Source organism: Rhizobium sp. BK456, from assembly GCF_014194045.1.
GTDB lineage: Bacteria > Pseudomonadota > Alphaproteobacteria > Rhizobiales > Rhizobiaceae > Rhizobium > Rhizobium redzepovicii.
In genome coordinates, this window is the sequence record NZ_JACIAO010000011.1 from 1 (window position 1) to 55,322 (window position 55,322).

The window sequence follows — 55,322 nt, forward strand, 5'->3', positions numbered from 1 at the left end:
ATCGGTCCCGGTACGCTCGGCCTCGCTGCCGTATACTCTTCCGGCCCGAACTCCTACTACTCCGCAGCTGAATGGGCTGTCGCTGCCGAATACGCTATCAAGGCAACCGACAAGCTCAAGATCACTCCTGGCGTCCAGTACTACGGTGACTACTACGTTGCTGGCGACGACTTCAGCGATGGCGATGCCTGGAAGGTCGGTCTGACGGTTGATTACCAGATCGTCGACAACTTCTACGCCAAGGCTTCGGTTCAGTACCTCGATCCGGAAGATGCAGACGACTCCACTTCGGGCTACTTCCGCCTGCAGCGTTCGTTCTAATCTGATCTGACTTCGGTCAATCAGGAAAGCCCGGCTCTCTGAGCCGGGCTTTTTGCTTTGGGTCGAACGCACCTGTTGCCCGCCGCCCGGCTTCGATGAGGCCGATGTATGCCGCTCAGACGCGTGTCGCGGTTCCAAGACAACGACATGCATCAAAACAACGCGCGAAAGCGCGTCGTTTGAATCAAATTAATGCGGCGGGCTTTATCGGCAGGAGGCGAGAAAAGCTCGAATAGCCGTGGGGATATCGCCGTGATGCAGGAGGGGGGCATGGCCTTGCCCTTCTGCAGCATGCAGGATCAAACTCGGATGCCGGCGGGCCATTTCATCGGCCGTCTCCTTTGAGAGCAGAGACGTGTTTTCGCCGCGGATCAGCATCAGCGGAAATCGGCACAGGCTGTCGAATTGCGCCCAGAGATCAGGCAGTGGCTGGCTGAGATCGACCGATTTTAGTGCCTCCGCGATCGCTGGATCGAAGTCGGCGACCGGTCTTCCGCCGACGTCGCGATAAAGAGCAAGCGCCATCTCGCGCCAGTCTTCCTCTTCAAGCGCCGTAAACGACGCGCCATGATTTTCCTTCACGATATCGGCCGCCGCGTGCCAGTCTTCAGGCCTTCTGCCGCTGTTTAGATAGTCGCGGATCCGCGCCAGCCCCTCGGCCTCAACCACGGGGCCGATATCGTTGAGGATGACGGCTTCGAGAAGATCCGGCCGTGTCGCTGCAATCAGATGCAGGATCAGCCCGCCTCGCGACGTGCCGATGAAGATCGCCCGCTCGACGCCGAGGGTCGCGCAGGCGGTGACGATGTCGCCGGCCTCTATAGCGAGATTGTAGTTCGCCTTGTTCTCATCCAACGCCGACTTTCCCCGTCCGCGCGAATCGAGCGCGATGACCCGGCGCGGTGCTGTCATGTCCCGGGAGAGAAGCAGCGCAAGCGGGTGAAAATCCCGCGTATTGCGGGTCAGGCCGGGCAGGCAGATGACTGGCAGCCGCCCCCCGCTTGCCGTTTCGCCCGGCTGATAGTCGCGGGCATAAAGCGTCAGCCCGTCGGAAGAGGTGTAAAATCGTTCCTGGAAACCGCCCGCATCCGTATCCGGCATCGCATCCCTCGAGAGTTGTTGATCCCGAAGATGTAGCCTGCTTTTCGAGCCGCGCCAAACAGCGTCAGGAGGCGCTGCGTCCGCCGATGAGGTCACGCTCGATATCGGTCGACTGGCCGAGGCGGGCCTTATAGACCTCGTAATTCTCCATCACCCGCTGGACGTAGTTCCTCGTTTCGGGGAAGGGGATGCGCTCGATCCAGTCGACGATCTCGTCGATCGATTTGCCGCGCGGATCGCCGTAGCGGCCGATCCATTCCGGTACCCGCTTGGGCCCGGCATTATAGGCGATGAAGGTGAGGATATAGGAGCCGCCAAAGGCGTCGATCTGCTCGCCCAGATAATGCGCGCCGAGTGTGGCGTTATAACCGGCGTCGGCCGTCAGCTTGTCTTTCGAATAGGCGATGTTGTGGCGCTTGGCCACCGCCTGGGCCGTTCCCGGTAGAAGCTGCAGCAGGCCGCGTGCGTTCGCCGCCGAAACGGCGGCCGGGTTGAAGGCGCTTTCCTGCCGGGCGATGGCATAGGCGAGTGCCTTGCCGGAGCCTGAAATATTGGCATTCGCCGGGATGACGCCGACCGGAAAAGCGAGCGCTGCGACATCGATGCCGCGTCCATAGGCGATCTTGCCGATCTGCAGCGACAGATGATGATCGCCGGATTGCTCGGCCTGTGCCGCAAGCACGGCCAGTTCACCGGGGCTCTGCAGTTGGTCGGCGAGCGCGAGATAGAGAATGTCGGCCCGCCATCCATGGCCTGCGGCTTCCAGCCGGGCGATTGCCTGGACGGCTTCGCGTGCCTGGAAGTTTTGCCGGTCGGCCGTGCTCGGCGACGGATAGGTAACGTTCAGCGTCTTTCGCCCCAACCGTTCTGCTGCGAGCTGGCCATAGAAGGTGCCGGGAAACGTTGCAGCCTTCGCATAGAATTCACTGGATTTACCAGGGCCGCCGGCCTCCGCCGCTCGTCCCAGCCAATACCATGCGCGTGAAACCGAGATCGGTCCGTTCGATGTCTGCAGGATTTTGCGGAAGTGTTTTTCCGCCGTTGCCGGATCCTGCAGACCGCGCAGCGCGTACCACCCGGCATGGAATTCAGCCTCGACGATATCCGTCGGGCTGGTTGCGGCGTAGTTTGCGACGATGCGATAAGCGGGCTTGAATTGTCCCTGGTCGACGAGGCCACGGCTGACGATGCGCTGCTCGTTCCACCACTCGCCGGAATTGACGAGCTCGCTGCGCTCGGGCGGCATCTGTTCCAGCAGTGCCGCTGCCTCGGCATATTTGTCCTGCTTGCGCAGATATTCGATCCGCGCAAACAGCAGCCCGGCATCGCTGCGCCATCTCGCATCGACGGCGTTAAGCAGCGCGCCGGCGTTGCCGGCTTTTGCGTCGACAGCGGACCATGCCTTGTAGAGCGACTGCGCCTCGCCCATGTCGCCGAAGCGCTTGGCCTGCGCCACCCGGCCGCGATACATCAGATAGTCCATGCGTGCCTTATGGTCGGCCGGCGTCAACAGCGCGGAAAATTCGATGAGGATCTTGTCCTCGGTCGCCTTGTCGAGAGCCTCACCGCGCCAGACTTTGCGGATATATTTAGCCGCCTGCGCCTGTTTGCCTGTTGCAACCAGCGCCCGTCCGAGGATGACGGCGCCCTGCATCGTCTCAGGCGCGGTATCGCCGAAGGCGGCCAGCACGGCTGATGGGGCGGGGTTTTCGTCATAGAGCGCGCGTTCGGAATAGGCACGCAGCCGCGACAGGCCCGGCCAACTCTTGAGCTCCTGCGCAGCACTGGCGATTTCATAGGAGGGAACGCCCTTCAGTCCGGAAACGGCGATCGCCCAGGTGAGGATATGGCGATCGAGCGCACCGTCTCGCATATTGTCGCGGATCGACAGCGCCAGCAGCGGGTCCTTGTCGGAAAGTGCGTCGAGGCCGGCTTTCAGGTCGCCGTTGACGGGTGCGACGGCCAGATTGCGCGGAATAGCGCCTGTTGTGATCGATTCCGGCATGGCTGTCTCGGGGATGAAGCCGAGCGGCTTGACAGCGGGCATGGCCGTGCTCTCGCCGGCAAGCGGCGACGCTACGCTGCTCCACGCAGCGGCAATAAAGCCGAAGGCGGACAGAATCATGACAGCTTTCTTCATCCGGGATCTCGCAACGAAAACACGCCCTGCCATTTGGCTAGAGGCATCTTAACGAAACCTTACCGTACCAGGTAAAATTCATTCACATCTGCTATCGGAATTTGCCCTAACCGAACTCTACGCGCTTGTCGCGATGATTTCGGCGCTCTATGGTGCGCAAAATATTCATGGAATGCGGCCGAAGCAAGGATTTGGTCGTGAGGAGCTTTGCATGTTCAATGGGTCCATTCCCGCCCTCGTCACCCCCTTCACCGATGCCGGATTGATCGACGAAGACAGTTTCGCCGCGCACGTCGACTGGCAGATCAAGGAGGGCAGCAGCGGTCTCGTTCCTGTCGGCACGACGGGCGAATCCCCGACGCTGTCGCATGCCGAGCACAAACGGGTGGTGGAACTGTGCATCGAAGTTGCCGCAAAGCGCGTTCCCGTCATGGCCGGCGCCGGCTCGAACAACACAGGTGAGGCGATCGAGCTTGCCCAGCATGCCGAAAAGGTCGGCGCCGACGCTGTTCTGGTCGTCACGCCTTATTACAACAAGCCGACGCAAAAGGGTTTGATCGCGCATTTTTCGGCGATTGCCGAGGCCGTCGATCTGCCGATCTATATCTACAATATCCCCGGCCGCTCGGTGGTCGACATGACGCCGGAAACGATGGGTGCGCTTGCCAAGGCGCATGGCAATATCGTCGGCGTCAAGGATGCGACGGGCAAGATCGAGCGCGTTTCCGAACAGCGCATCACCTGCGGCAAGGATTTCCGGCAATTGTCCGGCGAGGACGCGACGGCGCTCGGCTTCAACGCCCATGGCGGCGTCGGCTGTATTTCGGTCACGGCCAATGTCGCTCCGCGCCTCTGCGCCGATTTCCAGGCGGCGACGCTGAAAGGCGACTATGCCGGCGCGCTGGAATATCAGGATCGGCTGATGCCGCTGCACAAGGCGATCTTCCTCGAACCCGGTCTCTGCGGCGCCAAATACGGGCTCTCGCGGCTTGGTCGGATGAGCCGCAACGTCCGCTCGCCGCTGCTGTCGACGCTGGAGCCGGCAACGGAAGCGGCGATCGATGCGGCGCTACGCCATGCCGGGCTGCTGAACTGAGCAGACCGGCCGTCTTCACAAGGCCGGGTCGTTCCCCTACATAGAGGGCAAGCAATGAGGGCGCGGCTTTTCCCGCGCCTCGAAGGGAATATTGTCATGGCCCCCAAAGGCAGCCAGCGCGTGGTGAACAAGGTCGTGGCGGAAAACCGCAAGGCCCGCTTCAACTACGAGATCATCGATACCTACGAGGCCGGCCTCGTGCTGATGGGCACGGAGGTCAAGTCGCTGCGTGAGGGAAAGGCCAATATCGCCGAATCCTATGCGTCGGACGAGGGCGGCGAGATCTGGCTGATCAACTCCTATCTGCCGGAATATCTGCAGGCGAACCGCTTCAATCACGAGCCGCGCCGGCGCCGCAAGCTGCTGCTATCGGGCCGTGAGATTCACCGCCTGCGCTCTGCCGTCAACCGCGAGGGCATGACGCTGATTCCGTTGAAGATCTATTTCAACGACCGCGGCCGGGCGAAGATGGAACTGGCGCTCGCCAAGGGTAAGAAATTGCACGACAAGCGCGAGTCCGAGAAGGAGCGCGATTGGAACCGGCAGAAGAGTCGCCTGCTGAAGGATAATGGCTAAGCTCGACGCTTGGGATTGCCGTTTCGCACGGCAATCCTCCCGGCTCACTCCTCGAAATCGCTGGGCGGGGCGGCGACGACTTCGACCTGGCGTGGCGCCCGATCCGCGGGATCACGACCGATTTCAGCCTTCAAAGACAAGAGATCGATGAAGTGGTCGGCCTGACGGCGCAGGTCGTCGGCGATCATCGGCGGCTGCGTAGCCATTGTCGAGATCACCGAGACCTTGCGGCCTCTGCGCTGTAGCGCCTCGACCAGGTTGGTGAAGTCGCCGTCGCCCGAGAAGATGACGAGATGATCGACTGTTTCGGACTGTTCCATGGCGTCGATTGCAAGCTCGATGTCCATGTTGCCCTTGATTTTTCGGCGGCCCATGGAATCCGTAAATTCCTTCGCGGGCTTGGTGACGACTTTATAGCCGTTATAGTCGAGCCAATCGATCAGCGGCCGGATCGAGGAATATTCCTGATCTTCGATCAGAGCGGTATAATAGTAGGCCCGCAGGAGATAGCCGCGTTTCTGAAATGCTTTCAAGAGCTTGCGGTAATCTATGTCGAAACCGAGGCTCTTGGATGCAGCGTAGAGGTTGGCGCCGTCAATGAAGAGTGCAATTTTTTCGCGTGGGTCAAACATCGCTTACCAATCCAATGAGAGCAATCGAAATCCGGGGGACCAAAATCCAATAAAATCAATGATTTGTGTTTTGATTTTTGCTCTGATCCATACTTTAACAATTATTCATATATGAAAGACTTAGGGCACGATTCGGCATATTCCAAGCAACCCAAGGTGGAATTGAGGCATTCTCCATGGAAATTTAGTTCAGCCACTTATAAAGACGAGGGCAGCCGGAATGAAAAACTTGTAATTGCCCGGTTTTAATTGTATCGGGCGTGCTAATCCCGAAATGACGACCGTAAAGGACAGGCAATGGCCCGTGTCACAGTTGAAGATTGCATCGACAAGGTGGAGAACCGCTTCGAGCTGGTTCTGCTCGCCAGCCACCGCGCCCGGCTGATTTCCCAAGGCGCCTCGATCACCATCGATCGCGACAACGACAAGAACCCGGTCGTCGCCCTGCGCGAAATCGCCGACGAGACGCTTTCGCCCGATGACCTCAAGGAAGATCTGATCCATTCGCTGCAGAAGCATGTCGAAGTCGACGAGCCCGAGCCAGATCCGGCCAGCATGATCGCCGCCGGCGGTGTCGCCGCAGCCGACAGCGAAGAGCAGGACGATCTTCCTGAGACGATCACTTTCGACCAGATGTCGGAAGAAGAGCTGCTTGCCGGCATCGAAGGCCTTGTGCCGCCCGAAAAGAGCGACGACTACTAAGCACGCAGACTGATCTCCGACCGTATGTGATCCAGGTCGCAGCCGAACCGGAAAAGTTTCATGCGATGCGAAAGAGCGATGATTACCAATCGTCAATCTTGCGCCTTTATTGCTTAGGCATATTATTGCCCATGTGTGCGCCAATCGTTGATTGGCGCGCTTTTATTTTTACCGGAGTGGCTTTGGAATGATGCGGCAGTACGAGCTCGTGGAGCGGGTTCAGCAATACAAGCCCGATGCCAATGAAGCGCTGCTGAACAAAGCCTATGTCTACGCCATGCAGAAGCACGGCCAGCAAAAGCGCGCGAGCGGCGATCCCTATATTTCCCATCCGCTCGAAGTCGCCGCCATCCTCACCGACATGCACCTCGATGAATCGACGATCGCCGTCGCGCTGCTGCACGATACGATCGAGGATACGACGGCGACCCGCGCCGAGATCGACGAACTCTTCGGCGAGGATATCGGCCGCCTGGTCGAGGGCCTGACCAAGATCAAGAAACTCGATCTCGTCACCAAGAAGGCCAAGCAGGCGGAAAACCTGCGCAAGCTGCTGCTGGCCATATCAGACGATGTGCGCGTGCTGCTGGTCAAGCTTGCCGACCGCCTGCACAATATGCGCACCCTCGATCATATGTCGGCCGACAAGCGGGCCCGCATCTCCGAGGAGACGATGGAAATCTATGCGCCGCTCGCCGGCCGCATGGGCATGCAGGATATGCGCGAGGAGCTCGAAGAGCTCTCCTTCCTGCATATGAACCCGGAAGCCTACGACACCGTCACCAAAAGGCTGGAAGAGCTTTCCAAGCGCAATGAAGGCATCGTCAAGAAGATCGAGGCGGAACTTCGCGACCTGCTCGTCGCCAGCGGCCTGACGAGCGCCTATGTCAAGGGCCGGCAGAAAAAGCCTTATTCGGTCTTCCGCAAGATGCAGTCGAAATCGCTTTCCTTCGAGCAGCTTTCCGATGTGTACGGTTTTCGGCTCATCGTCGAAGATATCCCGTCCTGTTACCGGGCGCTCGGCATTGTCCACACCCGCTGGCGCGTCGTGCCCGGGCGCTTCAAGGATTATATCTCGACGCCGAAGCAGAACGATTACCGCTCGCTGCACACCACGATCGTCGGTCCTTCCAGCCAGCGCATCGAACTGCAGATCCGCACCAAGCGCATGCATGAAATCGCCGAATTCGGCATCGCCGCCCACACGCTTTACAAAGACGGCGCCACCAATGCCGACGGCGACATCCTGTCGCGTGAATCCAATGCCTATTCCTGGCTGCGCCATACGATCGAGGCGCTGGCCGAGGGCGACAGTCCGGAAGAATTCCTCGAGCACACCAAGCTCGAACTCTTCCAGGACCAGGTCTTTTGCTTCACGCCGAAGGGCAAGCTGATTGCCCTGCCGCGCGGCGCCACCCCGATCGATTTCGCCTATGCAGTGCACACCAATATCGGCGATACCACGGTGGGCGCCAAGATCAACGGCCGCATCATGCCGCTGGTGACGCGGCTTGCCAACGGTGACGAGGTCGAGATCATCCGCTCCGGCGTGCAGGTTCCGCCCGCCGCCTGGGAAGAGATCGTCGTCACCGGCAAGGCGCGCGCCGCCATCCGCCGCGCCACCCGCATGGCGATCCGCAAGCAATATGCCGGCCTCGGCCACCGCATTCTCGAGCGCACCTTCGACAGGGCCGGCAAGATCTTCTCACGCGAGGCGATGAAGCCGGCGCTGCATCGTCTCGGCCAGAAGGATGTCGAGGATGCGATCGCCGCCGTCGGCCGCGGCGAGATGTCCTCGCTCGACGTGCTGCGCGCCGTCTATCCCGACCATCAGGATGAGCGCGTCACGGTAAAACCCTCGGGCGACGACGGCTGGTTCAACGTCCGCAGCGCGGCCGGCATGATCTTCAAGATCCCCGGCAAGACTAAGCCCGGGCTCGACGGCGGCCATTCGGACATCGACACCGACGCCGATATCGGGCCGATCCGCGGCCTGTCCGGCAATGTCGACGTCAAGTTCGCGTCGACAGGCGCGGTTCCCGGCGATCGCATCGTCGGCATCATGGACCAGAGCAAGGGCATCACCATCTACCCGATCCAGTCGCCGAGCCTGCAGCGCTTCGACGATCAGCCTGACCGTTGGATCGACGTCCGTTGGGATCTCGACGAAGCCAACAAGTCGCGTTTCATGGCGCGCATCATGGTGAACGGCCTGAATGAGCCCGGCACTCTGGCCAAGGTCGCCCAGACGGTTGCCGGCCTCGACGTCAATATCCGCTTGCTGAATACGGTGCGGGTCGCGGCGGATTTCACCGAAATGATGCTTGAGGTCGAGGTCTGGGATCTGCGTCAGCTCAATCAGCTGCTCGCCCAGATGAAGGAACTGGATTGCATTGCCACGGTCCGACGGCTCTACGAGTAAGTTTTTGTTAAGGTCGCAGGAATTTAAGCGCAGAATTGCACATTTTATGATCGTTTTGTGGTGAGGGTGGTACGCCAAAAAGGCAAGCAATGCATTGCGCGCATGGCTGTCTCCATGTTGCGGCTGTAGTAATTAGCCCAGGCCGAGCCTATCTTCTGGTCATCGAAACGCAAACAGAAGATGAGACAAGACAATGTTTGATCCTATCAGGAAAATCGCTCGCGCCCTCCGCGCTCCGACCACGCAGGAACGTGAAATGGCATATCTCAACGGCTCGTTCGATCGTATTGATCTCGAGTTTCGCCAGCGCCAGGTCGACCGCGGTCTGTTCCGCACACGTTGATACTGAACTTTCTACTTGAGACGAGTGAGGGACGTTATGCATAACGGACGCCCCTCGGCATGACAAAGCTCTTCTCTGCTGCGAGGACTGAGCTGTTTTTTCGGCGGTATCATTCGCCGCTCTTGTCATGGTCATGTGCGCTGCACTAAATACCGGCCATGTTGTTTCGCCGTCGCAAGCCCGCGGGATTCAAGGAAAAGATGCGAGAGCTTCTATGGCCCCGCAAAGGTTTCCTTCGCCCGCTCCGTTACCTCACAATGCGCATCCTGCGCCTGAGCGCTTCGCCGCATGCGGTTGCGGCTGGCGTCGCTGCCGGTGTCTTCGTGTCGTGGACGCCGTTTATCGGTGTGCATTTCGTCATGGCCTTCGTCATCACCTATTTTCTCTCCGGCAGTATGGTGGCCGCGGCGCTGGGTTGCGCGGCCTTCGGCAACCCGCTGACCTATCCGTTCATCTGGGGCATCACCTGGGAGATCGGACATCTGCTGCTGAGCCGTGAGGATCATATGGCTGGTCAGGCGGTGGATCTGGCCGCCCTCTTTCACAGGCTGAACTTCACCGAATTGTGGAGGCCGGTGCTGGAGCCGATGCTCGTCGGCGCCATTCCGCCGGGGATCGTCACCTCCGTTGCGCTCTATGCGCTGACATTCTACACCGTGAGGGGTTTTCAGACGCGCCGCCACACACGGCTGCTGGAGCGGGCGCGCCTGCGTCTGGCCGGCCCGGCCGGCGACATGCCGAGCGTATGAACCTGATCAAGAACTCTTAAGCGACGGAAGGTTCCGGCATGATCATCGGCATTGGCAGCGATCTGATCGACATTCGCCGCGTCGAGAAATCCATCGAGCGCTTCGGCGAGCGCTTCACCAATCGCTGCTTCACCGAGATCGAGCGCGCCCGTTCCGACCGCCGGACAAATCGCGGCGCCTCCTATGCCAAGCGTTTCGCGGCCAAGGAGGCTTGTTCCAAGGCGCTCGGCACCGGCATAGCCCAAGGCGTCTTCTGGAAGGATATGGGCGTCGTCAACCTGCCGAGCGGCAAGCCGACCATGGTTTTGTCGGGCGCTGCCGCCGTGATCCTCGAATCGATGCTGCCTGCGGGCCACAGGCCCGCCATTCATTTGACAATAACGGATGATTATCCCTTGGCACAGGCCTTCGTGATTATCGAGGCATTGCCCGAGAACCTCTGATCGCGACCTCGGGAGCTGTCGATCGCGACCTCTCGTCGCTTTTGACGTTGTCACCATTGCCGCAACCGGCCGAAGTCGCTAGAGAGAACGTCAGAAGAATTGCGCCGCCGCGGCGTCTTGAAGGAATAAGACTGCGTGTCCGAAAAAGTCGAAGCCAAGCCGAACGCCCTCTGGGAAAATATCAAAGTCATCATCCAGGCGCTGATTTTGGCGATGGTGATCCGTACGGTGCTATTCCAGCCCTTTACAATTCCGTCCGGTTCGATGATGCCGACACTGCTCGTCGGCGACTACATCTTCGTCAATAAGTTCGCTTACGGCTATTCGAAATATTCGCTGCCCTTCTCGCCTGATATTTTCAGCGGCCGCCTGTTCGGCGCCGATCCGAAGCGCGGCGATATCGTCGTATTCCGCTTCCCGCCGAACCCCGAGATCGATTACATCAAGCGCTGCATCGGCCTGCCGGGCGACCATATCCAGGTCACCGACGGAGTGCTCTACGTTAACGGCAAACCCGTTCCGAAGGTAGCGGACGGTACCTTCACGTCGGATTACAAGCTCGATCCGGGCGCGGATGTGCCGGTGTTCCGCGAAACGCTCGACAATGGCAAGACTTACGACACGCTCGATCAGTCTCCCGTGTCGCGCGGCGATAACACCCGCGAATTCATCGTGCCGGAAGGCCATTATTTCATGATGGGCGACAACCGCGACAACTCGCTCGACAGCCGCTTCGACGTCGGCTTCGTGCCTGCGGAAAATCTTGTCGGCCGCGCCAGCGTCATCTTCTTCTCGCTCGGCAACGATACCTCCTTCCGCGAAATCTGGAAGTGGCCGACGAACATGCGCTGGGATCGCCTCTTCAAGGTTGTTGAATGAGCAAGGCGCAGACGCTTTCTGCGGCAGACCGCGCAAAGCTTGAAGGCCTGATCGGTCACGACTTCACCGAAAAGGAACGCCTGGACCGGGCGCTGACCCATGCGAGCGCCCGCACCGAGAAGGGCGGCAACTACGAACGGCTGGAATTCCTCGGCGACAGGGTTCTCGGGCTCTGCATCGCCGAGCTTTTGTTCCGCACCTTCGGCACGGCGGGGGAAGGCGAGCTCTCGGTTCGTTTGAACCAGCTGGTCAGCGCCGAAACCTGTGCTGCGGTCGCCGACGAACTCAATCTTCATCTTTATATCCGCACCGGCGCCGACGTGAAGAAATTGACCGGCAAGCGGATGATGAACGTGCGCGCCGACGTGGTCGAAAGCCTGATCGCCGCGATCTATCTCGACGGCGGCCTCGAAGTTGCCCGCCGCTTCATCCTGCGCTACTGGCAGGGCAGGGCGGTCAGGGCCGATGGCGCCAAGCGCGACGCCAAGACTGAGCTGCAGGAATGGTCGCACGCGAAATTCGGCGTCACACCAAACTACCGGGTTGATGAACGCAGCGGACCGGATCATGATCCGCGCTTCAAGGTGACGGTGGAAGTTGCTGGCATAAAGCCGGAAACCGGCGTAGAGCGGTCGAAGCGTGCCGCCGAACAGGTTGCGGCGACGAAGATGCTTGAGCGCGAAGGCATTTGGCAGCAATCGCCTGCCGGAAACTGACGGGACAATGACACAAGAAGAAGATATCGCGGCCGAAGCTACCGCAGAAACCAGTGGTCCGACGCATTCGGGCTTTGTCGCGCTGATCGGGCCGACCAATGCCGGCAAGTCGACACTGGTGAACCGCCTGGTCGGCGCCAAGGTCTCGATCGTCAGCCATAAGGTCCAGACGACACGTGCCATCGTTCGCGGCATCGCGATCCACGACAACGCCCAGATCGTCTTCATGGATACACCCGGTATCTTCAAGCCGCGCCGCCGGCTCGACCGCGCCATGGTGACCTCGGCCTGGGGCGGCGCGAGGGATGCCGATCTGATCGTGCTGCTGATCGACAGCGAGCGCGGCCTGCGCGGCGATGCCGAAGCCATTCTCGAAGGCCTCAAGGAAGTCCGGCAGCCGAAGATCCTGCTGCTCAACAAGATCGACCGCGTCAACCGCGAGGATCTGCTGGCCCTCGCGGCCGCTGCCAATGAAAAGATCGCCTTCGATCGCACCTTCATGATATCGGCCGAAAACGGGTCCGGCTGCGACGATGTCATGGATTATCTGGCTGCGACGCTGCCGGAGGGGCCGTGGTATTATCCCGAAGACCAGATTTCAGATCTGCCGATGCGCCAGCTCGCCGCCGAGATCACCCGCGAGAAGCTGTTCCTGCGGTTGCACCAGGAGCTTCCCTACGCCTCGCATGTCGAAACGGAGAAGTGGGAAGAGCGCAAGGATGGCTCGGTACGTATCGAGCAGGTGATCTATCTTGAGCGCGACAGCCAGAAGAAGATCGCGCTCGGCAAGGGTGGTGAAACTATCAAGGCGATCTCGACGGCTTCCCGCAAGGAATTGTCGGAGATCCTCGAGCAGCCGGTCCACCTCTTCCTGTTCGTCAAGGTTCGCGAGAATTGGGGTGATGATCCCGAACGGTTCCGCGAAATGGGTCTCGATTTCCCGAAATAAGGGATGGCAAGAATTTGCTTATTCGGCTGCCAGCCCTTTGTTTCCAAATAAAAAAACCGCATCGCTCACGGAACAAATCGGTAACTTGTGCATTCATTCATGAACGGCGCGCCAAAGGCGGCGTGCCGGTTTTGCGACGGCAGGGGCGGGCATGGTGACGTCGAGATCGATCAATTCCTTCAAGACTCCTTGCCAGCAATGTCCTTTGCGGCCCCTGCCGCATTTCCGGGAATTCAGCCGCGACGAACTGGAATTCGTTTCCAATTTCAAGAGAGGTGAACTTGCCGTCGATGCCGGCTCCACCATCCTCGTCGAGGGTGCGCACAGCGCCCATCTTTTCACCGTGCTTGCCGGTTGGGGCTTTCGCTACAAGATGCTGGAGGATGGGCGCCGCCAGATACTGAATTATATCATGCCGGGCGATCTGATCGGCCTGCAGGGAACGATCGCCGGCGAGATGCAGCATTCCGTCGAAGCGCTTTCACCGGTTTCTCTCTGCGTCTTCGAGCGCGACAGGCTGATGACGCTCTATAACAAACACCCCTCGCTTGCCTTCGACATCACCTGGATCGCGGCGCGCGAGGAGCGAATCTTGGATGAACACCTGCTCAGCATCGGCCGTCGCACGGCGTTGGAAAGAGCAGCCTATCTGATCGCTTTCCTGTTTGAGCGCGGTCGGAAGCTTAATCTCTTCAATGGCCGCCAATTCATCCCCATCACCCAGCAACACATTGCCGATACGCTCGGCCTTTCCATTGTCCACACCAACAAGACCTTGAAAAAGCTCGGTGAACGTGGGTTGATCCGCTGGCAGGAGCGCGGCTGCGAGGTTCTGAACGGCGAGGAACTGATGGCGATTGCTGGCTGGGAAGGGCTCGGAGAGAGCAAACGTCCCTTCATCTAGCCCCGGCCTTATGTCTTTTTTAAATGCGCATTAGCATCAGGGAAAATAAGCTCGGGCGTCGTCTTTCCTCCGATTTGATTCTTATCGACCGGGCAGAAAAATGGTTCATTCAGAAATGGTGGCGGAATTCACCGACAGCGTGCCATGCGGGGCACCGGAGGGCATTGATGTTGGCGAAACAGCCGGGGCGCTGCGACTGCCGCCCGACGGAGGGCGGGCAATCATGAGCGCAATCCGTGTTCTGGTTCTTGAAGACAGCCTGATTATCGCGATGGAGGCGGAGGACATTTTGCGCCTGGCCAGCGTCGAGAATATCGATATCGTCGGCAGTGTGGAGCAGGCGAGGGCTGCCATCACTGCGGAGACCTATGATTTCGCGCTTCTCGACGTCAATCTCGGCGAGGGCATGAGCTTCGGATTTGCTCGTCATCTTCTCGATCTCGGCATTCCCTTCGGCTTTGTCAGCGGTTATTCCGATACCGGCGATTTCCCGCCGGACTTGCAGCACATTCCGCTTCTGGTGAAGCCTTTCGACGAAACGGCGATGCGTCAATTCCTGCTGAGGTTATTCCCCGCCGTCGCCTGACGCGGTCCAGGACGGCAGCTAGGCCTTTTCCATTTTCGGCATCATGCTCTAGGATGGATTCGTCAGCCGCAAGGACTTCTTTCGATGCAGTGGCAGGATCAGGCGATCATCCTGGGCGTCAAGCGCCACGGCGAGACGAGTGTCATCGCCGAGGTGATGACGCGCGATCGCGGCCGCCATCTTGGCCTGGTGCGCTCCGGCCGGTCGCGCGCCATGCAGCCGGTGCTGCAGGCCGGCAATGCCGTGGAGGTTATCTGGCGCGCCAGGTTGGACGAACATCTCGGCGAATTCCGCGTCGAACCGGTGACGTTGCGCGCCGCCCGCCTGATGGAAACGGCGACCGCCGTCTACGGCGTTCAGGCGATGGGCGCGCTGCTGCGGCTGCTGCCGGAGCGTGATCCGCATCCGCATCTCTTCGAAGCGCTGGAGGTCATCCTCGATCACCTGCACAACCCGGCCGATGCCGGCGAGCTCTTCGTGCGTTTCGAACTGGCGGTGCTGAACGATCTCGGCTTCGGCCTCGATCTCGCCGAATGCGCCGCGACCGGCGCCCGTTCCGATCTCGTCTATGTCTCGCCCAAATCCGGCCGCGCCGTCAGCCGCAGCGCCGGTGCCCCCTGGGCTGACAAGATGCTGCTCCTGCCACCGTTTCTCGGTATCGAAGGCAATCGTGCGGCCGACTTCGATAGTCTCACGGCCGCGTTCCGTCTGACCGGGTTCTTTTTGCATCGCCACGTCTATGAACCACGCGGCATCGAAGCCGCAGCAGCCCGCGACGGCTTCGTTCAGGCGGCGCTCAAGGCGCTCAATCCAGCCTTGCGGACGCTTTCCGGTCCGAATGATATTTCCGCCTGACTTCGGTTTTTTACCGGTGCAAAACATCCTCCGGATTTGGCGGTTTACCCGCATGGGAGCCCTTCCTATGTCTGGAGGACTGCCAGCCAAGGAGGATCCCATGCTGACCAAGACCGCAACACCGACGACGATCAAGCTCTGGAACGGCCGCGAAATTCCGCGTCTCGGCATGGGATGCTGGGCGATCGGCGGCCCCTTCTTTGCCGGTGACACGCCGCTCGGCTGGGGCGAGGTCGACGACGATGAATCCGTCGAAGCGATCCGCCGCGCCATCGAACTCGGCATCTGCTTCTTCGATACAGCCTCGAATTACGGCGCCGGCCATTCCGAAGAAGTGCTCGGCCGGGCGATCGGCAATCGCGACGATATTGTCGTCGCCACCAAGTTCGGCTTCGCCACCGACCCGCAAACCAAGCAGGCAACTGGCGCCTTCGCCGATGAGGCCTTCATCCGCCGTTCGGTCGAGACCTCGCTGCGCAGCCTCAGGCGCGACCGCCTCGATCTCCTGCAATTCCACATCAATGATTTTCCGTTGGAACAATCCGATGCCGTCTTCGACGTGCTGGAGGCGCTGCGCGCCGAAGGCAAGATCGGCGCATTCGGCTGGAGCACCGATTCTCCCGATCGCGCCGCCCGCCATGCCGGCCGCCAGGGCTATGTCTCGGTGCAGCATACGATGAACGTCTTTGAGCCGGTGCCGGAGATGATCGCGGTGATCGAAAGGCAGGGGCTGATCTCTATTAATCGTGGTCCGTTGGCCATGGGGCTCCTGACCGGCAAGTTTACCGCCGACAAGGCAGTGGGCGCCAAGGATGTACGCGGCGCGGCCCTCGACTGGATGGTCTACTTCAAGGACGGGCGCATGGCCCCGGAATTCGCCGCAAGGCTCGACGCCGTCCGCGATCTCCTGACCTCGGGTGGCCGCACGCTGACGCAAGGGGCGCTCGCCTGGCTCTGGGCAAAATCGCCGCGCACACTGCCTATTCCAGGCTTCCGCACGTTCGCCCAGGTGGAGGAAAATGTCGGGGCGCTGGAAAAGGGACCGCTGCCGGCGGATATCATGGCGGCGATCGACGCCGCACTCGGGCATCAGTGAGAGGCGGCGACAATCCCCCACGCTTCCTCGTTCCTGTGACGAGCACAGGAATGGGGGAGAACGTTGCAGCGCGTGCGGAAGAAAGCCTTCCGCAATTCGACCTACCGCCGTGCACGAACCTTCAACGCCCAGCCCTCAGGCCTTTCCTCGACGACGCGCACGGTGTCACCGATCGTGATCCTGCCGTTGGCGCGCGGGGTGACGTTCCAGCCGAAGAGCGGGCCGGGCACACGCCGGTCGGCCGACATGCGGATGCGGCCCATTGATGGCATCGGGTTGGGTACCTCGCGTGAACCGGTCAACTGGTCCTGCGTCGTCATGATGCAGCGCGAGCAGGGTTTGACGAGATCGAAGCGGATGCCGGCAATCTCGATCGCCGCCCAGCGGTCCTCCGGCCAGGCCTCGTCGATATCGATGACGATGTTCGGACGGAAACGTTCCATGCCAACGCTGCCTTCGCCATGGGCCGCGAGGTCGGCGTTCAACGCTTTCAGCGAGCCGGTTGTCGTCACCAGGATCTGATAGCCGTCGGCAAAGGTTACGGGCGTACCTTCACCGGCCCATTCGGCATTCGCCGTGCGCCTTGCCTGGCCGTCGAAGAAGACCAGCCGCACCTCGCGGCCGAGCCATTCGGAAAGCAACCGGTTGCTTTCGGGATCGGCAACGGCGGCACTGACGGTCGATTTCCACACGCTCACATCCATGCGGCTTTCAGGCCGAGGCGGCGGCACCGATATGTCCTGCCTTCCCTGCATCAGCAGCCGAAAAGCGCCGGGCTCCGGCCGGACCTCGATGCGCGCAAGGTCCGGCAATTCGCGCTGGGTGATGAAGTGTCCGTTGGGATCAGTGATCATTGCCCGCCGGTCGCCGGGAAGCCCATAGGCGTCGATGTCGGTCGAAGGCAGGGCAATGCCGCGGGCACTTTTGAGGGGATAGATGAAGAGGTCGCTGATACGCATGCCGTTCTCCTAGATCTCGTCCATGAATGCCTGGAGAAAGTCGCGCAGGCTTTTGTCGCGCGCGGCCGCCAACCTGCGGCCGGTCTCGGTCTGGAACCCGTCCGCCAGTTTGAACAGCTTCGTCCGGAAATGGTCAATGGCATACCGCTTGTCGTCGAGCGGGCGATCCGCTGCCGCCGGGTCGAACGGATCGTAGAGCCCGGATCCCAGTCGCCCGGCAATATAGAAGCAGCGTGCGGCGCCGACCATGCCGATCGCATCCAGCCGATCGGCATCCTGCAAGATCTTTGCCTCCAGCGTCTGCGGCGCCACCCCGGCCGAGAAACTATGCGCGGTGATGGCGTGAGCCGCAGCGTCGATATCCGCCTGATTCCAGCCGAGTTCTGCCAAGATCGCCGAAGCCTTCTGCGCCGCCAAAGCCGATGCCTGTGCCCGCAGCGGCGAATTCTTCTCTACGGCAACGCAGTCGTGTAGCAGCACGGAGGCGGCAAGAATTCGCCCGTCGCCGCCTTCGCTAGCATGGATGCGCATGGCGTTCCGGAAGACGCGCAGGATATGGGCAAGATCGTGCGAGCCGTCGTCGCCATCGGCCGCATGGGCGATCAGCGCCGCGGCGAGCGTTTCATGAGGAGAGAAGGCTTCGGCCTCGACCATTGCGCCACCTGTTTATGAGGAGGATTGTCTTCCGTCGATAGAGCATCGGAGCGGAAGCGGATTCGGGATCTCGGTCGAAGAACGCGACAACGAAGGCTCGGGGACCGTTGCCGATTATGTAGCCGCTTGCCGTGCGAGTCGCAATTGAAGCTGGCTCAGTGGCTCGGCAGAGGTGTCGCGCCGCCGTTTCTCGGCAGGGAAAGAAGATGGGGCACGTCAAGCGCGGGTCTCGGCCGGCTGATGTGATAGCCCTGGATCTCGTCGCATTCCTCGCATTCGAGCAGCGCCAGCTGCTCGGCCGTCTCGACGCCTTCGACGGTGACGCGCATGCCGAGCGCGTCACCGAGCAGAATGATCGCGTGCATGATCGCATGTGCTTCCTTGTTGTCGACGATGTCGTTGACGAAGGATTTGTCGATCTTGATCTTGTCGAAGGGGAAGCTTGAGAGATAGCTCAGCGAGGAGTAGCCGGTGCCGAAATCGTCCATAGAGATGCGGATGCCGCGCTCCTTCAGCGCATGCAGGATCGGCAGCACTTCGCCGAGATTTTCCATCAGCACGCTTTCGGTGATTTCGAGCTCGAGCCGCAGCGGCGACAATGAGGCGGTCGCCAGCGCTTCGCCGACATCCCTGGTCAGGTCGCTGCTGCTGAACTGCGTCGCCGAAACGTTGACGGCGACTTTGATGTCTTCAGGCCATTCTGCCGCATCGCTGCAGGCCCGGCGCAAAACCCAGCGGCCGATATCGACGATGAGGCCGACCTCTTCGGCGAACGGAATGAAATCTATCGGCGCAACACGGCCGCGGATCGGATGGTTCCAGCGGATCAGCGCCTCGAAGCCGCAGATGCGCCGCTGCGAAAGGTCGTAGAGCGGCTGGTAATGCAGCTCGAATTCTTCCTTCTCGATGGCTGCTCTGAGGTCCGCCTCCAGCGCGTGGCGCAGTTGCATCTGCGCTTCCATCTCGCCGGCGAAGAAACGCTCGCGCTTGCGCCCGTCCGATTTGGCATGCGACAGCGCCACGCCGGCATGTTTCAGCAGGATATCGGTTTCATCGCCATCCCCCGGGGCGACTGCGATCCCCATCGAGACGCTGAGCTCCATCTGTTTTTCGCCGTGCAGGAATGGCTCGGAAAGCTCGCGGCGGATCTGCTCGGCCAGCGCCGTCACGTTCCACGGCTGCTGTCTGCCCGTCTGCAGGATGGCGAATTCGTCCGAACCCAGCCGCGCCAGGGTGTTTTCCGAACCGGCCGATGCCCGGATGCGCGCGGCGACCTGCTGCAGGATCGTGTCGCCGGCGGACACGCCCATCAAGTTGTTGATCGATTTGAACCGGTCGAGGTTGAGGTGAATGAGGGCGATCTGCTCGTCCGGTTTGCGCTCTGCGAGTGCCGCATCGACCTGCTGGCGGAAATGGATGCGGTTCGGAAGACCGGTCAGCGGATCGTGGTGGGCGAGATAGGTGATGCGCTCAGCCGCCTTTCGATCCTCGGTAATATCGGCATGAATGGCGATGTTGCTGCCGTCGGCAAGGATAGTCACCATGCTCTGGATGACGCGGCCATCGTCCATCAGCCATTCGCGCCGACGAATACCGCTGCTTTTTACGGCTGCGGAGGAATGTCGCCCGGCTCGCCGGCCGGGCTTGGCGCTGGCGCCTTCCGCACCGCGCATTTTGTCGATGAGATCGGCGATTGTCACGCCTGGAGTGACATCGGCCTGCGTCAGGCCGAAAAGCTGACTGAAGCGAATGTTGGAAAGTGTCAGCCGCTGATCTGCGTCGAAGACGCTGAGACCGAGTGGCAGGTTGTTGAGGATGATTTCGAAGAGCCTCTGCTGTCCGTCGAATGCCTGACTGAGGGCTGACATATTGCCTCTCAGCGCATGGTTGTCCCTTAGCAGCGTTTCCGCGCTTCTTTCGATCTCGTCATAGTCGCTTTCGTGGACACGATAGGTCGCGATGACAAGCTCCATAAGACGCTGTGCATCCACCGATCCATCGGCGGTGACGGCCTGGCTGCATTGCTGCCAGAAGAGTGCCTCAGCTTTCATGGCGAGGCCTCTGCAGGGCGGGCGCGACGGCCATGGCCGTCATTTGATGGACGTACATCATCGCGTTGAAAACTCTTCCAAAAGTGGCCATTAAATTGATTTCTCATAAACTAAACGTCCAGGTGGTATCTAGTGTCGCTCATTCTGGACGGGCGGGATTAATATTCGGTTGCAGTGCAGCAGCGGCTTCGCGTCGTTAGGCATTTGTTTTATATGTGAAAAATCGCTGAAATACCGCAAAGCCTCTTCGCTTGGCGCAGGCGGATGCTCAGCCTCAGGCCAGTCCGTTAACCGTTGTCAATCATCGTTAATGAGAAGTTAACAACTTATTGACGCACCGCGCAAATCAGTTTAACCAGCGAGTCATTCAATGATTGTCCACGTTCGTATTGCGTACAAACACCACCGGCAAAAGGCGGTGAATGGAGGTTTGTATGACCAGCACCACATCCGTTTCCGATACGTCATATGCATATCTGGCGACACTCTCGCGGCTTGATGCCAATGGCGATGGTGTACTCAGCCGTGGCGAGCGTGCCGCTGATGAGAAGCCCGGCATCATCAAGGAACTCCTGGAAGAGGACAACACCAGCGAGACGCAGCCGAAATTTTCCGGCAGCCTGATTGCGCTGATGATGGACTCGCGTGACAGCAGCATCGGCGTCCCTTATCCGTTGCAGCAGACGGCGCCGACGACCGGCGATCAACCGGACGATCTCTACCGCAACACTTACGGCCAGTTCGACTTCAGCGCCGTCGCCTGAGCCGCTCCCGAATCGGGTCATCTGCAAGCCGGCCGTTGGCCGGCTTTTTTCGTCCCGCACTCCCCGCGAATAGCGCCACTTCCATGTGATAGAGCCTCCTGTCGGACACACGGCGCTCCAAATGAGGAACACCTTCCGGGTTGATACGTTCAGAAGGACAACCGGACGGAAGGATATCTCCCATGAAACCCATGTGCATCATCGCCGCCCTGAGCCTGCTTGCCGTTGCATTGCCGGCGGGTGCCCAGGACAAGCAGACCGCGGTTGCCAATTTCGTCGGCAAGGACGGCAAGGAAGATGGCCGCGCGCAGCTGACGGCTGCCGCCACCGGCGGTGTGCTGATCGAGCTCGAGATATCGGGACTGCCGGCGAACAAATGGGTGGCCTTCCATGTTCATGAGACCGGCCGATGCGACGCCGCGACCCATCACGAGTCGGCCGGCGGTCACTTCAACCCTGAGAAGGCCGAGCATGGCATCCTTGCCGCCAAGGGGCCGCATGCCGGCGATATGCCCAATCAATATGTCGGGCAGGACGGCGTGCTGAGGGCGCAGGTCTTCGACAGCATGGTCACGCTTGATGGCAAGACCGACGGCATTCGCGGCCGCGCATTGATGGTGCACGCCAATTCGGATGACTATCGCAGCCAGCCCTCGGGTGATGCCGGGGAAAGACTGTCCTGCGGCGTCATTCAATAGTCTGCTGCATAAGTTCCTGGATCAATGTCTCATTGCCGCCTCAGTGCTGCCTTTTCGGCGGCCGCCCTGCCGTTGGACATCTCTGCCGGTGCGGCGTTCGGCGCATCCGGCGACGCGGCCGGATTGTTCTCGTCGAAGGCAAGCTTTACCCGTTTTGCCATGTCCCGGCTGACCGTCCACCAGTCACCGGTCTTCGCCCAGTATCGCAGCGTCACGAAGATCGCGCCGTCGCCGGGGCCGTCGATGAAGACGCTCGGTTCCGGTGACTTCAGCACCCGGGAATCGGCTTTGGCAAGGCCCATCAATGTTTCCATCGACCGATCGATGTCATCCTCCACCTTGATCTTCAGCTCGTTCCGCCGCGTCGCCTCGCGGCTGAAATTGGTAATCGGCGTATTCCAGAGCGTCGAATTCGGCGCCAACCGGTAGAGCCCGTCGGCGGTCCTGAGTTCGGTCGCAAACAGCCCTATTTCGCGCACCGTGCCGGCCACGCTGCTGGTCTCGATATATTCTCCGACCCGGAACGGCCTGAGGATCAGCAGCATGATGCCGGCGGCGATATTCTGCAGCGTTCCCTGCAGCGCCAGTCCGATTGCCAGGCCGGCTGCGCCGAGGGCCGCGATGATCGAGGCTGTCTGGACGCCGAACTGGCCGAGCACGGTGATGAACACCAGGATGAGCAACGCGTATCGCAGCACATTGGTGAAGAATCGCGCCAGCGTCTCGTCGATGCCATGGACGCGCGACAGGCCTTCATAGGCCCAGCGGCTGGCAAAACCGGCAAGCGCCCAGCCGAGAACCAGCAGGATTACGGCCCCGAGGACGGAGAAGGAATATTGCACTGCAAGCGCGCTCGCCTGGCTAAGCGCCGTTTGCGTGGCAAGAAGGACGTCGGCTGCCTGTTGTTGCATGATCTGGCCTCTTCTACGTGGTCGGGGCTAGATGGGGCAGATGGCGGCAGCGTCAACCGCAGGCGGGCGCTGCGATTGCAAGCACGAAGGGCGCGTTGCCGTCGGCATCCGCACCGCGTCCGATCGCCCGCACTGCCGCAACAAGCCGGCCGCTACGGTTAAGCAGCGCGTCGCCGATCTCGATCAGCCGGGCATTCGGCGTCGCGAAAGGCGAGGCCGCCCGCAGCCGACGGGCAAGCGTTTCCTCACTCTGATCCGGTGCAAGTGACAGTGCGGCGATCAGGGCTGCTGCCGGCGAGCGCGACACGCCCATCCAGCAATGGATGAGCAGCGGCGTCTCCTGCCGCCACGACGCGGCAAAGTCGATAATCCCCTGCACATGCGTTTCGTCGGGCGCCACCAGACCGCCGGTGCCCTTGAAGGTGATGTCGTTCATCGCAAGCGTCAGATGACGGTCGGCCACGATCACGCCCGGCCGATGAAAGGCCTGCTCCTTGGCGATCAGGCTGATCATGTCGCGCACCTTGTGGCGCACCGCCATCTCCGCGATGCGCGACAGCGGCGACACGATGATGAAGCTCACGAGACCATCTCCCGCGCGGTCTCGATCGCCGCAAAGCGCTCACAGAACAGCCGCTGCGCTTCGATCGCCGGCAGCGGATCGATCATCAGCATCTCCCTGCTGATGCCGCGCGGCTGGCCGAAGAACTTCTGTGCCTCGGCAGGTGTGAAGCCGGCGAGCACCGTCGCCTCGAAATAGGCGGCGATCGTATCGGCTTTCTTGATTCGGTCCTTGAGGTCGCGCGAGGGATGCGGCGGCAGGCCGAAGCGCAGGTGCACGGCGGCCTCCAGCCGCTTTTCCACCGTCTTGTAGCCGCCGCCGACCACCGATTTGAACGGCGAGATCATATCGCCGATCACATATTCGGGTGCGTCATGCAGCAGCGCCATCAGGCACTCCTGCGGGGACGCATCATTGACGCGGCGGAAAATGTCTTCGACGACGAGGCTGTGCTGTGCCACCGAAAAAGCATGATCGCCCGATGTCTGGCCGTTCCAGCGGGCGACACGCGCCAGCCCATGGGCAATGTCGATCAGTTCCACATCGAGCGGCGAGGGGTCGAGCAGGTCGAGCCTTCGCCCGGACAACATGCGTTGCCAGGCACGCGGAGCTTTCGTGGTCGTCACGCGCTGGCCTCGTCGGCGCTGGTGGGAAAGACAAGGCCGGACCATTCCGGCAGGACGAGGGAAACGGGTGTTTGCCCGGCGAGCAGCGGCGTGCCGGCGGCCATTGCTGCGCCGGCGCGGTCGATGCGCACAATCGCCAATCCATGGTCGCCTTCGACCGAACCGAGTGTTCCGACAGGCTTGCCGGCGGCGGAGATCTCCGTCCCGGTCTCCGGCAGAGCCGTTGCAGCGGACACTGTGACAACGCGCCGGCGCGCGGTGCCGCGGTGCTGCATCCGCGAAACGACCTCCTGGCCGACATAACAGCCTTTCCTGAAGGACAGACCGCCATTGAAATCCATCAGCACGTCGTGCGGAAAGGCATCCTGCAGGGCGAAGTCCGATCCTGACGTGACGATGCCGTGGGTGATGCGCAGCGCATCGTAGAGCAATTCTTCACCGTCGCCGTGTTTGCCGGGCTGACGGATCAACGCGACGCCAGCCTTGGCGAAGCGACTATCCCGGACGCCCTGGCTGTCCCGGACGCCCTGGCTGTCCCGGACGCCCCGGCTGTCCCGAACGCCCTCGGCATCTTCGTCCCAGGAAACGGTGACCCCATCTTCGGTGCGCGGCGTGAGCGTGACGGCAGCGCGCAGCTTGTACATCGTCAGCCGCTTCAGCAGGCCATCGCGCTGGCCGGCATCCGTTTCGATCGTATAGCCGTTGCCCTCCTGCCAGATCATGAAGTCGAACAGAATCTTGCCCTGCGGCGTCAGCAGTGCCCCGGGCCGCGCCTCGTCGGCCTCAAGCGAGATGATATCGGTGGTGATCAGGTTCTGCAGGAAGGATTGGGCTTCCGCGCCGCTGATGGAGAGAAGTGAGCGGTCTTTCAGGAATACGGCTGGCATGGCGGAACCTGTCGCGTTGGTTATCGCTCAGAGGTATGTCTTCATGAGGTGGATCGCAAGCGTCCCACCGAAAGGCGAAACGCGAAAGGCGCAAGCGTTGTGGGCGTCAATCGCCCGCCGTGAAGAATTTCCATTTGCCCTGAGGGGTAATGCCGAGGCGGTAGAAATTATAGCCGCCGAACTCCTGCATGTCGGAAAGATCGCCGGCCGTGACGATTCGCAGCAACTCGACACGCTCCGGCGGCGTCAGCGACTTCAGGTCCTTTTCGGCGAAATAGGGCCAGACATACATCTCGTCTGCCGTACCCTGGCCGACATGCACGAAGCCGGTCGAGACGATGTCGAGCATGATGGCGAGGATCTCGTCTCCATCGGGATCGCCCGAAAGATCCTTCAGCGTGCCGATCGGATCGTCCGTGGGCTCGCCCACAGTCACCTGTGTCTGCTCGGTGCCGGTGCCCATCAGCGGCCGCAAGCGTTCGAGATCGCCGGAGGCGGCCGCCTCGACGATCTGCTCGCGCATCTTGCGAACCGGCTCGGGCACCTTGCTGATGTCGTAGATCACTTCGGCGGGCTTGGAAGCATCCTGGGCGCCCGGCGTCTTGTCGACACCCTGATTGTTCTGGCTGTTGACCAGTGGATCGGCCATGGGAACACTGGGAGCGGTGCCACTCTGCGGCTGGCTCTGCCCCTGAGCGCTTCCCGGTGCAGCCGGCGCGTCGTTGGCCGCCTGGCCAGGGATCTTGTGCAGTTCGGAAAGCGCGTAGGCTGCCGGGGCAAGGAAAATATTGCCGGCGGCGAGGCTGAACGCAAGCAGCACCGGCGCGAGCGGAATTCGCGAAATTTTCTCTTTACCGGTATGCATCAAACTCTCTGAAAATAATTATTGCAGGGTGCGGTTCGCGGAGAATTCGCCGGCAAGCATGCGTTCACGCAGCGAATCCAGCAAGGCTTCGGCGCTGCTTTCCCCGTGCAATCTGATCGTCTCGCGCAGGGCATGCGCAATAGCGGCATCAGCGATGATCTCAGGCTCGATTCCGTCGGCCATGCCGTCGGCCCAAGCCTCGTTCTGGTACTCCAGAGCCGCCTGCATCTTCTCGTGGACGATCATGTCGTCGATCTCGTTGAGGCTTGCTTCCATTGTCTTTTCCTCAGAACTTCTCATGTCTTACTGCACCGTTAACAACACTAACAGCCTTTTCCCAAAACGACACGTCCACATGCGAAAACAGGTTAATTAAACGTCAATTTCCAAAACGCGAGGTAATTTCTGTGGCGAGTGTTGCACCTTCGTTACGGTAGCGCTCTTCTGCCACGATGGCCGCCGCGGTGCAATCGGTATAGACGGAGGCGAAGGCGCGGTAGCCGCGATTGAAGGCTGCGGTCAGTTTTTCCCTACGCTGCGGCTCGTTGCCGGTCTCCGAATCGAGCAGCTGCTGCATGCCGTTTCGCCACTCGTCGCCGCCTGCCGCCTTGCAGAGCGTTCTCAAATAATGCACCGAGCCCAACACCTCGGCCAGCCGTGCCAGTTTGTCGTCATAGGGCACCGTCACCGCAGGCGGCGGCGTAATCTCCTCCTCCCGTGGAGGCGGCGCGTTCTTACCCTGCGCCATGGTGGGGCCGGCGAGCACGAGCAGGGACAGGAAAACGCGTCGAACGGGAATCATGCTCCCAGTTGATACGTTGAGCATGACGGCAACAAGGCGGACCTTGAGAGTTTCCACTCCTATTCGCCGCAAGCCAGAGCATGCTGCCGAAAGTGTCAGCGGTTTCTTTTGACATCATGCTCTAATTTTATTTCAGAATAAGATTCAGATTATAGGCCGGTCGGCCTGAAATCATCCTGTTCTAGCCGTTCTGCGCATTCGAGCACACTCTGCGGCACCGGCAGCCGCCGGATTTCCTCAACCGTATACCAGCCGAGCGCCGCCGCATCGTCGGCGGCCTCAGCCACCAGCTCCCGATCCGCCTCGACGCGGAAGACCGACAGGAAGAAGTGGCTGCTGAGGCTGCCATCGGCGGCATGGGTCTTCAGGTCATAGGTCGAAAACAGCTGCGGATTGCGCACCGAAATGCCCGTTTCCTCACGGAATTCGCGCAACGCCGTTTGCTCCGGCGTCTCGCCCGGTTCGGCGCGGCCGCCCGGAAACGCATACATATCGGCAGAAGGCGGATTGCGCCGCAACACCAGAAGGAATCGTCCGTCGCGTTCGAGAATGGCGGAGGAGGCGGCTTTGGCGGTGGAGATCATGAGATGGCTCTTGCTGTGATGACCCATCCTACCCGATGAATACTGCCGAAGAAATGCGAAGGCGCGAGAGGTGCTTCCGTGACCTACATCATTTATGCCGTTGCCGCCGTCTTCGAGATTGCCGGCTGCTTCGCCTTCTGGGCGTGGCTGAGACTTGGAAAGCCAATCTCGTGGCTGGCCCCGGGAATGGTCTCGCTGGCGCTTTTTGCCTGGCTTCTGACTCTGGTGCCGAGCGAGGCCGCCGGCCGCACTTTCGCGGCCTATGGCGGCATCTATATCGCCGCCTCACTGCTCTGGCTCTGGCTGGTCGAAAGCCGCGTGCCTGATCGCTACGATATCGGCGGGGCGCTGGTCTGCCTTGCCGGAACGAGCATTATCCTCTTTGGGCCGAGAGGCTGACGCCTTGACCGGACTCAAGCCGGGTGCAAAGACAAGCCGATGTGTGGACGTTTCGCCCTGACAAGCTCCAGCGCCAACCTGCGCGAATTTTTCTCCGGTGTCGATCTCGATGAGTTTCCGGCGCGCTATAACATCGCGCCGACGCAGCCGATCCTCGTTATCATAGCAGGCGAGGGCCGGCAGCAGGGCAGCAACCTGGCCGACCGCCGCGCCGTGCTCGTGCGGTGGGGTCTCACCCCGGCCTGGGTCAAGGATCCGAGGGACTTCCCGCTGTTGATCAACGCCCGCTCCGAGACCGCGATCGGCAAGGCCTCCTTCCGGGCGGCCATGCGTCATCGCCGCATACTTATCCCGGCCACCGGCTTTTATGAATGGCATCGCCCGTCCAAGGAAAGCGGAGAGCGGCCGCAGGCCTATTGGATCAGGCCGCGTAAGGGCGGGGTCGTCGCTTTTGCCGGGCTGATGGAGACATGGTCCTCGGCGGATGGTTCCGAGGTCGATACCGGCGCGATCCTGACGACACCGGCCAATTCGGGCATGTCGGCGATCCACGATCGCATGCCCGTCATTATCAAGCCGGAAGATTTTTCGCGCTGGCTGGATTGCAAGACCCAGGAACCGCGCGAGGTGGTCGACCTGATGCGGCCGGTTCAGGACGATTTTTTCGAGGCCGTCCCGGTCTCCGACAAAGTCAACAAGGTCGCCAATATGGGGCCCGACCTGCAGCAGCCGGTCGTCGTCGAAAAGCCGCTGAAGGCCCCCGAGAAGCAGAGGCCTGACGACGGTCAGCTTAGTTTCTTCTGAATACTATCTGCCGCTTTTCGTTAGTCGCACGGGCGCTCAAGCGGATTTCTTGACGCTGGTCGGCTTGTGTTTCGCCATCAGCGATGCCGCCGCAACAGCCTTGAGGCCGACAGGGCGATAGTTGGCGGCGAGATCGGGCTTGGCCGTCTGCTGTTCGCCGCTACTGCTCTTCTTCGAAGTCACGATACTCTCCTTACGTGTTTCTTCCCGGGGTATTTTGTATTTTGAAGTTTGGTCACCAATAGCGACAAAACGGGGACGCAGCTTATCAGGATTTGTAAACGCGCACCATAATTCGCGAGGCTTAACTGAAGCCTACGTTGGTTAATACTTACTGAAGAGAGCGGTTCCAATAAAACTGCGCAGCCGTTTTTCCGGGGAAAAAGCGCGCAACAGTTTTCCCGGGAATGCGAAGAGACGCATTCCCATCACTCCGAAAAAATCAGGAAAGCGTCCGCCTCAGATGTGACGGCCGATGTCGTCGTCGCCGACGCCGGGTTCCTCGATCGTCAGCGTTCCATATTTCCGGCGCCATTTCCGCGCGCCGAAGGGAAGCGATATGAGATAGGCGGCAACGGTGAAGACCATCACCTCCCAGGTGTAGCTCATCAGCAGAGCCACATAGAGCACGACGCCGAGCATCATCGGCAGCACGAGATCGCGCCGCAGCCGGTTGCCTTCCGATTTGCCCGACCAGACCGGCAGCCGGCTGATCAGCAGGAAGGCGATGACGACGGTATAGATCGACGAGACATAGGCGAAGGTGCGGTCCGTCGCCAGGCCCAGGAAGCCGAGATAGACCGGCAGCAGCACCAGCATGGCGCCAGCCGGCGCCGGTACGCCGACGAAATATTCCGATTGCCAGCTCGCCTTGTTCTCGCGTTCGGCCATGACGTTGAAGCGGGCAAGCCGAAGCCCGGCGGCAATCGCGTAGATCAAAGCCGCGATCCACCCGAGCGAGCGCGCCTGATCGAGCGCGAAGACATAGACGACGAGGGCAGGTGCGACGCCGAAATTGACGATATCGGCAAGCGAATCCATCTGAGCGCCGAACTTCGAGGTTGCCTTCATCAGCCGGGCCACTCGCCCGTCAATGCCGTCGAGGAAGGCGGCGACCAGCACCATGGAGACGGCGAGCTCGTAGCGGTTCTCGAAAGCCAGCCGAATGCCGGTCAGCCCGGCGCAGATTGCCAGAATGGTGATGAGGTTCGGAAAGACGAGACGGAGCGGGATTTCGCGCAGACGCGGGCCGCGGGCGGAATCATCCGGACCGTTGGGCTCGAAAGGCGGAAAGGGCGTTTCCATATCGCGTTCCAATCTGAACCTGGAGCATGTCGCGCAAAAGTGTGCAGCGGTTTTGCGACAACGACATGCGTAAAAACAAAGGGCTAAAGCGCGAGGAGCGAATCTGAAAGATCGCGACGCGCCTTAACTGCGGCGGCTGATGATGGGACCCTTGGCGGAGGCGAATTCGGCAATCACAGTTTCCCCGGCAATCGCCACCTGGCCGAGCGAGACGCGCGGCGCGGCACCGGCGGGCAGGAACACGTCGAGCCGAGAGCCGAAACGGATCAGCCCGAAGCGCTCGCCGGCATCCACCGGTTCGTTGGGATTTGCCCAGCAGAGGATGCGCCGCGCCACGAGGCCGGCGATCTGTACGACGCCGATCTGGCCGTGGCGGGTTTCGATCACCAGCCCGTTGCGCTCGTTGTCCTCGCTCGCCTTGTCGAGTTCGGCATTGACGAAGCTGCCGGAGCGGTAATTGATGCTGACGATACGCCCGCGCATCGGCGCCCGGTTCACATGGCAATTGAAGACGTTCATGAACACCGAGATGCGCAGCATCGGCTCGGAGCCGAGGTCGAGCTCGGCCGGCGGGGTCACCATCTGGATCGCCGAGACCTTGCCGTCGGCGGGAGAGATCACCAGATCGTCGTCCTGCGGGGTCACGCGTTCGGGATCACGGAAGAAATAGGCGCACCACAGCGTGAAGATCATGCCGATCCAGAAGAGCGGCTTGAAGATCCAGCCCAGGATCAGCGACGCAACAAAGAAGGCGGCAACGAAGGGATAACCCTCCTTATGCACGGGGACGATCGTGTTGCGAACCGTGTTGAACAGGCTCATGCTGCCGGTCTCCTTGCGTTGTCGTTTTTTGCTGGTTAGCGAAAAACCGTCTCCGGGGCAATGCTGTGGCCCCGGACGTGGTTCCGACGCCGGAGTTCTGAACAACAAAAGCTTGGGCCTTGTCGCTCCCGGCTCAGCTTGCCGGGGCAAGCCGCGTGATCACCCCCAGGTCGTCGCTTTCGCGCACCTGCTTCAGATGTTCCTCTGCCTGTGTCGCCTCGCGCTGCCGGTTCCACATCGAGGCGTAGAGACCGTTCCGCTCGAGCAGGGCGGCATGCGTTCCGCGCTCGGCGATCTCGCCGCTTTTGAGCACGATGATTTCATCGGCGCCGATCACCGTCGATAGTCGGTGGGCGATCACCAGCGTCGTGCGGTTCTTCGAAACCACGTCGAGCGCCGTCTGGATTTCTCGTTCCGTCGTCGTGTCGAGCGCCGACGTCGCCTCGTCGAGGATCAGGATCGGCGGTGCCTTGAGAATGGTGCGGGCGATCGCCACCCGCTGCTTCTCGCCGCCCGAAAGCTTCAGCCCGCGCTCCCCGACCTTGGTCTCGAACCCTTCGGGCAGCATTTCGATGAAATGGGCGATCTGCGCCACCTCGGCTGCCGCGAAGACCTCGCCGTCGCTCGCCGATGTGCGGCCGTAGCGGATGTTGTAAGCGACGGTGTCATTGAAGAGCACGGTATCCTGCGGCACCATGCCGATCACCGAGCGCAAGCTTTTCTGTGTGACTTTGCGGATGTCCTGGCCGTCGACGGTGATCGCTCCGCTCTGGATATCGTAGAAACGATAGAGCAGCCGCGACAGCGTCGACTTGCCGGCTCCCGAAGGACCGACGACGGCAACCGTCTTGCCGGCCGGCACCTCGAAGGAAATGCCCTTCAGGATCGGACGGGCGGGGTCGTAGGAAAAGTGCACGTCCCTGAAGGCGATCGCGCCCTGGCCGATCCGAAGATCGACCGCATCGGGCGCGTCCTTGACCTCGGCCTGGACCTCCAGGAGGTCGAACATCTGCTCGATATCGGTCAAGCCTTGACGGATTTCGCGGTAGACGAAGCCGATGAAGTTGAGCGGCGCGGAAAGCTGCAGCAGCATCGAATTGACGAAAACGAAATCGCCGACCGTCTGTTCGCCGCGCTGCACGGCGAGTGCCGACAGCACCAGCATGATCGTCGTGCCGATGCCGAAGATCACACCCTGGCCGAAGTTCAGCCAGCCGAGCGATGTCCAGACATCGGTCGCCGCCTTCTCGTAGCGTTCCATCGATTTGTCAAAGCGTTTTGCCTCCATCTCTTCGTTGCCGAAATATTTGACGGTCTCGAAATTGAGGAGGGAGTCGATCGCCTTGGTGTTGGCGTCGGTATCGCTGTCGTTCATCGACCGTCGAATGGCGATGCGCCAGTCGGATGCGCGGATCGTGAACCAGATATAGGCCCAGACAGTAAAGGCGGTGACGGCGAGATAGGAGAAGCCGTAACCCCACCAGAAGATCGCCGCCGTCAACAGGAATTCGATGACGGTCGGGACCGAATTGAGGATCGTGAAACGCACGATCGTCTCGATGCCCTTGGTGCCGCGCTCGATGATGCGCGACAAGCCGCCGGTCTTGCGCTCCAGATGGAAGCGCAGCGACAGCTCGTGCATATGCACGAAAGTCCTGTAGGCGAGTTGGCGCACCGCATGCTGGCCGACGCTGGCAAACAGCGCGTCGCGCAGCTGGTTGAGGCCGAGCTGGATCAGGCGGGTGATGTTATAGGCGATTACCAGGGCGATGGCGCCGGCCAGCAGCGGCGGTACCGAGCCGGCAAGATCCATCCTGCCGTTCAGCGCATCGGTCGACCACTTGAAGAAATAGGGAACGAGCAGCAGGACGAACTTGGAAATCAGCAGGAAGACCGACGCCCAGACGACGCGCATCTTGAGGTCGGGCCGGCCGGCCGGCCACATATAGGGCCAGAGGTTGAGAAGCGTCTGCAGGAGGTTGGATTCCGAGACTGTCTTGCCGTTTGCCATGCTTGTCTCCAGCCCGGATGGGCTTGCGGCGATTGCCGCGCTTCGATGCCGGCAAGAGCGCGGTACCGGAATATGCCCGAAGCGCTTCCCCCGCCACCGCCAGATAGGATGCCGGGCGGATGAATACAACAAGTGCGGGGTTCAGGAAAAGAGAGGCCGGGCGGTTATCCCGCCCGGCCTCGTTACGGTGTTTGGCGCTTAAAGCATGTCGCGCAAAAGTGTGCAGCGGGTTTGCGGCAACGACATGCGAAAACAAAGAGCTAAAGCGCGGGGAGCGAATCTGAAAGATCGCGACGCGCTTTAGAGGTGTCGGTTGGACAGGCGTTTGCGGTGCAGTTCCTCGGCGTTCGGCAGTACATCCTTCGGCAGACCGAAGATCTGGCCGGGGCGGATGCGATCCGGATCCACGATCTTGTCCTCATTGGCGATGTAGATCGTCGTGTAACGAACGCCGAGCCCATAGGTGCGGCGCGAAATCTGCCACAGCGTGTCGCCGCGGCGGATGATCACCGCCGCGTTGTTTGCCGTCAGCGGCGCCTGTTCGATCGTCTTCGGCTGGTTGCCTGCCGCGTCGGTTGCACCAGGCGCCGCCGGTGCCGCCGGTGCGGGGGACGCGGAGAGGCCGGCGATGATCGCCCCCAGGCCGTCGAGGCCTGCGCCGACGGATTTTGCATCCTTCGGCAGGCCCTGCAGCATCTTCAAGGCGCTTGTCGCGGTCTGCGAGGCGGCGCCGGACGCTTGCTTGAACGTGTCGGGCGCATCGGATCCCGGCCGGAAATCTGCGACCGAGCGCAATGCGAATTCGGTTGCCGAGCGCGCCGCCGCAAGCTGTTCGGCGCCGGGCAGCTTGCCATCGGCAAACAGCCCCTTCAGCAGGCCGAAGGCCTTGCCGACTTCGGCCTTGCGCTTGCCGAGTTCGCCTTCGTCGAGCGGCACCATCGAGGAGGCGCCATTTGCGTCGGCTGGGACGGATTGCGCCGCGACCCTGACCTGGTCGCCGGCCGGGCGATTGAAATTCACCGCTGCACGCACGATCACCTTGCCGGCGGGATCGACGACATCGACGCGGATCTTGTGGTCGCCGACCGAGAGCGCCACCACGCCGTCGATAACGAAATGGCCATCGGAGCCGGCGGTGTCCTGGCCGACAAGGCTGTCGTCGGCGTAACCGAGGACCTTGGCGTTGGCGCGCGCCGTGCCGGCAATGAAAATCTTGTTGCCCTCGATTTCGACGGCGTTGACCATCACATCGGGCGCATTCGACTTGTCGGGTGCGGCGGTGCCGGGAACGGCGGGGGCCGTCGCTAGGCCGCCGGAGGCGGCGTCGGTTAGGTTGGGCGTCTGCAGCGCCAGCTCGCCGGTTGGCGCAACGGTCGCAGCAGGCGCAGCCGAACCTGCGCCCGTTGCTGGCTTGTCTGTTGGCGGCGCCATCGGGTTGGAGGCATCGGCGACTTCGGTGCCGGCCTTCGGCGCGGTGATGATGCGGCTCGCCGCGCCGGGTTTGGAGACCATGGCGAGCAGATTGGCGCCGTTGCCGTCCTTCGGTACGGAGATGGTCGCAACCTCTTCGGAAAGCGTGCTCTTGCCGTCCTTGCCGGTAAACTTCAGCACCAGCTGGTGGTCGCCCGCCGCAAGCGGATCGTCGAGAACGGCGGCGAAATCGCCGCTGGCATCGACATTGGCTGTCGTCACGACCTTTTCGCCGTCAAGCACTTCGAGCTTGCCGTTCGGTTCGGCGGAGCCGGCGATCACCGTCGAGCCATCGGGCTCGACGCGCAGGACGTCGAATGCGGGAAGCTTCGGGCCGGCATTCGCCGCAGCCGTGCTCGCCGCAGGCTCAGGCGCACCGGTCAGCGCAGCCTCGGCCTTGGCGATCGCGGCAAGCGCTTCGGTAATGTTCTCCGGTAGCGACTGGACAATGGCGAGCGCCTTCGTGCCGCCATCCTTCGCCTTGACGGCAAGTGCCTGGGTCGCCGGATCGAGCCCCTCGGGGATTGCGAAACCGGCAAGCGCGCTCAGCGCATCGACGGCCTTCGTCTTGGCAGCGGTGAAGACGTCGTCGGCGGGGCCCTTGCCGTCAGCAAACAGTGCCTTGAGTTCGGTAAGCGACACGCTCGCATTGGCCGATAGGCGACCCACCTTATCGGCGACGCCGGCCGCGTCGGCCACGGCCGAGCGCGATGTTTTTGCCGACTCGTTAACCGTGTCCTTGAGCTCCGTGCTCGCCTGGTTGATGGCGTCGCCGACCTTGGCTGCATCGCCGCCAATGCGCGGCATGACGAAAAATACCATCAGTAGGATTGCGATTACGAGCACTGCAAGGGCCAGCAAGCCGGCACGGTTCTTCATCATTATGTCTCCCCAGGCGGCAATTTGCCGTAGTAACCGAAATTGCTAGCGATTCCCGTTGCTTTGCACAAGCATTCAAAGCAATTCGGCAAGCTAGGTAGGCTGCTTTCCAGTCAATTTTCTTGACTGCATTGAAATGGAATAGTTGTTTGCCTCTATGACCGAACAATCTGTATCGATTCGATCCATCTGCGTTTACTGCGGCTCAAGGCCGGGACGCGATCCTTCCCACATGGCGGCCGGGCGTGCTCTCGGACGAGAGATCGCCGAATACGGCCTGCGCCTCGTCTATGGCGGGGGTACCAAAGGCATCATGGGCGCGGTTGCCAGCGGCGCGCTTTCAGGCGGCGGCCAGGTCACGGGCATCATCCCCGAATTCCTGATCGATATGGAAGCGACTCGCCACTCGCTCGGTCAACTTAACGAACTTATTGTAACCCCTGACATGCATGCGCGCAAACATACGATGTTCGAGCGTTCCGATGCTTTCGTCGCGCTGCCCGGCGGCATCGGTACGCTGGAGGAGATCGTCGAGATCATGACCTGGGCGCAGCTCGGCCGCCATGAAAAGCCGATGGTCTTTGCCAACGTCGACGGTTTCTGGGATCCGATGATGGAGCTGATGCGCCACATGACAGAAGAGGGCTTCCTGCACACCGCTCACCGGGTGCAGCCGCTTGTCGTCGATGAGATCTCCGGCATCATTCCGGCAATCATGGCTCAGGCAGCCCAGCTCGCCGCTGATCGTAACGGCGAGGATGAAGTGATCTCGAAAATGTAGGCGAGGGGCCGGCGTCTCCGGCGCCCGCCGTTCAGCGCCCGCGGCTTCCCTTCAGCATCGACCAGCTATAGAGGAACAGCCCCGCCCAGATCAGTGGAAAGGCGATCATGCGCGCCGTGCCGAGCGGCTCGTGAAAGATGAAGACGGCGATCAGGAAGATCATCGTCGGCGCGATATACTGCATGATGCCGATCGTCGACAGCTTCAGCAGCTTGGCGCCATTGGCATAGATCATCAGCGGCACGGCGGTGATGACGCCGCAGCCGAGCAGCAGCGTCGTGTCGGCAAGGCCGGTGCGGTAGAGATGGCCCTGGCCGCTGCCGAATTCGAGATAAAGGATATAGAGCAGGGCAGGGCCGCTGAGGATCAGCACTTCGAGGAAAAAGCCCTGGTTCGGCCCGAGCGGCAGCGTCTTGCGCAGCAAGGCATAGAAACCCCAGCTGATTGCCAGCGTCAGCGCCACCCACGGAATGCCGCCGCTGTCGAATGCGAGAATGGCGACGGCAAGTGCTGCCAGCGCGATCGCCGCGATCTGCAGCGGCTGCAGCTTTTCCTTTAGCAGCACCGCGCCGAGGAAGATGCTGAACAGCGGATTGATGAAATAGCCGAGCGCTGCGTCGAGCGAATGGCCGGCGCCGATCGCCCAGACATAGGTGCCCCAGTTGACGGTGATCAGCGACGCCGTCAGCGCCGCCATCGCCAGCATACGCGGCGAGCGCAGCGCCGTGGCGATGTCCGCCGTGCGCCCGAGCACGATCAGCACGATGCCGGCCAGCGGCAGCGACCAGACGATGCGGTGGGCGATCACCTCGGCCGGCGAGATATGCGCCACCGCCTTCATGTAGATCGGCAGGAAGCCCCAGAGCAGATAGGCCGTCAGCGCGAAGGCAAAACCGCGCGGACTGTCTTCGTTCTTGGCCAGGGGAACGGATGCATCGGTCGACATCGGGGTGTTTCCATCTTTGTTCTGCTTCTGATCCGGCCTAGCTTAAGCGCCGTGAATAGGCCAATTCATTTCGTTGAATAAAGGCTAAGAGGATTTGAAGCGGATGGGAGAAGAATGAACGGATGATAGCGGCAAAGGCTGATATCGGTCTCCAAAAATCCGAATCCTGTTCCAGACTGCCGCGAGCGGGCGACAGGTGGACCAATCGAGGGAACCCCGCTGATGATCTGCGCATTCAGTTGACAGGCCCGGCAGGTTCTTTCATCTGGAACGCCAAGCGCCAGACCAGGAGCCTCTCACATGACCCTTACCGTACGCCCTGCAACGCCTTCAGACGCGGCAACGATCCTGCGATTTGTCCGCGAATTGGCCGATTATGAAAAGGCGATCCACGAGGTCGAGGCGACCGAGGAAAGCACGCGTGCGGCGATCTTCGGGGACGGTTCAGTCACGCATGCGCTGATCTGCGAACGCGAGGGTCAAGCCATCGGCATGGCGGTCTATTTCTTCAACTATTCGACCTGGCAAGCGAAGAACGGTCTTTATCTAGAGGATCTCTACGTAACGCCGGACGCGCGCGGTTCGGGCGCGGGCAAGGCGCTGCTGCGGCGCCTGGCGCAGATCGCGCTGGAGAAGGGTTGCGGCCGCTTCGAATGGAGCGTGCTCGACTGGAACGAACCCTCGATCCGTGTCTACGAGGCGATTGGCGCGGAGCCGCAGAAGGAATGGATCCGCTATAGGATGGCGGGCGAGACGCTGGCGGCGTTTGCCCGCGGTTAGCCGAACCGGCAAACAGATTATTCCGCTGCGATCTTGCCGGCAAGCTGCCGGTTCTTCATCAGCTTGTAGATGACGGAATCCATCAGCGCCTGGAACGAAGCGTCGATGATGTTCTCGGAAACGCCGACCGTCCACCAGCGCACGCCATCGCTGTCGGTGGATTCGATCAGCACGCGGGTGATTGCCGCCGTGCCGCCATTGAGGATACGCACCTTGAAATCGGCGAGCACGAGATCGTCGATCTCGTGCTGGTACTTGCCGAAATCCTTGCGCAGCGCCAGGTCGAGCGCGTTGACCGGGCCTTCGGCATCGGCAACCGACATCAGCGTCTGGCCGTCGATCGTGATCTTGACCACCGCTTCCGAGACGATCTTCACGCGGCCGAGACTGTCGAAGCGGCGCTCGATCATCACCCGGAAGCCTTCGATGGTGAAGAATTCCGGTATCGTGCCGAGCGTGCGATGCGCCAACAGTTCGAAGCTCGCATCGGCACCCTCATAGGCATAGCCGATCGATTCACGGTCCTTGACGATCGAGATCAGCAGATCGAGCTTCGGATCGTCCTTGGCGACCACGATGCCGCGCCGCTTCAGCGCATTGATGAAGTTCGCTTTGCCGCCCTGGTCCGACACCATGACCTTGCGGAAATTGCCGACGCTCTCCGGCGGCACATGTTCGTAGGTCCTCGGGTCCTTGATCAGCGCCGACGCATGGATGCCGGCCTTGGTGGCGAAAGCGGAGGCGCCGACATAAGGCATCTGATGATCGGGCGAGCGGTTGAGCAACTCGTCGAAAGCGTGCGAGAGCCGGGTGAGATTGAGCAGCCGCTCCTCATCGATCGCCGTTTCGAAACGTGTATTATAAGCGCTCTTCAGCGCCAAGGTCGGGATAAGCGTCACCAGATTGGCGTTGCCGCAGCGCTCGCCGATGCCGTTCAGCGTGCCCTGGATCTGCCGGACGCCGGCTTCGACGGCAGCCAGCGAATTGGCGACCGCCTGGCCGGTATCGTTATGGGCATGGATGCCGAGACAGCGGCCGGGAACGCCTGAAGCGATCACCGCCTCGACAATGGTGCGTACCTCCGGCGGCTGCGTGCCGCCATTGGTGTCGCAAAGCACGACCCAGCGGGCGCCACTCTCATAGGCGGTCTTGGCACAGGCGAGCGCATAGGCCGGATTGGCCTTGAAACCGTCGAAGAAATGCTCGCAATCGACGATCGCTTCCTTGCCGGCGCCGACCGCCGCCTTGACGCTTTCGGCGATGCTTTCGAGGTTTTCCTCATTGGTGCAGCCGAGCGCCACCGCGACATGATAATCCCAGCTCTTGGCGACGAAACAGATGGCGTCGGATTTCGCCTGCAGCAGCCCGGCAATGCCGGGATCGTTGGAAACCGAAACGCCCGCCCGCTTCGTCATGCCGAAGGCGACGAAGCTGGCCTGGCTGGTGCGCTTCTCGCTGAAAAAGGTGGTATCGGTCGGATTGGCGCCGGGATAGCCGCCCTCGACGTAATCGATGCCGAATTCGTCCAGCATCGCGGCGATCGCAATCTTGTCCTCGACCGAGAAATCGATCCCGGGCGTCTGCTGCCCGTCCCGCAGCGTCGTGTCGAACAGATAGATGCGTTCTTTCATGTCGTTTCCTCCCGGCAAGCGGGTGTTGTTGGAATGCGGATGCAGCCCCTCATCCGGCTGCCGCCACCTTCTCCCCGTTCTGACGGGGAGAAGGGAGATGCCGCGCCGTATCGCAGAGCTCGTCCCCTCTCCCCGCGCGCGGGGAGAGGGCTAGGGTGAGAGGCTACCTCAAACAATCAGTTTGTCTTCCCGGCAAACTTGTCTGTCGCCCTGATCAGTTGGTCGAGAATTCCCGGCTCCGAATACGCATGCCCCGCACCCTCGATCAGGTGGAATTCCGCCTTCGGCCAGGCCTTGTGCAGCAGCCAGGCATATTTTGCCGGGCAGGGCATGTCGTAGCGGCCGTGCACGATGACGCCGGGAATATCCTTCAGCCGGCCGGCGTCGCGGATCAGCTGTCCCTCGTCCATCCAGCCGGCATTGACGAAGAAATGGTTCTCGATGCGCGCAAATGCATAGGCGAATTCCGGTTCCTCGAACTTGCCGCTCGTCGAAGGCTCGGGCAGCAGCGTGATCGTTTCGCCTTCCCAGATGCTCCAGGCCTGCGCGGCCGCAAGGCGCACCCTTCTGTCCTCATGCGTCAGGCGGCGATGATAGGCATGCATCATCTCATGCCGCTCATCGGGCGGAATGGGCGCGATGAAGCGCTCCCACTTGTCCGGGAACATTTCCGAGACGCCGAACTGATAGTACCAGTCGAGCTCGGCCTTGGTCAGCGTATAGATGCCGCGCACGATGATCTCGGAGACGCGCTCCGGATGCGCCTCGGCATAGGCGAGCGCCAGCGTCGAACCCCAGGAGCCGCCGAACACCTGCCAGCTGTCGACGCCGGCCATTTCCCGCAGCCGCTCGATATCGGCGACGAGGTGCCAGGTCGTGTTGGCATTGAGCTCGGCATGCGGCGTCGACCTGCCGCAACCGCGCTGGTCGAACAGCACGACGTCGTAGAGGGCGGGATCGAAAAGCCGGCGATGGGTAGGCGAGAAGCCGCCGCCGGGGCCGCCATGCAGGAAGACGGCGGGCTTGGCGCCAGGCGTTCCCGAGCGCTCCCAATAGATCACATGGCCGTCACCGACATCGAGATGGCCTGAGGCATAGGCTTCGATTTCAGGATAGAGCGTGCGCAGTCTCTCGGTCATATTTTCACGCCTTTCGCGGGCCAGACTTCGGTATCGTGATCGGGATGCTGGAAGGAGATGATCGCCTCCTGCCGTGCGTAGAAATCCTGATCCTTCAGCACCGGCGCCTCGAAGATCTCCTCGACCCAGGGCAGGCGGGCGTCGTAATTGACCTGGATTTGCGGCGCCAGGTCGCTGCGATCGTCGAAGGTGCCGATCGCAAGCTCCAGCCCGCCCGGATGACGATAGGTCATCGGCGTGCCGCAATTGCTGCAGAAGCCGCGCTCGATATTGACCGAGGATTGAAAGTAGCTCGGCGCGCCGCGCGTCCATTCCATCGCTTCCTCAGGCGCGGTGACTAGGGCGGAGAAGAAGCCGCCGAACTGCTTCTGGCACATGCGGCAATGGCAGATCGAGGGGCGCCCCAACTTGCCCGAGATGCGGAAGCGCACGGCGCCGCACTGGCAGCCGCCTGTTTTTATCGTGTCCGTCATGAGATTTCTCCGAGGGGCCAGCTTTTCGTGTCGTGGTCGGGGTGCTGATGGTTGCTTGCCGCAATCGCATCCTCGCGGTCGGGCGTTTCGGGCTCTGGTTCGAGCGGCAGGCCGTCGAGTGCGTGAAACCAGGACATCTTGCGGCCGGTGTTCGATTGCATCACCGGCTTGACCACGTCGGGATCGTCCAGCGAGCCGAGGGTGATGTTGATGAAATCCGTCCCCGGAATATCGTAGAACAGCGGCGTGCCGCAATCGCCGCAGAAACCGCGCCGCACGAGGTCAGAGGAGTGGAACCATTTCGCCGCGCCGCGCGTCAGGGTGAAATTGCTGTGCTTTACGCCGCCAAGCGGCATGAAATAATTGCCGGCCGCTTTCTGGCACATGCGGCAATGGCAAAGATGGGGATAACCGACTTCGCCTTCGGCGCGGTAACGCACCGCTCCGCACTGGCACCCGCCGTTTTTGTCCGCGTCCGCTGTCATCTGGGCTCCTTGGGTGGCCATGTCTGGGTCTCATGATCGGGATGCTGGTAGGAGACGAGTTCGAGCACGAAGGGGGCGGCTTGCGCATCCTCTTCCGTCCGGTGCCCCGGCAACTCGTGCAGATGATCGACGAAGCCGATCTTCCCCTCGATGCCGTATTGCACGACCGGCGGAAGCGCCGAAGGATCGTCGAAGGCGCCTGCGGCAATTGCAACCCCGTCAGGCGCCTCGTAGGAGAGCGGCGTGCCGCAATCGCCGCAGAAGCCGCGCTCGACGAAATTGGAAGAGCGGAACTTTTTTCGCTCGCCGCGTGTCCACGCGAAATCGGCGCCGCGCACCGAGACCAGCGGCGCATAGTAGGCGCCGAACGCCTTCTGGCACATGCGGCAATGACAGATCGACGAATCTTTGAGTTCGCCGCTGACGCGAAAGCGCACCGCGCCACACTGGCAGCCGCCGGTATAGGTGGTCATGGACAATCCCTCCGCAACAATGTGGATGAGAAAAAGAGAACCCCTCCCAACCCTCCCCACAAGGGGGAGGGCTCTCCCGTGATGCCGCCTTCATTCCCGCCTCGAAGGCTTGCGTTTGCGGTGAGGTCGCTTCGGAGCAGTACAGCGCCGTAGCCCCTCCCCATTGTGGGGAGGGGTTGGGGAGGGGCCTTATCCGAAGACACGGGTCTCACCGCTTGACCTCCCACGTCGTCACCCGCTCGCCGGTCGCCGCATCCTTGCCGTCTTTCAGCTGGATGCCCTTTGCCGTCAGTTCGTCGCGGATCTTGTCGGCTTCGGCGAAGTTTTTCGCCTTCAGCATTTCAAGCCGCATGGCGACCAACGCATCGACCGCCGCTGCGACGGCCTGGTCGATTTCGGCTTTCTTCGGCAGCAGGCCGAGGAACGCAGCCGTCGCGGCAAAACGGGCGGCCGCGGCGGGATCGTTATGGGCGGCCTGCGCCAGCGCATGTAAGGCCTGCACCGCCGCGACCGTGTTGAGGTCGTCGGCGAGCGCGGTCAGCACGGTTTCATCCGGCGCGGCATCGCCGGCTTCCGTCGCCGGCCATTTGGCGAGCAGGCGTTCAGCCTCTTCCAGCCGCTTGATCGAGAAATCGATCGGCTCGCGGTAATGGGTCATCAGCATCGCAAGGCGCAGCACCTCGCCCGGCCATTTGCGGCCGCCGAAAATCTGCGTATGCAGCAGATCGTGAATGGTGACGAAATTGCCTTCGGATTTCGACATTTTGCGGCCTTCGACCTGCACGAAGCCGTTGTGCATCCAGACATTCGCCATCACCTTGGTGCCATGGGCGCAACGTGACTGGGCGATCTCGTTTTCATGGTGCGGGAAGATCAGGTCCAGCCCGCCGCCGTGAATGTCGAAGATATCGCCGAGATAACGCCGGCTCATCGCCGAGCATTCGATATGCCAGCCCGGTCGGCCACGGCCCCATGGGCTCTCCCAGCCGGGTTCGTTGTGGCTCGACAGCTTCCAGAGCACGAAATCGCCCGGGTTCTTTTTATGCGCATCGACGGCGACGCGGGCGCCTGCCTGCTGTTCGTCGAGCGGGCGCTTCGAAAGCTGGCCGTAATCCGCCATGGACTTAGTGTCGAACAGCACTTCGCCCGCTGCCACATAGGCATGGCCGTTGCCGATCAGCTTCTCGATGATCTCGGTCATCTCAACGATATTGTCGGTGGCGCGCGGCTCGACGCTCGGCTCCAGGCAGCCGAGTTCGGCGACATCGGCGTGAAACTGCGTCTCGGTCCTTTGGGTGACCGCCCGGATCGCTTGGTTGAGCGGCAGGCCCGGATGATCCCTCAGCGCCCGCGCATTGATCTTGTCGTCGACATCCGTGATGTTGCGGGCATAGGTGACGTGATCCTCGCCATAGACATGGCGCAGCAGCCGGAACAGCACGTCGAAGACGATGACCGGGCGGGCGTTGCCGATATGAGCGAAATCATAGACGGTCGGGCCGCAGACATACATGCGGACATTGTCCGGATCGATCGGCGCAAAGACCGATTCTTCCCGTGTCAGCGTGTTGTACAGCTTCAGTTCCGGCATGCCGCCCATTCCACTCTCCCATAAGCACAACTAGAAAAATATCGCGACCGGCGGGCCGGGGCGTTTCGCATCTGACTATTTGGGAGACGAAAACGGCCGGGCCAGCGCGTGCGCTAGCGAATAATCTTCCGGCAGATAATGCAGATAACCGTTTTCATGGCGGGATTTATGGCGCGGGAATGACCTTTGGTCAAGAGGGGCAAGCGATGATCCGCGGCACGGCTCACCTGCCATTTTCGTGGCGCAAATCGCTTATGGGCAGTTGGGAGTTGCTCAATAGGAGAGGACTGCGTGAGAGGCTGGGGCCGGGGGATGATCGGAGCGATTGCAATTCTGGCAGTCGCATCGACCGCATATTTCGCATACGATTTCGGTATGCTTCGTTTCAATAATCCGTCTTTGTCAACCTATCCGATCCAGGGCATCGATGTCAGCCATCACCAGGGCGATATCGATTGGAAGACGGTGGCCGCGCAGCCGAACGTGCGCTTTGCGATTATGAAGGCGACCGAAGGCGGCGACCACAAGGATTCGAGGTTCGCCGACAATTGGCAGCGCGCCGGCGATGCCGGAATGGTCAGGGGCGCTTATCATTTCTTCACCTTCTGCCGCCCGGGCAAGGATCAGGCGCAGAATGTCCTGGCGACCGTGCCGCGGCAGCCGGGGACCCTGCCCATCACCGTCGATCTGGAGTTCGTCGGCAATTGCAACAAGGTCCCGACGGTCGAGGAAATGGCGACTGAGGTGAACGCCTTCTTCGCCGAGCTGAAGGGTGCCTTTCCAGAAAAGCCGATTTTCTATGTCACCCAGGAGTTCTACGATCAGTATCTAAAGGGCAATGAATCCCGCTTCCCCGATCATTACCTCTGGCTGCGGAGCGTGTTTCAGGAACCGGCGCAGCAAGGCTGCGGTCGTTGGTCGATCTGGCAATTTTCCGACAATGGCAGTGTCAACGGCATTCAGGGGGCGGTGGACCTCAATGCGCTCTGCCCGTCGGAGACAGGCTTCGCGCATCTGTTCCCGGCAGTTGCAGCCAAGTGAGCCTGGCTTATTCCGGCAGCCGGTAATCGGCGAGCTTATTGTCCCGCACAATGAACAGTTTGCCCGTCTCGGTCACGCCGGGGCCGAGCAGAGGCAGGATCGCCTTGGCGACCTCGGAAGGATGCGGCAGCGTCTGCGGATCTTCGCCGGGCACCGCCTGGGCGCGCATCGCCGTGCGGGTCGCGCCGGGATCGACGCTGGTGATGCGCAACGGCGTCGATTGGCTTTCGCCGGCCCAGGTCCGGGCCAGTGCCTCGACGGCGGCCTTGGAGGCGGAATAGGCGCTCCAGAAAGGCCGGCATTTATGGGCGGCACCCGATGACAGGATGACGGCGCGGCCGCCATCCGAGCGGGCGAGCAGCGGGTCGACCGATCGGATCAGCCGCCATGTCGCAGTGACGTTGATGGTCATCACCTTCTCGAACACCTTCGCCTCGATATGGCCGATCGGCGAGATGACGCCGAGTACGCCGGCATTGGCGACGAGGATATCGAGTTTGCCCCAGCGTTCGAAGATCGAGCCGCCGAGCGCGTCGATTGCGTTCATGTCCGCCAGGTCGAAGGGCACCAGTGTCGCCGTGCCGCCGATGGCCTTGATCGCGTCATCGAGATCCTCGAGCCCGCCGACCGTGCGGGCGCAGGCGATGACATGGGCGCCGGCTTTCGCAAGCTCAAGCGCCGTGAAATAGCCAATGCCGCGCGATGCACCGGTGACGAGTGCGATCTTGCCCTCAAGATTGATATTCATCTGCTCCGGTTCCGGATTTGCTTGCGAAGGCGAGGGGCGCAACAGCCCCTCGGAAGGGAGGTTAATGCAGCGGCGGCTCAGCCGTTGCTGGCAAGCATCGAAAGCTTGTTGCCCATCGACTCGCCGTTCTTGTCGAGCAGGCGGGTCGGATAGTCACCGGTGAAGTAATGGTCGGTGAACTGCGGGCGGGCCGGATTGCGGTCCTCGCCGCCGACGGCGCGGTAGAGCCCGTTGATCGACAGGAAGGCAAGCGAATCGGCGCCGATATATTTGGCCATGGCTTCGACATCGGCATATTGGTTGGCCAAGAGCTTTTCGGCATCGGGCGTGTCGATGCCGTAGAAGTCGGGGAAGAAGATCATCGGACTGGCGACGCGGAGATGGACTTCGCGCGCACCAGCCTCGCGGATCATCTGGACGATCTTCAGAGACGTCGTACCGCGCACGATGGAATCATCGACCAGCACCACGCGCTTGCCTTCGATCATCGCCCGGTTGGCGGAATGTTTCAGCTTCACGCCGAAGGCGCGGATCTGCTGGGTCGGCTCGATGAAGGTGCGGCCGACATAATGGTTGCGGATGATGCCGTATTCGAAGGGAATTCCGCTTTCCTGTGCGTAGCCGAGCGCCGCCGGCGTGCCGCCATCCGGCACCGGCACGACCACGTCGGCCTCGACAGGCGATTCCTTGGCGAGGTTCATGCCCATGTTCTTGCGCGTCGTATAGACGTTGCGGCCGCCGACGACCGAGTCCGGCCGGGCGAAATAGACATATTCGAACAGGCAGAGGCGCTCCGGCTGCGGCTTGCCGGGCTTGCGGGCATCGATGCTGATCGAGCCGTCGGGCTGAATTTCGCAGATGACGACCTCGCCGTTTTCGACATCGCGGATGAATTTGGCGCCGATGATGTCGAGCGCGCAGGTTTCCGAGCAGAAGATCGGCTTGCCGTCGAGTTCGCCCATCACAAGTGGGCGGATGCCTGTAGGGTCACGCGCTGCAATCAGCTTGGTGCGCGTCATCGCGAGCATCGAATAGCCGCCTTCCATCTGGCGGATGGCATCGATGAAGCGGTCGGATGTGGAGGCATGGCGGGAGCGGGCGATGAGGTGGAGGACCACTTCGGTATCGGACGTCGACTGACAGATGGCGCCGGTCGCGATGATCTGGCGACGCAGCGTCAGGCCGTTGGTGAAATTACCGTTATGGGCAACGGCAATGCCGCCTTCCTCAAGTTCGGCAAAGAGCGGCTGCACGTTGCGCATCGCCACTTCGCCGGTTGTCGAGTAGCGGGTATGACCGATCGATATGCTGCCGGGCAGGCGGGCGAGCGTCATCGGATTGGTATAGTGGTCGCCGACGAGCCCCATATGGCGCTCCTGGTAGAAGCGCTTGCCGTCGAAGGAGACGATGCCGGCCGCTTCCTGCCCGCGATGCTGCAGAGCATGCAGGCCGAGAGCCGTCAGTGCCGCGGCATCGGGGTGTCCCAAAATTCCGAAAACCCCGCATTCTTCATGCAGCGTATCTCCGTCGAGCGGATCGTCGGTGGGCAAGGAATGGGACTGGTTCATTTCTGCGGGCCTCTGCTCTCACAAGAATGGATCGGCATTTCCAGAAATAGCTGAAGCCCGACAGAGCTGGAATGCCCGGCCGGACCTCTCATTTCAACTCCCGCTCAAATGGCAATTACCGGAAGGCGGGTCAAGCTCTTGAACACTGTGTCAATTCGCCGGCTGCTGTGCAGGCGCTGTCGGTGCGTCTTCCGCCGGCGCCTGGTCGCCCGTCGGCGGATTGGTGCCTTCAGCGCCGCCCTGTGCCGGCGGCTGAAGCTTATCACGGATGCTCGCCGGTATCATCTGGGCAAATTGCTCCGGCAGAACGGATTTCAGCTTCACGACCATCGAATCCAGGAAGGGCTTCGACTTCGCTTCGTTGACCCAGGCCGGGCGGTGGTCGGCATCGACCAGCCAGTTCCAGAAAGCGACGGCGACGACCAGCAGCAGCACGCCGCGCGCAGCCCCGAACAGGAAGCCGAGCGTGCGGTCGAGCGCGCCGACGCGGCTGTCGATGATGAAATCGGCGATCTTCATGGTGATGAAGGAAATGACGATGAGCGCGATCAGGAAGACGACCGCTGCCGAACCGACGATCGCGATGCGGTCGTCATCGGTGTATTTCTTCGCGTAGGGCAGCAGGTAGGGATAGAGGTAATAGGCGGCTGCTGCCGAGCCGCCCCAGCTTGCGATCGAGAGGATCTCGCGCGAAAAGCCGCGGACCATCGCCAGCACGGCGGAGAAGAGCACGACGCCGATGACAATACCGTCGAAAATCGTAATGGGCATGTAAATTCAACTCCAGGACTGCCGCTGGGCGGCCGTGTCGTGCCTTATCGTGTGCCTCCTATATCATCACCAATCTTGGCAATGAAAGGATCAAACCTCGTCTTCCACACGCAGCGCCCCCTTCGACCCGGCGATGCGCGCAACCAGATCCGGCAGGCTTTCGACCTCACTCCAGCGTCCGCCGGAACCCTTCGGCAGTTCGGCGGAGGCGGACGGAAGCAATGCTGCGGAAAAGCCCAGCTTCTCGGCTTCCTTGAGGCGCTGGGCGGTGTGCGCAACCGGCCGGATGGCGCCCGACAGGCTGACTTCGCCGAAATAGACGCAATCGGCGGGAAGGGCAATACCGGCAAGCGAGGAAACGAGCGCCGAGGCGACGGCGAGATCGGCCGCCGGTTCGGTGATGCGGTAGCCGCCGGCGATATTGAGATAGACGTCGTGCTGGCCGAGCCTGACGCCGCAATGGGCTTCCAGCACCGCCAGGATCATCGACAGCCGGGCCGAATCCCAGCCGACCACGGCGCGCCTGGGCGTGCCGAGCGAGGTTGGCGCCACCAGCGCCTGGACTTCGACCAGCACCGGGCGCGTGCCCTCCATGCCGGCAAAGACGGCAGCACCGGGCGATTTTTCGTTGCGCTCGCCGAGGAAGAGTTCCGAGGGGTTGGCGACCTCGCGTAAGCCCTTGTCCGACATTTCGAAGACGCCGATCTCGTCGGTCGGTCCGAAGCGGTTCTTGACCGTGCGAAGGATGCGGTAATGATGGCCGCGATCGCCCTCGAAATAGAGCACGGCATCGACCATGTGCTCGACGACGCGCGGTCCGGCGATCTGCCCGTCCTTGGTCACGTGCCCGACGAGCACCATGGCGGCCCCGGTCTGCTTGGCGAAACGGATCATCGCCTGCACGCCGGTGCGCACCTGCGTCACCGTTCCCGGGGCGGATTCGGCAAGTTCGCTCCACAGCGTCTGGATGGAATCGATGATGACGAGGTCCGGCCGCTTGCCCTCGGCAAGCGTCGCCAGAATATCCTCGACATTGGTTTCCGCCGCCAGCATCACATCGGTATCGGCCGCTGCAAGCCGCTGCGCCCGCAGCCGGACCTGGGCGACGGCTTCTTCGCCGGAGACGTAGATGATCTTGTGGCCGCGCCGCGCAAGGGCGGCGGCGGCCTGCATCAGCAGCGTTGATTTGCCGATACCGGGATCGCCGCCGATCAGCACCGCCGACCCGCGCACGAAGCCGCCGCCGAGCGCCCGGTCGAGCTCCGACATGGCGGTATGGATGCGCGGCGCCTCCTCGATCTCGCCCGACAGCGCCGTCAGCGTCACCGGCCGCCCCTTCTTCGGCGTCTTGCCGGGGCCTGAGCCGATCCCGCCCATCGGGTCTTCTTCGACGATGGTGTTCCACTCGCCGCAGTTCTCGCATTTGCCCGCCCAGCGGTTATGAACCGTGCCGCAGCTCTGGCAGATGAATTGTGTCCTGGCCTTCGCCATCGAATACTCTTTCAGTCCGGGGTCTCGAGCGAAGCAGATGCATGCTTCATCGAATCACTGTCGTGCCTGAGATAATGGCTATCGCGACGGATCAAAACTAATGATTTTCCCATCAGCACCTCCCGTGCCTATCCTTTGCTTCTGCTCATCCTGAACGGTGGAAGATGTTCGATTATTCGCTCGCGCACTGGTTTGCATTTCTCTCGGCCGCGGTTCTGCTCAATCTGTCGCCCGGGCCCGACATCGCCTTCATCCTCGGTCACACGATGAGAGGCGGAAAACGCGCCGGTTTTTCCGCACTGTTCGGCGTCTGGTCCGGCGCCTGCCTGCATGTTCTGATGGCAGCGCTCGGCCTTTCCGCCGTGCTCGCCGCTTCTTCGGTCGCCTTCTCCGCGGTCAAATGGATCGGCGCCGCCTATCTCGTCTGGCTGGGAATCCAGGCTTTGCGCGCCGGCGGCGGCAATGGCTTGATAAAGGCTGCCGGTGAAAAGTTGCCGGCGGCGAAGATCTACCGGCAGGGGATTCTGGTGTCGCTGCTCAATCCGAAGGTGGCGATTTTCTTCCTGGCCTTCCTGCCGCAATTCGTCGTCGAAGGGGCAGGGCCGGCATGGACCCAGCTCATGCTTCATGGCGGGCTCATCATCGTCGTCGCCGCCTTCATCGAACCGCCGCTCGTCCTTCTCGGAGGGCGGCTTGCCGATGCGCTCAGGCATAATCAAAGAATCGGGCTATGGCTCGATCGCGGCCTCGGCGCGCTTTTCCTGGCGCTCGGTGTCCGGCTGGCGCTCAGCAGCCGCTGACGGGGAAGCTATTCCTCGTCGACGACATAGCGCCGTTCGTGGCGCAGCCCCATGCTGGTCAGGATCTCGTAGCCGATCGTGCCCGCCGCCCGCGCCACCTCGTCCAGGGGCAGATTCTTTCCGAACAGCTCGACATAATCGCCGGCGCGCACGGCGTTATCGGGCAGGTCGGTGATATCGAAGATCGTCAGGTCCATGGTGATCCGGCCGGCGACCGGCACCTTGTGTCCGGCGATGAAGCCTAGCCCGCCCTGCGGCACGGCCTGGCGCAGCGGCACGCCGCCGCTCGACAGCCCGCGCATGTAGCCGTCGGCATACCCGGCCGAGGCGATCGCCAGTCGGCTTTTGCGGCGAAGCTGCAGCGCCCGCCCATAGCTGACGGTCTCGCCGGCTTCGACGCTGCGCACCTGGATGATACGCGCTTCCGCGGTTGCCACAGGCCGCATCGGATTGGCCCGGCCGCAGACCGCCTCGCCGCCATAAAGCGCGATGCCGGGACGGGTCAGGTCGAAGTGATAATCCTCGCCAAGGAAAATGCCGGCCGAGGCGGCAAGGCTTGAATCGATACCTTCATAGGCGGCGCTAACCCTGCGGAATGATTCGAGCTGCTGCCGGTTCATCGCATGGCTGGGCTCGTCGCCGCAGGCGAGGTGGCTCATGACCAGCACCGGCGCAAAGCTCGCCGGCCGCGAAACGTCGTCGGCGAGCGCGATCGCATCGTCCATGTGCAGTCCGAGCCGGTTGAAGCCGGTATCGACATGCAGTGCGCAGGGATAATCGCCGTAGTCGGCAAGCACTGCCATCCAGAAGGCGAGCTGCTCGTCGGAGGAAATCACCGGCACCAGATCGTTTTCGAAAAAGCGCCGCTCGGTGCCCGGCCATATGCCCGCGAGCACGAAGATGCGCGCCTCTGGCGCATAGAGGCGAAGCGTGACGCCCTCGTCGACTGTGGCAACGAAGAAATCCCGGGCGCCGGCCATATAGAGCGCTTCACCGGCATCCTCGATGCCCGTGCCGTAGGCATCCGCCTTGACAACGGCTGCGGCGCGCGCCGCGCCGGAGCGGCGCGCCATGTCGCGCCAGTTCTCCGTCAGCGCGGTCAGATCGACGGTCAGCCGCAGGCCCGCGGAAGCGAAAAGATCGTCATCTTCGAAGGGGATGGGAAAATCTGTCATGAATCGCCGTGAACTAATGGAAGGAAATCGCTTGAGCCAGTCTAAAGCATGTCGCGCAAAAGTGTGCAGCGGTTTTGCGATAACGACATGCGTAAAGACAAAGAGCTAAAGCGCAGGGAGCGAATCTGAAAGATCGCGACGCGCTTTAGAGAGCATTATGGCCAAGGCAGGTCACATACCACCCTTTGCCTGTCATCTGATCACTTTTGTTCAAGACGCGTGCAGGCGTCCGCGATAATCTCAGTGGATGCAGAACGTATCGCAAAAAGAGGCGGCGGCGGCCATGCCGCTTGCGAACGTGGAATCGGCCCGCTTCTGGCGGGATGGCCGCTTCCGCGACATGGAGTGTTTGAGCGCCACCTTCCTGACGCACGAATATGCGCCGCATGCGCATGACACGTTCAGCATCGGCGCAATAGAAAGCGGCAGCCAGATCGCCACTCTCAGCGGCAGGCGGGAGGAAACCGGCCCGGGCGACCTTTATCTCATCGATCCCGGTGTCATCCATGACGGCGCTCCGGGCGGAGAGGGCTACCGCTACCGGATGATCTATCCCGATATGAAGCTGTTCGTCGATATTTTGGAGGATGTCACCGGCAAGGCCTTCCATGCGACGCCCTCTTTCTCCGGCGGGCTTCCACGCGATCCACAGCTCGCCAATGCCTTCCACGCCGCCCATCGAACGCTTGAGAGCGGGGCAGGCGCGCTGGAATCGGATGAGGGAATGTTTTCGGTGCTGGCAGCGATCTTTGCGCGTCACGGCAGCGCAATCATCGTTCCTGTCGATACGCAGGAACGAAGCGCGGTGGCCCGTGCCCGCGAATACCTCATCGAGAACTTCGACAGCGATGTCGGGCTCGAGGAGCTGGCCGGAGTGGCGGGTTTGAGCCGCGCCCACCTCATCCGTGCCTTCCGCAAGGAATATCACATTACCCCGCACGCTTTTCTGACGGATCGGCGCGTGCAGGTGGCCCGTCGGCTGCTGCGCCAGGGGCGCATGCCTGCCGATATTGCGCTCGAATGCGGTTTTGCCGATCAGGCGCATTTCACCCGACACTTCAAGGCACGGACAGGCGTAACACCAGGTCAATTCCGCACGGGCTGATCACTTTCGTTCAATACGGCCCTGGCTGGCCGGGCTAATCCTCCGCGATCTTGATCAGGAGGTTGCCATGTTGCAGCACAGCCGGCCATCCGGCGAATTTTTTGCCGGAATGCGCGCCATTTTTCCGCTTGTTGTCGCCGTGTTACCGATCGGCCTGGTGTTCGGCGCGGTCGCAGCCACCAAGGGGCTTTCCCCGTTGGAAACGACGCTGATGAGCGCGCTTGTCTTTGCGGGCGGTTCGCAATTCGTGGCCATGGACATCTGGACCCATCCGGCAAGCTGGATCGGCGTCGGCTTTGCAGCCCTGCTGGTCAATATCCGTCACGTGCTGATGAGCGCGTCGATCGGCACGAAGATGCAGTCCTTCTTCGGCGTCAAACGGTATGTTGCCATGCTATTCCTCGCAGATGAACTGTGGGCCATGGCGGAATTCCGCGCGGGAGCCACACGGCTGACGCCGGCCTGGTATGCGGGCATCGTCACGCCCTTCTACCTCACCTGGGTCGGCTCTTCGCTGACAGGCGCACTGCTCGGCGCCTTTTTCGGCAATCCAACGGTCGTCGGCCTCGACTTCGCTTTTCCGGCTGTCTTCATCGTGCTCGTCATGGGTTTCTGGAAGGGGCCGGAAACCGGCGCCGTCCTTGCGGCAAGTGGTGCCGCATCCGTTGCGGTCCACCACTTCGTGCCGGGGGTCTGGTATATCGCCGCCGGCGCTCTGGCCGGGCTGGCAACGGCCCTATGGCAGCACAGGGCGCGGGAGCAGGCGGCATGACGCTCGATCTCAACATCTTCATCGCCATCCTCGCGATGGCCGCCGCAACGGTGTTCACCCGCGTCAGCGGCCTCGTGTTGCTCCATCATGTCGAGATGAATGAGCGGCGGAGAGCGGCGATCGAGGCCATTCCGCCGGCTGTGCTGATGGCGGTCATTGCCCCGACCGCCTTTGCGGCGGGCTGGGCAGAGACCTTGGCCTGCGCGGCAACGGCAATCGCCGCGCGCCGTTTGCCAATGCTTATGAGCGTCGTGATTGGCGTCGCAACGGTTGCCCTGTTGCGGGCCGCCGGGCTTTAGCTAAGGAAATCGACGCGGGACCGCGTCAATGTTCCTCGTAATGTGTGAAGGAGGGATCGGCGAGATCGGCGAAGCGGGTGAATTCCGACTGGAAGGCGAGCTTCACCGTGCCCGTCGGCCCGTGACGCTGCTTGGCGATGATGACGTCGGCGGTGCCCTTCACTTTGTCGAACAACGCTTCCCATTCCGGATATTTCGGATCGTTGATGTCGCGCGGCTCCTGGTTCTTGACGTAATATTCCTCGCGGAACACGAAGAGCACGACGTCGGCGTCCTGCTCGATCGAGCCGGATTCGCGAAGGTCGGAAAGCTGCGGCCGCTTGTCGTCGCGGCTTTCGACCTGACGCGAGAGCTGCGACAGGGCGATGATCGGAACGTTGAGTTCCTTCCCGAGCGCCTTCAGGCCGGTGGTGATCTGGGTGATTTCCTGCACGCGGTTGTCGCTGGATTTTCCCGAGCCGGTCATCAGCTGGATATAGTCGACCACGAGCACGTCGAGGCCGCGCTGACGCTTGAGACGGCGCGCGCGCGCCGACAGCTGGGCGATCGAGATACCGCCGGTCTGGTCGATATAGAGCGGCACTTTCTGCATCATCATCGAGCAGGCGACGAGCTTTTCGAAATCGGCATCATTAATGTCGCCGCGGCGGATCTTCGATGAGGAGACTTCCGTCTGCTCGGAGATGATACGGGTGGCAAGCTGTTCCGACGACATTTCGAGCGAGTAGAAGCCGACGACGCCGCCGTTTTTCGCCTTCATGCTGCCGTCCGACTGGACTTCGCCTTCGTAGGCGGCGGCGATATTGTAGGCAATGTTGGTCGCAAGCGAGGTCTTGCCCATGCCGGGGCGTCCGGCAAGCACGATCAAGTCCGAACGCTGCAGGCCGCCCATCTTGGAATCCAGCGAATGGATACCGGTGGAAATGCCGGAAAGCCCGCCGTCTCGTTCCTTGGCGACGGCGGCCATGTCGATCGCCAGCGCAACCGCATCGTTGAAGGCCTGGAAGCCGCCGTCATAGCGGCCGTTTTCCGCCAGTTCGAAGAGGCGGCGTTCGGTATCCTCGATCTGCGACTGCGGCGGCATGTCGAGCGGCGCATCATAGGCGATGTTGACGACATCCTCGCCGATGGTGATCAGCGCCCGGCGCAGCGCCAGGTCGTAGATCGCCCGACCGTAATCCTCGGCATTGATGACGGTGACGGCGTTGCTGACGAGGCTCGCCAGATATTGCGACACCGTCATGTCGCCGACCTTCTCGTCGGCCTTCAGGAAGGTCTTGATCGTCACCGGGTTGGCGATCTTGCCCATGCGGATGATATCGCCGGCAACCTCGAAGATCTTCCGGTGCAGCGGTTCGTAGAGATGGATCGGCTTCAGGAAGTCGGACACCCGGTAATAGGCGTCGTTGTTCATCAGGATGGCACCCAGAAGCGCCTGCTCGGCTTCGATGTTGTTGGGTGCTTCGCGATAATGCTGCTCCGAGGGGGCAACGGCTGCAATCTTTCGAGCGGCGTCGTTCATCATCATCCGTTCTGTCTTTTTCCAGCTCCGGATTTGCAATTCCGGACGCGAAAATCAAGAGGCTGCGAAAGGAGCGAGGGCTCGCTTCGCTTAAATCCTGAACGCTGTGCACGTTGTTCGACTTCTCCACAGTCCCGGGCAACACAAAGGAGAAATACTGTGAGTGTCACCCGTATGACACGGCATGGCGCCGACTCAGCCCATTCATTTCGGAGAATGTTATTTTAGCGCGATGCCATAAGGCCCGCAGCAAAAACATCCGGAAAATCCCCAACGAAAAAGCCCGGCGCGATGGCCGGGCTCCTGTCGCGGATTGCTCCGGCGATATTATGCTTCGTCTTCGTCGACGCCGTCAGCTTCCGGATCGAAGAAATCTTCCGGACGCAGAGCGTCTTCGTCGACACCGTAGATGGCGTCGACCGAGGTGAGTTCTTCACCCTTGGCCTGGCGCTCTGCCTCCTCGGCGGAACGGGCAACGTTCAGCTCGACGTGGATTTCGACTTCGGCATGCAGCTGCAGCTCGACCTTGTGCAGGCCGATCGCCTTGATCGGCGTGTTCAGGTGAACCTGGTTGCGGCCGATGTTGAAGCCTTCGGCGGCGAGAATCTCGACGACGTCACGGGCGGCGACCGAGCCGTAGAGCTGGCCGGTTTCGCCGGCGGAGCGTACGACGATGAAGGACTTGCCGTCGAGAACGTCGGCGACCTTCTGGGCTTCCGACTTGCGCTCGAGGTTACGGGCTTCGAGCGTCGCGCGCTCGGCTTCGAAGCGGGTCTTGTTGGCGGCGTTGGCGCGCAGCGCCTTGCCAAGCGGCAGCAGGTAGTTACGGGCAAAACCGTCGCGAACCTTTACGGTTTCGCCCATCTGGCCGAGCTTGGAGATGCGTTCGAGAAGGATGACTTCCATTTTCTTTTACCTTTCTGTGTCTCAGATTTTCGTGTCGGATTGTTTGGGGGCATCAGCATCTTTCGTCGGGGTCAGCGCGATCGCCTTGCGCGTATCGCTGAGACCGAGGACGAGGATGAGGAAAGCTGGCAGCAGCGTGAGCATCGAGGCCAGGTAGCTGAGGATGAGGGCCGGTAGGCGCCAGTCCTTGCCGCGCGTGCGGAAATGCAGCGAGGCGAAACCGGAAAGCATGAAGCCAGCGCCGAAGGTGCCGATCACCGTC

General features: G+C 61.5%; 60 protein-coding genes (1 of these 60 running past the window's edge). 26 read left to right on the forward strand and 34 right to left on the reverse strand.

The features are described from left to right. Positions 1–321: porin (locus tag FHX03_RS26225; RefSeq protein ID WP_183781039.1), on the forward strand; the 321-nt coding region annotated here is incomplete at its 5' end. Between the two features lie 204 nt (positions 322–525). Here FHX03_RS26225 and FHX03_RS26230 read toward each other — a convergent pair. Both FHX03_RS26230 and FHX03_RS26235 read right to left on the reverse strand, forming a co-directional pair. Then, the gene (locus tag FHX03_RS26230) at positions 526–1,422 is read right to left on the reverse strand and encodes an alpha/beta fold hydrolase (protein ID WP_097626837.1); all 897 of its coding nucleotides are present in this window, start codon (positions 1,420–1,422) and stop codon (positions 526–528) included. Between the two features lie 64 nt (positions 1,423–1,486). Next, complete coding sequence (locus FHX03_RS26235; protein ID WP_097626839.1) at positions 1,487–3,562, reverse strand: lytic transglycosylase domain-containing protein; 2,076 nt, start codon at positions 3,560–3,562, stop codon at positions 1,487–1,489. 211 nt (positions 3,563–3,773) lie between these two features. On the opposite strand from FHX03_RS26235, the gene dapA reads away from it, so the two are divergent. Then, positions 3,774–4,658 carry a 4-hydroxy-tetrahydrodipicolinate synthase gene (gene dapA, locus FHX03_RS26240; protein ID WP_097626841.1) on the forward strand — a complete coding sequence of 295 codons (885 nt, stop codon included), beginning with the start codon at positions 3,774–3,776 and terminating at the stop codon, positions 4,656–4,658. A 96-nt stretch (positions 4,659–4,754) separates the two neighbouring features. Continuing rightward, positions 4,755–5,234, forward strand: coding sequence for an SsrA-binding protein SmpB (gene smpB / locus FHX03_RS26245; RefSeq protein ID WP_012557117.1), 480 nt, complete (start codon positions 4,755–4,757; stop codon positions 5,232–5,234). A gap of 44 nt (positions 5,235–5,278) precedes the next feature. On the opposite strand, the gene FHX03_RS26250 is transcribed toward smpB, so the two are convergent. Beyond that, positions 5,279–5,866: an NYN domain-containing protein gene (locus tag FHX03_RS26250; RefSeq protein WP_097626843.1), complete on the reverse strand. Its 588-nt coding sequence runs from the start codon at positions 5,864–5,866 to the stop codon at positions 5,279–5,281. 297 nt (positions 5,867–6,163) lie between these two features. On the opposite strand from FHX03_RS26250, the gene rpoZ reads away from it, so the two are divergent. The 12 genes from rpoZ (at position 6,164) to FHX03_RS26310 (ending at position 16,510) form a co-directional block, all read left to right on the forward strand. Then, the gene (rpoZ, locus tag FHX03_RS26255) at positions 6,164–6,568 is read left to right on the forward strand and encodes a DNA-directed RNA polymerase subunit omega (protein WP_003574261.1); all 405 of its coding nucleotides are present in this window, start codon (positions 6,164–6,166) and stop codon (positions 6,566–6,568) included. Between the two features lie 187 nt (positions 6,569–6,755). Further along, entirely contained in the window at positions 6,756–8,990 is a 2,235-nt protein-coding gene (locus tag FHX03_RS26260; protein WP_097626845.1) for a RelA/SpoT family protein, read from the forward strand. Between the two features lie 193 nt (positions 8,991–9,183). Then, the gene (locus FHX03_RS26265; protein WP_003587595.1) at positions 9,184–9,333 is read left to right on the forward strand and encodes a DUF3563 family protein; all 150 of its coding nucleotides are present in this window, start codon (positions 9,184–9,186) and stop codon (positions 9,331–9,333) included. Positions 9,334–9,491: 158 nt separating this feature from the next. Further along, positions 9,492–10,082, forward strand: coding sequence for a DUF2062 domain-containing protein (locus FHX03_RS26270; protein WP_097626847.1), 591 nt, complete (start codon positions 9,492–9,494; stop codon positions 10,080–10,082). Between the two features lie 38 nt (positions 10,083–10,120). Further along, complete coding sequence (gene acpS / locus FHX03_RS26275; protein ID WP_183856211.1) at positions 10,121–10,525, forward strand: holo-ACP synthase; 405 nt, start codon at positions 10,121–10,123, stop codon at positions 10,523–10,525. 135 nt (positions 10,526–10,660) lie between these two features. Then, complete coding sequence (gene lepB, locus FHX03_RS26280) at positions 10,661–11,404, forward strand: signal peptidase I (protein WP_003587590.1); 744 nt, start codon at positions 10,661–10,663, stop codon at positions 11,402–11,404. Then, positions 11,401–12,120, forward strand: a complete 720-nt coding sequence (gene rnc, locus FHX03_RS26285; protein ID WP_097626851.1) for a ribonuclease III — start codon at positions 11,401–11,403, stop codon at positions 12,118–12,120. Before lepB ends, rnc begins: the two co-directional genes overlap by 4 nt. Positions 12,121–12,127: 7 nt before the next feature. Further along, a complete protein-coding gene (gene era / locus FHX03_RS26290) occupies positions 12,128–13,069 on the forward strand; it encodes a GTPase Era (protein WP_097626853.1) in 942 nt (313 codons plus the stop codon). A 151-nt stretch (positions 13,070–13,220) separates the two neighbouring features. After that, positions 13,221–13,973, forward strand: a complete 753-nt coding sequence (locus tag FHX03_RS26295) for a Crp/Fnr family transcriptional regulator (protein ID WP_003587587.1) — start codon at positions 13,221–13,223, stop codon at positions 13,971–13,973. Positions 13,974–14,073: 100 nt separating this feature from the next. Further along, positions 14,074–14,559: a hypothetical protein gene (locus FHX03_RS26300; RefSeq protein WP_183856213.1), complete on the forward strand. Its 486-nt coding sequence runs from the start codon at positions 14,074–14,076 to the stop codon at positions 14,557–14,559. 84 nt (positions 14,560–14,643) lie between these two features. Continuing rightward, entirely contained in the window at positions 14,644–15,414 is a 771-nt protein-coding gene (gene recO, locus FHX03_RS26305) for a DNA repair protein RecO (protein ID WP_097626859.1), read from the forward strand. 100 nt (positions 15,415–15,514) lie between these two features. Then, on the forward strand, positions 15,515–16,510 hold the full coding sequence (locus FHX03_RS26310; RefSeq protein ID WP_183856215.1) for an aldo/keto reductase: 996 nt from the start codon (positions 15,515–15,517) through the stop codon (positions 16,508–16,510). A gap of 101 nt (positions 16,511–16,611) precedes the next feature. Here the strand turns inward: FHX03_RS26310 and FHX03_RS26315 are convergent, their stop codons facing one another. From FHX03_RS26315 to FHX03_RS26325, 3 genes are all read right to left on the reverse strand, one after another. Further along, entirely contained in the window at positions 16,612–17,469 is an 858-nt protein-coding gene (locus FHX03_RS26315) for an MOSC domain-containing protein (protein ID WP_183856217.1), read from the reverse strand. Positions 17,470–17,478: 9 nt separating this feature from the next. Continuing rightward, the gene (locus tag FHX03_RS26320; RefSeq protein ID WP_097626865.1) at positions 17,479–18,123 is read right to left on the reverse strand and encodes an HD domain-containing protein; all 645 of its coding nucleotides are present in this window, start codon (positions 18,121–18,123) and stop codon (positions 17,479–17,481) included. 155 nt (positions 18,124–18,278) lie between these two features. Further along, positions 18,279–20,174 (reverse strand): putative bifunctional diguanylate cyclase/phosphodiesterase, encoded by a 1,896-nt coding sequence (locus FHX03_RS26325; protein WP_183856219.1) that lies wholly within the window; start codon positions 20,172–20,174, stop codon positions 18,279–18,281. 422 nt (positions 20,175–20,596) lie between these two features. Here FHX03_RS26325 and FHX03_RS26330 point away from each other — a divergent pair, with 422 nt between their 5' ends. Both FHX03_RS26330 and FHX03_RS26335 read left to right on the forward strand, forming a co-directional pair. Next, positions 20,597–20,938 carry a hypothetical protein gene (locus tag FHX03_RS26330; protein WP_179867135.1) on the forward strand — a complete coding sequence of 114 codons (342 nt, stop codon included), beginning with the start codon at positions 20,597–20,599 and terminating at the stop codon, positions 20,936–20,938. Between the two features lie 182 nt (positions 20,939–21,120). Beyond that, positions 21,121–21,636 (forward strand): superoxide dismutase family protein, encoded by a 516-nt coding sequence (locus FHX03_RS26335; RefSeq protein WP_097626871.1) that lies wholly within the window; start codon positions 21,121–21,123, stop codon positions 21,634–21,636. 29 nt (positions 21,637–21,665) lie between these two features. Here FHX03_RS26335 and FHX03_RS26340 read toward each other — a convergent pair whose 3' ends face one another. The 8 genes from FHX03_RS26340 to FHX03_RS26375 all read right to left on the reverse strand — a co-directional run bounded on the left by FHX03_RS26340 (position 21,666) and on the right by FHX03_RS26375 (position 26,873). Next, the gene (locus FHX03_RS26340) at positions 21,666–22,547 is read right to left on the reverse strand and encodes a mechanosensitive ion channel family protein (RefSeq protein ID WP_183856220.1); all 882 of its coding nucleotides are present in this window, start codon (positions 22,545–22,547) and stop codon (positions 21,666–21,668) included. A gap of 52 nt (positions 22,548–22,599) precedes the next feature. Then, positions 22,600–23,130 carry a tyrosine phosphatase family protein gene (locus FHX03_RS26345; protein WP_183856221.1) on the reverse strand — a complete coding sequence of 177 codons (531 nt, stop codon included), beginning with the start codon at positions 23,128–23,130 and terminating at the stop codon, positions 22,600–22,602. Continuing rightward, positions 23,127–23,735: a YfbR-like 5'-deoxynucleotidase gene (locus FHX03_RS26350; RefSeq protein ID WP_097626877.1), complete on the reverse strand. Its 609-nt coding sequence runs from the start codon at positions 23,733–23,735 to the stop codon at positions 23,127–23,129. The genes FHX03_RS26345 and FHX03_RS26350 overlap by 4 nt, the downstream gene beginning before the upstream one ends. Beyond that, the gene (locus FHX03_RS26355; RefSeq protein ID WP_183856223.1) at positions 23,732–24,622 is read right to left on the reverse strand and encodes a YgfZ/GcvT domain-containing protein; all 891 of its coding nucleotides are present in this window, start codon (positions 24,620–24,622) and stop codon (positions 23,732–23,734) included. Before FHX03_RS26355 ends, FHX03_RS26350 begins: the two co-directional genes overlap by 4 nt. A gap of 106 nt (positions 24,623–24,728) precedes the next feature. Next, complete coding sequence (locus FHX03_RS26360) at positions 24,729–25,487, reverse strand: hypothetical protein (protein ID WP_097626881.1); 759 nt, start codon at positions 25,485–25,487, stop codon at positions 24,729–24,731. An 18-nt stretch (positions 25,488–25,505) separates the two neighbouring features. Beyond that, positions 25,506–25,763, reverse strand: coding sequence for a hypothetical protein (locus tag FHX03_RS26365; protein WP_003578293.1), 258 nt, complete (start codon positions 25,761–25,763; stop codon positions 25,506–25,508). Between the two features lie 103 nt (positions 25,764–25,866). Further along, the gene (locus FHX03_RS26370; RefSeq protein ID WP_097627272.1) at positions 25,867–26,313 is read right to left on the reverse strand and encodes a TIGR02301 family protein; all 447 of its coding nucleotides are present in this window, start codon (positions 26,311–26,313) and stop codon (positions 25,867–25,869) included. A 125-nt stretch (positions 26,314–26,438) separates the two neighbouring features. Continuing rightward, positions 26,439–26,873 carry an NUDIX hydrolase gene (locus FHX03_RS26375; RefSeq protein WP_097626883.1) on the reverse strand — a complete coding sequence of 145 codons (435 nt, stop codon included), beginning with the start codon at positions 26,871–26,873 and terminating at the stop codon, positions 26,439–26,441. A gap of 78 nt (positions 26,874–26,951) precedes the next feature. Between FHX03_RS26375 and FHX03_RS26380 the strand changes: the two genes are divergently transcribed. Further along, positions 26,952–27,272, forward strand: a complete 321-nt coding sequence (locus tag FHX03_RS26380) for a YnfA family protein (RefSeq protein WP_097626885.1) — start codon at positions 26,952–26,954, stop codon at positions 27,270–27,272. Between the two features lie 39 nt (positions 27,273–27,311). Next, positions 27,312–28,076 carry an SOS response-associated peptidase gene (locus tag FHX03_RS26385; RefSeq protein WP_097626887.1) on the forward strand — a complete coding sequence of 255 codons (765 nt, stop codon included), beginning with the start codon at positions 27,312–27,314 and terminating at the stop codon, positions 28,074–28,076. A 36-nt stretch (positions 28,077–28,112) separates the two neighbouring features. Here FHX03_RS26385 and FHX03_RS26390 read toward each other — a convergent pair whose 3' ends face one another. The 5 genes from FHX03_RS26390 to FHX03_RS26410 form a co-directional block, all read right to left on the reverse strand. Then, complete coding sequence (locus FHX03_RS26390; RefSeq protein WP_003587549.1) at positions 28,113–28,259, reverse strand: hypothetical protein; 147 nt, start codon at positions 28,257–28,259, stop codon at positions 28,113–28,115. Positions 28,260–28,535: 276 nt separating this feature from the next. After that, positions 28,536–29,381, reverse strand: a complete 846-nt coding sequence (pssA, locus tag FHX03_RS26395; protein WP_003587548.1) for a CDP-diacylglycerol--serine O-phosphatidyltransferase — start codon at positions 29,379–29,381, stop codon at positions 28,536–28,538. A 123-nt stretch (positions 29,382–29,504) separates the two neighbouring features. Beyond that, the gene (locus tag FHX03_RS26400; RefSeq protein WP_312865347.1) at positions 29,505–30,353 is read right to left on the reverse strand and encodes a phosphatidylserine decarboxylase; all 849 of its coding nucleotides are present in this window, start codon (positions 30,351–30,353) and stop codon (positions 29,505–29,507) included. Beyond that, positions 30,337–32,214 (reverse strand): ABCB family ABC transporter ATP-binding protein/permease, encoded by a 1,878-nt coding sequence (locus FHX03_RS26405; protein ID WP_183856225.1) that lies wholly within the window; start codon positions 32,212–32,214, stop codon positions 30,337–30,339. Before FHX03_RS26405 ends, FHX03_RS26400 begins: the two co-directional genes overlap by 17 nt. A 300-nt stretch (positions 32,215–32,514) precedes the next feature. After that, positions 32,515–34,566: a LysM peptidoglycan-binding domain-containing protein gene (locus FHX03_RS26410; RefSeq protein WP_183856227.1), complete on the reverse strand. Its 2,052-nt coding sequence runs from the start codon at positions 34,564–34,566 to the stop codon at positions 32,515–32,517. Positions 34,567–34,720: 154 nt separating this feature from the next. On the opposite strand from FHX03_RS26410, the gene FHX03_RS26415 reads away from it, so the two are divergent. Then, complete coding sequence (locus FHX03_RS26415) at positions 34,721–35,344, forward strand: TIGR00730 family Rossman fold protein (protein ID WP_097626895.1); 624 nt, start codon at positions 34,721–34,723, stop codon at positions 35,342–35,344. A gap of 31 nt (positions 35,345–35,375) precedes the next feature. Here FHX03_RS26415 and rarD read toward each other — a convergent pair whose 3' ends face one another. Continuing rightward, positions 35,376–36,290: an EamA family transporter RarD gene (gene rarD / locus FHX03_RS26420; protein ID WP_097626897.1), complete on the reverse strand. Its 915-nt coding sequence runs from the start codon at positions 36,288–36,290 to the stop codon at positions 35,376–35,378. A 300-nt stretch (positions 36,291–36,590) separates the two neighbouring features. Between rarD and FHX03_RS26425 the strand changes: the two genes are divergently transcribed. Beyond that, a complete protein-coding gene (locus FHX03_RS26425) occupies positions 36,591–37,070 on the forward strand; it encodes a GNAT family N-acetyltransferase (protein WP_183856229.1) in 480 nt (159 codons plus the stop codon). A gap of 17 nt (positions 37,071–37,087) precedes the next feature. On the opposite strand, the gene cimA is transcribed toward FHX03_RS26425, so the two are convergent. From cimA to cysS, 6 genes are all read right to left on the reverse strand, one after another. Further along, a complete protein-coding gene (gene cimA / locus FHX03_RS26430) occupies positions 37,088–38,701 on the reverse strand; it encodes a citramalate synthase (RefSeq protein ID WP_183856231.1) in 1,614 nt (537 codons plus the stop codon). 176 nt (positions 38,702–38,877) lie between these two features. Further along, on the reverse strand, positions 38,878–39,840 hold the full coding sequence (gene pip / locus FHX03_RS26435) for a prolyl aminopeptidase (RefSeq protein ID WP_183856233.1): 963 nt from the start codon (positions 39,838–39,840) through the stop codon (positions 38,878–38,880). Beyond that, positions 39,837–40,313 (reverse strand): GFA family protein, encoded by a 477-nt coding sequence (locus FHX03_RS26440; RefSeq protein ID WP_097626905.1) that lies wholly within the window; start codon positions 40,311–40,313, stop codon positions 39,837–39,839. Before FHX03_RS26440 ends, pip begins: the two co-directional genes overlap by 4 nt. After that, entirely contained in the window at positions 40,310–40,798 is a 489-nt protein-coding gene (locus FHX03_RS26445; RefSeq protein WP_183856235.1) for a GFA family protein, read from the reverse strand. Before FHX03_RS26445 ends, FHX03_RS26440 begins: the two co-directional genes overlap by 4 nt. Beyond that, entirely contained in the window at positions 40,795–41,271 is a 477-nt protein-coding gene (locus FHX03_RS26450) for a GFA family protein (RefSeq protein WP_097626909.1), read from the reverse strand. The genes FHX03_RS26445 and FHX03_RS26450 overlap by 4 nt, the downstream gene beginning before the upstream one ends. Positions 41,272–41,479: 208 nt before the next feature. After that, positions 41,480–42,871 (reverse strand): cysteine--tRNA ligase, encoded by a 1,392-nt coding sequence (gene cysS / locus FHX03_RS26455; protein ID WP_183856237.1) that lies wholly within the window; start codon positions 42,869–42,871, stop codon positions 41,480–41,482. A 303-nt stretch (positions 42,872–43,174) separates the two neighbouring features. Here cysS and FHX03_RS26460 point away from each other — a divergent pair, with 303 nt between their 5' ends. Further along, positions 43,175–43,903 (forward strand): GH25 family lysozyme, encoded by a 729-nt coding sequence (locus tag FHX03_RS26460; RefSeq protein ID WP_097626915.1) that lies wholly within the window; start codon positions 43,175–43,177, stop codon positions 43,901–43,903. 7 nt (positions 43,904–43,910) lie between these two features. Here the strand turns inward: FHX03_RS26460 and FHX03_RS26465 are convergent, their stop codons facing one another. The 4 genes from FHX03_RS26465 to radA form a co-directional block, all read right to left on the reverse strand. Then, complete coding sequence (locus FHX03_RS26465) at positions 43,911–44,651, reverse strand: SDR family NAD(P)-dependent oxidoreductase (RefSeq protein ID WP_097626917.1); 741 nt, start codon at positions 44,649–44,651, stop codon at positions 43,911–43,913. A 77-nt stretch (positions 44,652–44,728) separates the two neighbouring features. Beyond that, positions 44,729–46,219, reverse strand: a complete 1,491-nt coding sequence (gene purF, locus FHX03_RS26470) for an amidophosphoribosyltransferase (protein ID WP_097626919.1) — start codon at positions 46,217–46,219, stop codon at positions 44,729–44,731. 150 nt (positions 46,220–46,369) lie between these two features. Further along, complete coding sequence (locus FHX03_RS26475; protein WP_097626921.1) at positions 46,370–46,990, reverse strand: CvpA family protein; 621 nt, start codon at positions 46,988–46,990, stop codon at positions 46,370–46,372. 90 nt (positions 46,991–47,080) lie between these two features. Then, on the reverse strand, positions 47,081–48,481 hold the full coding sequence (gene radA, locus FHX03_RS26480) for a DNA repair protein RadA (protein ID WP_097626923.1): 1,401 nt from the start codon (positions 48,479–48,481) through the stop codon (positions 47,081–47,083). A 164-nt stretch (positions 48,482–48,645) separates the two neighbouring features. On the opposite strand from radA, the gene FHX03_RS26485 reads away from it, so the two are divergent. Continuing rightward, complete coding sequence (locus FHX03_RS26485; RefSeq protein WP_183856239.1) at positions 48,646–49,281, forward strand: LysE family translocator; 636 nt, start codon at positions 48,646–48,648, stop codon at positions 49,279–49,281. A gap of 8 nt (positions 49,282–49,289) precedes the next feature. Here FHX03_RS26485 and alr read toward each other — a convergent pair whose 3' ends face one another. After that, positions 49,290–50,456: an alanine racemase gene (gene alr, locus FHX03_RS26490; RefSeq protein ID WP_183856241.1), complete on the reverse strand. Its 1,167-nt coding sequence runs from the start codon at positions 50,454–50,456 to the stop codon at positions 49,290–49,292. A gap of 283 nt (positions 50,457–50,739) precedes the next feature. Here alr and FHX03_RS26495 point away from each other — a divergent pair, with 283 nt between their 5' ends. The 3 genes from FHX03_RS26495 (at position 50,740) to FHX03_RS26505 (ending at position 52,632) form a co-directional block, all read left to right on the forward strand. Beyond that, complete coding sequence (locus FHX03_RS26495; protein WP_097627273.1) at positions 50,740–51,561, forward strand: AraC family transcriptional regulator; 822 nt, start codon at positions 50,740–50,742, stop codon at positions 51,559–51,561. Between the two features lie 67 nt (positions 51,562–51,628). Continuing rightward, on the forward strand, positions 51,629–52,333 hold the full coding sequence (locus tag FHX03_RS26500) for an AzlC family ABC transporter permease (RefSeq protein ID WP_183856243.1): 705 nt from the start codon (positions 51,629–51,631) through the stop codon (positions 52,331–52,333). Then, positions 52,330–52,632: an AzlD family protein gene (locus tag FHX03_RS26505; RefSeq protein WP_183781116.1), complete on the forward strand. Its 303-nt coding sequence runs from the start codon at positions 52,330–52,332 to the stop codon at positions 52,630–52,632. Before FHX03_RS26500 ends, FHX03_RS26505 begins: the two co-directional genes overlap by 4 nt. Before the next feature lie 25 nt (positions 52,633–52,657). Here the strand turns inward: FHX03_RS26505 and FHX03_RS26510 are convergent, their stop codons facing one another. From FHX03_RS26510 to FHX03_RS26520, 3 genes are all read right to left on the reverse strand, one after another. After that, positions 52,658–54,154: a replicative DNA helicase gene (locus FHX03_RS26510; RefSeq protein WP_049734132.1), complete on the reverse strand. Its 1,497-nt coding sequence runs from the start codon at positions 54,152–54,154 to the stop codon at positions 52,658–52,660. 327 nt (positions 54,155–54,481) lie between these two features. Beyond that, positions 54,482–55,060: a 50S ribosomal protein L9 gene (gene rplI / locus FHX03_RS26515; protein WP_049733920.1), complete on the reverse strand. Its 579-nt coding sequence runs from the start codon at positions 55,058–55,060 to the stop codon at positions 54,482–54,484. Between the two features lie 21 nt (positions 55,061–55,081). Continuing rightward, positions 55,082–55,322, reverse strand: the 3' end of a protein-coding gene (locus FHX03_RS26520; RefSeq protein WP_409565172.1) for a DUF2232 domain-containing protein. 680 nt of this gene lie beyond the right edge of the window; only the last 241 of its 921 coding nucleotides appear in the window; its start codon lies beyond the right edge, outside the window; the stop codon is at positions 55,082–55,084.

Bases quoted from the DNA above. Each gene is read 5' to 3' on its own strand.
- rarD (WP_097626897.1), bottom strand. From the start codon at position 36,290: ATGTCGACCGATGCATCCGTTCCCCTGGCCAAGAACGAAGACAGTCCG.
- rpoZ (WP_003574261.1), top strand. From the start codon at position 6,164: ATGGCCCGTGTCACAGTTGAAGATTGCATCGACAAGGTGGAGAACCGC.
- FHX03_RS26315 (WP_183856217.1), bottom strand. From the start codon at position 17,469: ATGCGTATCAGCGACCTCTTCATCTATCCCCTCAAAAGTGCCCGCGGC.
- FHX03_RS26425 (WP_183856229.1), top strand. From the start codon at position 36,591: ATGACCCTTACCGTACGCCCTGCAACGCCTTCAGACGCGGCAACGATC.
- FHX03_RS26410 (WP_183856227.1), bottom strand. From the start codon at position 34,566: ATGATGAAGAACCGTGCCGGCTTGCTGGCCCTTGCAGTGCTCGTAATC.
- FHX03_RS26465 (WP_097626917.1), bottom strand. From the start codon at position 44,651: ATGAATATCAATCTTGAGGGCAAGATCGCACTCGTCACCGGTGCATCG.
- FHX03_RS26370 (WP_097627272.1), bottom strand. From the start codon at position 26,313: ATGCTCAACGTATCAACTGGGAGCATGATTCCCGTTCGACGCGTTTTC.
- FHX03_RS26495 (WP_097627273.1), top strand. From the start codon at position 50,740: ATGCCGCTTGCGAACGTGGAATCGGCCCGCTTCTGGCGGGATGGCCGC.
- smpB (WP_012557117.1), top strand. From the start codon at position 4,755: ATGGCCCCCAAAGGCAGCCAGCGCGTGGTGAACAAGGTCGTGGCGGAA.
- cimA (WP_183856231.1), bottom strand. From the start codon at position 38,701: ATGAAAGAACGCATCTATCTGTTCGACACGACGCTGCGGGACGGGCAG.
- FHX03_RS26460 (WP_097626915.1), top strand. From the start codon at position 43,175: ATGATCGGAGCGATTGCAATTCTGGCAGTCGCATCGACCGCATATTTC.
- FHX03_RS26335 (WP_097626871.1), top strand. From the start codon at position 21,121: ATGAAACCCATGTGCATCATCGCCGCCCTGAGCCTGCTTGCCGTTGCA.
- FHX03_RS26405 (WP_183856225.1), bottom strand. From the start codon at position 32,214: ATGGCAAACGGCAAGACAGTCTCGGAATCCAACCTCCTGCAGACGCTT.
- FHX03_RS26230 (WP_097626837.1), bottom strand. From the start codon at position 1,422: ATGCCGGATACGGATGCGGGCGGTTTCCAGGAACGATTTTACACCTCT.
- FHX03_RS26340 (WP_183856220.1), bottom strand. From the start codon at position 22,547: ATGCAACAACAGGCAGCCGACGTCCTTCTTGCCACGCAAACGGCGCTT.
- acpS (WP_183856211.1), top strand. From the start codon at position 10,121: ATGATCATCGGCATTGGCAGCGATCTGATCGACATTCGCCGCGTCGAG.
- dapA (WP_097626841.1), top strand. From the start codon at position 3,774: ATGTTCAATGGGTCCATTCCCGCCCTCGTCACCCCCTTCACCGATGCC.
- FHX03_RS26360 (WP_097626881.1), bottom strand. From the start codon at position 25,487: ATGCATACCGGTAAAGAGAAAATTTCGCGAATTCCGCTCGCGCCGGTG.
- FHX03_RS26445 (WP_183856235.1), bottom strand. From the start codon at position 40,798: ATGACAGCGGACGCGGACAAAAACGGCGGGTGCCAGTGCGGAGCGGTG.
- FHX03_RS26450 (WP_097626909.1), bottom strand. From the start codon at position 41,271: ATGACCACCTATACCGGCGGCTGCCAGTGTGGCGCGGTGCGCTTTCGC.
- FHX03_RS26250 (WP_097626843.1), bottom strand. From the start codon at position 5,866: ATGTTTGACCCACGCGAAAAAATTGCACTCTTCATTGACGGCGCCAAC.
- FHX03_RS26385 (WP_097626887.1), top strand. From the start codon at position 27,312: ATGTGTGGACGTTTCGCCCTGACAAGCTCCAGCGCCAACCTGCGCGAA.
- pip (WP_183856233.1), bottom strand. From the start codon at position 39,840: ATGACCGAGAGACTGCGCACGCTCTATCCTGAAATCGAAGCCTATGCC.
- FHX03_RS26295 (WP_003587587.1), top strand. From the start codon at position 13,221: ATGGTGACGTCGAGATCGATCAATTCCTTCAAGACTCCTTGCCAGCAA.
- FHX03_RS26485 (WP_183856239.1), top strand. From the start codon at position 48,646: ATGTTCGATTATTCGCTCGCGCACTGGTTTGCATTTCTCTCGGCCGCG.
- alr (WP_183856241.1), bottom strand. From the start codon at position 50,456: ATGACAGATTTTCCCATCCCCTTCGAAGATGACGATCTTTTCGCTTCC.
- FHX03_RS26415 (WP_097626895.1), top strand. From the start codon at position 34,721: ATGACCGAACAATCTGTATCGATTCGATCCATCTGCGTTTACTGCGGC.
- FHX03_RS26330 (WP_179867135.1), top strand. From the start codon at position 20,597: ATGGAGGTTTGTATGACCAGCACCACATCCGTTTCCGATACGTCATAT.
- FHX03_RS26510 (WP_049734132.1), bottom strand. From the start codon at position 54,154: ATGAACGACGCCGCTCGAAAGATTGCAGCCGTTGCCCCCTCGGAGCAG.
- recO (WP_097626859.1), top strand. From the start codon at position 14,644: ATGCAGTGGCAGGATCAGGCGATCATCCTGGGCGTCAAGCGCCACGGC.
- rplI (WP_049733920.1), bottom strand. From the start codon at position 55,060: ATGGAAGTCATCCTTCTCGAACGCATCTCCAAGCTCGGCCAGATGGGC.
- FHX03_RS26500 (WP_183856243.1), top strand. From the start codon at position 51,629: ATGTTGCAGCACAGCCGGCCATCCGGCGAATTTTTTGCCGGAATGCGC.
- FHX03_RS26235 (WP_097626839.1), bottom strand. From the start codon at position 3,562: ATGAAGAAAGCTGTCATGATTCTGTCCGCCTTCGGCTTTATTGCCGCT.
- FHX03_RS26325 (WP_183856219.1), bottom strand. From the start codon at position 20,174: ATGAAAGCTGAGGCACTCTTCTGGCAGCAATGCAGCCAGGCCGTCACC.
- FHX03_RS26265 (WP_003587595.1), top strand. From the start codon at position 9,184: ATGTTTGATCCTATCAGGAAAATCGCTCGCGCCCTCCGCGCTCCGACC.
- rnc (WP_097626851.1), top strand. From the start codon at position 11,401: ATGAGCAAGGCGCAGACGCTTTCTGCGGCAGACCGCGCAAAGCTTGAA.
- radA (WP_097626923.1), bottom strand. From the start codon at position 48,481: ATGGCGAAGGCCAGGACACAATTCATCTGCCAGAGCTGCGGCACGGTT.
- cysS (WP_183856237.1), bottom strand. From the start codon at position 42,871: ATGGGCGGCATGCCGGAACTGAAGCTGTACAACACGCTGACACGGGAA.
- FHX03_RS26260 (WP_097626845.1), top strand. From the start codon at position 6,756: ATGATGCGGCAGTACGAGCTCGTGGAGCGGGTTCAGCAATACAAGCCC.
- FHX03_RS26375 (WP_097626883.1), bottom strand. From the start codon at position 26,873: ATGATCTCCACCGCCAAAGCCGCCTCCTCCGCCATTCTCGAACGCGAC.
- FHX03_RS26310 (WP_183856215.1), top strand. From the start codon at position 15,515: ATGCTGACCAAGACCGCAACACCGACGACGATCAAGCTCTGGAACGGC.
- FHX03_RS26365 (WP_003578293.1), bottom strand. From the start codon at position 25,763: ATGGAAGCAAGCCTCAACGAGATCGACGACATGATCGTCCACGAGAAG.
- FHX03_RS26475 (WP_097626921.1), bottom strand. From the start codon at position 46,990: ATGCCCATTACGATTTTCGACGGTATTGTCATCGGCGTCGTGCTCTTC.
- FHX03_RS26440 (WP_097626905.1), bottom strand. From the start codon at position 40,313: ATGACGGACACGATAAAAACAGGCGGCTGCCAGTGCGGCGCCGTGCGC.
- pssA (WP_003587548.1), bottom strand. From the start codon at position 29,381: ATGGAAACGCCCTTTCCGCCTTTCGAGCCCAACGGTCCGGATGATTCC.
- FHX03_RS26505 (WP_183781116.1), top strand. From the start codon at position 52,330: ATGACGCTCGATCTCAACATCTTCATCGCCATCCTCGCGATGGCCGCC.
- FHX03_RS26320 (WP_097626865.1), bottom strand. From the start codon at position 18,123: ATGGTCGAGGCCGAAGCCTTCTCTCCTCATGAAACGCTCGCCGCGGCG.
- FHX03_RS26355 (WP_183856223.1), bottom strand. From the start codon at position 24,622: ATGCCAGCCGTATTCCTGAAAGACCGCTCACTTCTCTCCATCAGCGGC.
- purF (WP_097626919.1), bottom strand. From the start codon at position 46,219: ATGAACCAGTCCCATTCCTTGCCCACCGACGATCCGCTCGACGGAGAT.
- FHX03_RS26270 (WP_097626847.1), top strand. From the start codon at position 9,492: ATGTTGTTTCGCCGTCGCAAGCCCGCGGGATTCAAGGAAAAGATGCGA.
- era (WP_097626853.1), top strand. From the start codon at position 12,128: ATGACACAAGAAGAAGATATCGCGGCCGAAGCTACCGCAGAAACCAGT.
- FHX03_RS26300 (WP_183856213.1), top strand. From the start codon at position 14,074: ATGGTTCATTCAGAAATGGTGGCGGAATTCACCGACAGCGTGCCATGC.